General features: G+C 40.6%; 38 protein-coding genes and 1 pseudogene (1 of these 39 running past the window's edge). 25 read left to right on the plus strand and 14 right to left on the minus strand.

Features of this window, described 5'->3' with window-relative positions:
- The 4 genes from MKL36_RS12920 to MKL36_RS12935 all read left to right on the plus strand — a co-directional run.
- On the plus strand, nt 1–1,025 hold the 3' portion of the coding sequence (locus MKL36_RS12920; RefSeq protein ID WP_000081159.1) for a purine-cytosine permease family protein. Its footprint begins 382 nt before the window's first position; 1,025 of the gene's 1,407 nt are visible here — the last part of the coding sequence; its start codon lies off the left edge, out of view; the stop codon is at nt 1,023–1,025.
- Nucleotides 1,026–1,050: 25 nt separating this feature from the next.
- Nucleotides 1,051–2,220, plus strand: a complete 1,170-nt coding sequence (locus MKL36_RS12925; RefSeq protein ID WP_021510305.1) for a hypothetical protein — start codon at nt 1,051–1,053, stop codon at nt 2,218–2,220.
- Nucleotides 2,221–2,358: 138 nt separating this feature from the next.
- The gene (locus MKL36_RS12930) at nt 2,359–3,816 is read left to right on the plus strand and encodes an NAD-dependent succinate-semialdehyde dehydrogenase (RefSeq protein ID WP_021510306.1); all 1,458 of its coding nucleotides are present in this window, start codon (nt 2,359–2,361) and stop codon (nt 3,814–3,816) included.
- Nucleotides 3,813–4,196, plus strand: coding sequence for a carboxymuconolactone decarboxylase family protein (locus tag MKL36_RS12935; RefSeq protein ID WP_021510307.1), 384 nt, complete (start codon nt 3,813–3,815; stop codon nt 4,194–4,196). Before MKL36_RS12930 ends, MKL36_RS12935 begins: the two co-directional genes overlap by 4 nt.
- 58 nt (nt 4,197–4,254) lie before the next feature.
- On the opposite strand, the gene MKL36_RS12940 is transcribed toward MKL36_RS12935, so the two are convergent.
- The gene (locus tag MKL36_RS12940) at nt 4,255–5,166 is read right to left on the minus strand and encodes a LysR family transcriptional regulator (protein ID WP_021510308.1); all 912 of its coding nucleotides are present in this window, start codon (nt 5,164–5,166) and stop codon (nt 4,255–4,257) included.
- Nucleotides 5,167–5,264: 98 nt separating this feature from the next.
- On the opposite strand from MKL36_RS12940, the gene MKL36_RS12945 reads away from it, so the two are divergent.
- Nucleotides 5,265–5,861, plus strand: a complete 597-nt coding sequence (locus tag MKL36_RS12945) for an NAD(P)H-dependent oxidoreductase (protein ID WP_001062882.1) — start codon at nt 5,265–5,267, stop codon at nt 5,859–5,861.
- 56 nt (nt 5,862–5,917) lie between these two features.
- Here MKL36_RS12945 and pobR read toward each other — a convergent pair whose 3' ends face one another.
- Nucleotides 5,918–6,733 carry an IclR family transcriptional regulator PobR gene (gene pobR, locus MKL36_RS12950; protein ID WP_001139492.1) on the minus strand — a complete coding sequence of 272 codons (816 nt, stop codon included), beginning with the start codon at nt 6,731–6,733 and terminating at the stop codon, nt 5,918–5,920.
- 141 nt (nt 6,734–6,874) lie between these two features.
- Between pobR and pobA the strand changes: the two genes are divergently transcribed.
- The 8 genes from pobA to phnX all read left to right on the plus strand — a co-directional run bounded on the left by pobA (nt 6,875) and on the right by phnX (nt 16,355).
- On the plus strand, nt 6,875–8,089 hold the full coding sequence (gene pobA / locus MKL36_RS12955) for a 4-hydroxybenzoate 3-monooxygenase (protein WP_021510309.1): 1,215 nt from the start codon (nt 6,875–6,877) through the stop codon (nt 8,087–8,089).
- A 174-nt stretch (nt 8,090–8,263) separates the two neighbouring features.
- Nucleotides 8,264–8,986 carry a UTRA domain-containing protein gene (locus MKL36_RS12960; RefSeq protein WP_021510310.1) on the plus strand — a complete coding sequence of 241 codons (723 nt, stop codon included), beginning with the start codon at nt 8,264–8,266 and terminating at the stop codon, nt 8,984–8,986.
- A 91-nt stretch (nt 8,987–9,077) separates the two neighbouring features.
- Nucleotides 9,078–10,115 (plus strand): putative 2-aminoethylphosphonate ABC transporter substrate-binding protein, encoded by a 1,038-nt coding sequence (locus MKL36_RS12965; RefSeq protein ID WP_017816167.1) that lies wholly within the window; start codon nt 9,078–9,080, stop codon nt 10,113–10,115.
- Nucleotides 10,116–10,137: 22 nt separating this feature from the next.
- Complete coding sequence (locus MKL36_RS12970) at nt 10,138–11,340, plus strand: ABC transporter ATP-binding protein (protein ID WP_086374143.1); 1,203 nt, start codon at nt 10,138–10,140, stop codon at nt 11,338–11,340.
- Nucleotides 11,334–13,043: a putative 2-aminoethylphosphonate ABC transporter permease subunit gene (locus MKL36_RS12975; RefSeq protein ID WP_021510312.1), complete on the plus strand. Its 1,710-nt coding sequence runs from the start codon at nt 11,334–11,336 to the stop codon at nt 13,041–13,043. Before MKL36_RS12970 ends, MKL36_RS12975 begins: the two co-directional genes overlap by 7 nt.
- Nucleotides 13,044–13,144: 101 nt before the next feature.
- A complete protein-coding gene (locus tag MKL36_RS12980; RefSeq protein ID WP_021510313.1) occupies nt 13,145–14,299 on the plus strand; it encodes a TIGR03364 family FAD-dependent oxidoreductase in 1,155 nt (384 codons plus the stop codon).
- 26 nt (nt 14,300–14,325) lie between these two features.
- Nucleotides 14,326–15,513: a 2-aminoethylphosphonate--pyruvate transaminase gene (gene phnW / locus MKL36_RS12985; protein WP_021510314.1), complete on the plus strand. Its 1,188-nt coding sequence runs from the start codon at nt 14,326–14,328 to the stop codon at nt 15,511–15,513.
- Nucleotides 15,514–15,539: 26 nt separating this feature from the next.
- Nucleotides 15,540–16,355, plus strand: a complete 816-nt coding sequence (gene phnX, locus MKL36_RS12990) for a phosphonoacetaldehyde hydrolase (RefSeq protein ID WP_000210523.1) — start codon at nt 15,540–15,542, stop codon at nt 16,353–16,355.
- A gap of 222 nt (nt 16,356–16,577) precedes the next feature.
- Here phnX and MKL36_RS12995 read toward each other — a convergent pair whose 3' ends face one another.
- Both MKL36_RS12995 and MKL36_RS13000 read right to left on the minus strand, forming a co-directional pair.
- Nucleotides 16,578–17,828 (minus strand): MFS transporter, encoded by a 1,251-nt coding sequence (locus tag MKL36_RS12995; protein ID WP_021510315.1) that lies wholly within the window; start codon nt 17,826–17,828, stop codon nt 16,578–16,580.
- Nucleotides 17,829–17,889: 61 nt separating this feature from the next.
- On the minus strand, nt 17,890–19,041 hold the full coding sequence (locus MKL36_RS13000; protein WP_000617419.1) for an acyl-CoA dehydrogenase family protein: 1,152 nt from the start codon (nt 19,039–19,041) through the stop codon (nt 17,890–17,892).
- A gap of 332 nt (nt 19,042–19,373) precedes the next feature.
- On the opposite strand from MKL36_RS13000, the gene MKL36_RS13005 reads away from it, so the two are divergent.
- Both MKL36_RS13005 and MKL36_RS13010 read left to right on the plus strand, forming a co-directional pair.
- Nucleotides 19,374–20,591, plus strand: coding sequence for a CaiB/BaiF CoA transferase family protein (locus tag MKL36_RS13005; protein WP_021510316.1), 1,218 nt, complete (start codon nt 19,374–19,376; stop codon nt 20,589–20,591).
- A 186-nt stretch (nt 20,592–20,777) separates the two neighbouring features.
- Entirely contained in the window at nt 20,778–21,623 is an 846-nt protein-coding gene (locus MKL36_RS13010) for an IclR family transcriptional regulator (RefSeq protein ID WP_000996083.1), read from the plus strand.
- Nucleotides 21,624–21,689: 66 nt separating this feature from the next.
- On the opposite strand, the gene MKL36_RS13015 is transcribed toward MKL36_RS13010, so the two are convergent.
- A complete protein-coding gene (locus MKL36_RS13015; RefSeq protein ID WP_021510317.1) occupies nt 21,690–22,499 on the minus strand; it encodes an enoyl-CoA hydratase in 810 nt (269 codons plus the stop codon).
- Between the two features lie 221 nt (nt 22,500–22,720).
- On the opposite strand from MKL36_RS13015, the gene MKL36_RS13020 reads away from it, so the two are divergent.
- Nucleotides 22,721–23,692, plus strand: coding sequence for an NAD(P)H-dependent flavin oxidoreductase (locus tag MKL36_RS13020; protein ID WP_021510318.1), 972 nt, complete (start codon nt 22,721–22,723; stop codon nt 23,690–23,692).
- 35 nt (nt 23,693–23,727) lie between these two features.
- On the opposite strand, the gene MKL36_RS13025 is transcribed toward MKL36_RS13020, so the two are convergent.
- The 6 genes from MKL36_RS13025 to MKL36_RS13050 all read right to left on the minus strand — a co-directional run bounded on the left by MKL36_RS13025 (nt 23,728) and on the right by MKL36_RS13050 (nt 30,301).
- Entirely contained in the window at nt 23,728–24,900 is a 1,173-nt protein-coding gene (locus MKL36_RS13025; protein WP_086374144.1) for an MFS transporter, read from the minus strand.
- Between the two features lie 64 nt (nt 24,901–24,964).
- Nucleotides 24,965–25,807, minus strand: a complete 843-nt coding sequence (locus tag MKL36_RS13030) for an IclR family transcriptional regulator (RefSeq protein WP_000081482.1) — start codon at nt 25,805–25,807, stop codon at nt 24,965–24,967.
- A 109-nt stretch (nt 25,808–25,916) separates the two neighbouring features.
- A complete protein-coding gene (locus MKL36_RS13035) occupies nt 25,917–27,122 on the minus strand; it encodes a 3-oxoadipyl-CoA thiolase (protein ID WP_021510320.1) in 1,206 nt (401 codons plus the stop codon).
- A 14-nt stretch (nt 27,123–27,136) separates the two neighbouring features.
- A complete protein-coding gene (locus MKL36_RS13040; RefSeq protein WP_021510321.1) occupies nt 27,137–28,660 on the minus strand; it encodes a 3-hydroxyacyl-CoA dehydrogenase in 1,524 nt (507 codons plus the stop codon).
- A gap of 61 nt (nt 28,661–28,721) precedes the next feature.
- Nucleotides 28,722–29,483: an SDR family oxidoreductase gene (locus tag MKL36_RS13045; RefSeq protein ID WP_021510322.1), complete on the minus strand. Its 762-nt coding sequence runs from the start codon at nt 29,481–29,483 to the stop codon at nt 28,722–28,724.
- 29 nt (nt 29,484–29,512) lie between these two features.
- Nucleotides 29,513–30,301: an enoyl-CoA hydratase gene (locus MKL36_RS13050; RefSeq protein WP_021510323.1), complete on the minus strand. Its 789-nt coding sequence runs from the start codon at nt 30,299–30,301 to the stop codon at nt 29,513–29,515.
- A 311-nt stretch (nt 30,302–30,612) separates the two neighbouring features.
- Here MKL36_RS13050 and MKL36_RS13055 point away from each other — a divergent pair, with 311 nt between their 5' ends.
- From MKL36_RS13055 to MKL36_RS13080, 6 genes are read left to right on the plus strand one after another with little or no spacing between them, the layout of a single operon-like run.
- Entirely contained in the window at nt 30,613–31,767 is a 1,155-nt protein-coding gene (locus tag MKL36_RS13055; RefSeq protein WP_000617392.1) for an acyl-CoA dehydrogenase family protein, read from the plus strand.
- A gap of 58 nt (nt 31,768–31,825) precedes the next feature.
- Entirely contained in the window at nt 31,826–33,109 is a 1,284-nt protein-coding gene (locus MKL36_RS13060; RefSeq protein ID WP_002041103.1) for an MFS transporter, read from the plus strand.
- Nucleotides 33,110–33,156: 47 nt separating this feature from the next.
- Nucleotides 33,157–33,825: a 3-oxoacid CoA-transferase subunit A gene (locus MKL36_RS13065; protein ID WP_000608703.1), complete on the plus strand. Its 669-nt coding sequence runs from the start codon at nt 33,157–33,159 to the stop codon at nt 33,823–33,825.
- Nucleotides 33,825–34,478, plus strand: coding sequence for a 3-oxoacid CoA-transferase subunit B (locus MKL36_RS13070; protein WP_021510325.1), 654 nt, complete (start codon nt 33,825–33,827; stop codon nt 34,476–34,478). The genes MKL36_RS13065 and MKL36_RS13070 overlap by 1 nt, the downstream gene beginning before the upstream one ends.
- A gap of 36 nt (nt 34,479–34,514) precedes the next feature.
- Nucleotides 34,515–35,831 (plus strand): outer membrane trimeric porin-like protein DcaP, encoded by a 1,317-nt coding sequence (gene dcaP, locus MKL36_RS13075; RefSeq protein WP_021510326.1) that lies wholly within the window; start codon nt 34,515–34,517, stop codon nt 35,829–35,831.
- Nucleotides 35,832–35,849: 18 nt separating this feature from the next.
- Entirely contained in the window at nt 35,850–37,067 is a 1,218-nt protein-coding gene (locus tag MKL36_RS13080; protein WP_021510327.1) for an MFS transporter, read from the plus strand.
- Nucleotides 37,068–37,087: 20 nt separating this feature from the next.
- On the opposite strand, the gene MKL36_RS13085 is transcribed toward MKL36_RS13080, so the two are convergent.
- Nucleotides 37,088–37,537: a PaaI family thioesterase gene (locus MKL36_RS13085; protein WP_001984007.1), complete on the minus strand. Its 450-nt coding sequence runs from the start codon at nt 37,535–37,537 to the stop codon at nt 37,088–37,090.
- 305 nt (nt 37,538–37,842) lie between these two features.
- Here MKL36_RS13085 and MKL36_RS13090 point away from each other — a divergent pair, with 305 nt between their 5' ends.
- Both MKL36_RS13090 and MKL36_RS13095 read left to right on the plus strand, forming a co-directional pair.
- The gene (locus MKL36_RS13090) at nt 37,843–39,645 is read left to right on the plus strand and encodes an acyl-CoA dehydrogenase C-terminal domain-containing protein (RefSeq protein WP_021510328.1); all 1,803 of its coding nucleotides are present in this window, start codon (nt 37,843–37,845) and stop codon (nt 39,643–39,645) included.
- Nucleotides 39,646–39,841: 196 nt separating this feature from the next.
- Nucleotides 39,842–40,645: a thioesterase family protein gene (locus MKL36_RS13095; protein WP_021510329.1), complete on the plus strand. Its 804-nt coding sequence runs from the start codon at nt 39,842–39,844 to the stop codon at nt 40,643–40,645.
- 60 nt (nt 40,646–40,705) lie between these two features.
- Here MKL36_RS13095 and MKL36_RS13100 read toward each other — a convergent pair whose 3' ends face one another.
- Complete coding sequence (locus MKL36_RS13100) at nt 40,706–44,188, minus strand: indolepyruvate ferredoxin oxidoreductase family protein (RefSeq protein WP_021510330.1); 3,483 nt, start codon at nt 44,186–44,188, stop codon at nt 40,706–40,708.
- Nucleotides 44,189–44,392: 204 nt separating this feature from the next.
- Between MKL36_RS13100 and MKL36_RS13105 the strand changes: the two are divergent.
- Nucleotides 44,393–44,677, plus strand: a pseudogene (locus MKL36_RS13105) (LysR family transcriptional regulator); the annotation flags it as partial.
- A gap of 57 nt (nt 44,678–44,734) precedes the next feature.
- Here MKL36_RS13105 and MKL36_RS13110 read toward each other — a convergent pair.
- A protein-coding gene (locus MKL36_RS13110) for an IS3 family transposase (protein WP_085944219.1) occupies nt 44,735–45,879 on the minus strand; the annotation gives its coding sequence in 2 pieces (ribosomal slippage) (nt 44,735–45,615 and nt 45,615–45,879; 1,146 coding nt in all).
- Nucleotides 45,880–45,955: the final 76 nt, after the last annotated feature.

Raw genomic sequence — 45,955 nt, forward strand, 5'->3', positions numbered from 1 at the left:
CAGGCAAAACCCTTCATACCGTTGTTCCTGCTATTCCTGTGCCGACTGCGACCGTGATTGGTGCGATTGCAGCAACCACAATAGGCGTGATCGGTTACCACTTTATTCATAAGTTCAATAAAATCGGAACTTGGTTTATGGGTGGTTCGTTGCTCATTGGCCTCATGATTATGGTGCCGCATATTAATGCAGATGTACTCGCTAAAGGCTCTTTCAATATGAAAGGCTGGTTTGCCATGTTTGGTTTGTGTGCGGTATGGCAAATTAGTTTCTCGCCTTATACCTCAGACTATTCACGATATTTGCCGAAGTCGATTGGTATTTATAAGCCATTTATCTTTACCTATTTAGGCGCATCGTTAGGAACAATTTTTGCGATGGCATTTGGGACGATTGCGGTCAGTATTGGCTCAACGGCAGATGCCATGGAAGCAGTAAAGTCAGGTACTGGACTGTTCGGTTATGTTCTTATGATTTTGTTCTTATGCAATATCATTGGTCACAATGCCATGAACCTATACGGCGCGGTTCTGTCGTGTATTACCTCTATTCAGACTTTTGCAGGGCAGTGGATGCCAAGCCGAAATATCCGAGTCGTGTTATCAATCATTGTGTTAGTTCTAGCGACTTTAACGGCGCTTTGGGCATCAAGTAACTTTATTAGTTTCTTCTTGAATGTGATTTTTGCTCTGTTATTTATTTTGGTGCCATGGGTGTCTATTAATTTACTAGATTTCTATGTGGTAAATAAAAAGTCTTATGACATTCAATCCATCTTTGCACGTGATGGTGGTATTTACGGCAAATTTAATGCAAAAGCGCTTACGGCTTATTTCATTGGGATTGCGGTACAAATTCCGTTCTTAAAAAATGCGTTTTTCACAGGTGCATTGGCTGATGTAATTCCGGATGCGGATATTTCATGGGTCATTGGTTTGGTGGTGAGTCTGGTGGTGTATTACGTCTTTAATCTAGGAAAGATTAAATGTTCTGCACCTGCATTAAACGCAAAATTACCTCAATAAGCATTGTAGTGAAAGGAATCCGACAATGAAAAAAAGCTATTTACAAGTGGCTCTAAGCACAGCATTGATGGCTGTAATCTATCCGAGTTACGCAGGTGTAAGTTTTGGAAATAGCGATGGTGAATACGGCAAGCTCACCGTATCAGGCTATGTTCGCGCTAACTATCAAGATAAACACTATGGAGAGTCTGCTTCTGATCAAAAAATTCGTTTTGATGCTGCGCAGTTAAAACTGGACTACGAGCGTGGACCGTTATTTGGTCATGCGGAATATCGTTGTTATCAATATGACCATCTATGTGATTTTTCAACCTTAATTGATGGTTATGTAGGGTACAAATTAAATAAAACAGATCAGGTGGTGGCAGGTGTTCAGCCGATTCCATTTGGACCGGGACGTTTTTGGGGTAATAGCCTATATGGAAGTATGAGCACAACCGCAGGTTTAGAAGATGTTCATAATCTTGGTTTGAATTATCATTTTGAATTGCCGACAGCAACCAAGTTTGATGTGGGGTATTTTGCGGTAGATGGTGGGAACTACACAGGTTCTACCCAAGATTCAGGTCGCTACACTGCAAATTATGTGAGTTCAGACGATCCGAATAAAACCGATTTGCAAGAAAAGAACATGTGGGTAGGCCGAGTGACTCAAGATATAAATCTTGGAATTAATGGTTTAACCACACAGCTGGGTGGCTCCTATTGGACATCCGATATTGAAAATAAAACTGCTTCGAGTGATGGGCGCCGTCATGCATGGGCACTTTTTGGTAAAGCCAATTATGGCAATTTAAATGTGACCCTTACTGGCGGTAAAAATGATGTAACTAATCAGGATCAGCTTAATCCTAATCAGTCACTCATGGGGTCCTACGACACCGAATATTATGTAGCTAACAAAGGAACATTCTATACAGCAGATGTTGGTTATTCTTTCAAAAATGTTAAGCAAATCGGAAACATTACGCCGTACTTTATGTACAGCCATTACGATAAAGATCAGGACAGTATGAAAGATTCGATTCGTAATATTATTGGTGTGTCTATTGACCATAAACAGCTATCTTTGGTGGCTGAATACATCATGAGTAAAAATGACCCATTCATTGGTGGGACTCAAGATTCATTGGCAAAAGGGGATGATAACCAGTGGAATAAGTTGCTTAACTTAACGCTGTTTTATTATTTCTAAAGACATTTAAACATTCGGGCATACCGAAAATTTTTTTAAATTAATTTTTGGTATGCCATAATACAAAGTTGATGGTGAGCTATTTAATTTATGTATCGCTCGACTATCAATGCAGAAGATCTCAACAGGATAATGATCATGCAGCTTAATGAACTCGCTTTATTTCGTCAGCAAGCTTTTGTTGCTGGAAAGTGGTGCGATGCAGACCATCAACAAACATCCGAAATTTTAAATCCAGCGACATTAGAGGTTATTGGTACTGTCCCAAATATGGGCAAGGCTGAAGCCGAGCGTGCCATTGAAGCTGCCAAAGAAGCTTGGCCGCTATGGAAAAATAAAACAGCAAAAGATCGATCAATTATTTTAAAAAAATGGTTCGATTTAATCATTTCAAATGCAGATGAATTGGCTTTTATTTTAACGAGTGAGCAAGGAAAGCCCTTAGCTGAAGCCAAGGGTGAAATTTTATATGCTGCCAGTTTTATTGAATGGTTTGCCGAAGAAGCAAAACGAGTGTATGGAGATATTATTCCAAGCCCATATCCAGATGCTCGTATTGTTGTAAATAAACAGCCTATTGGCGTCATTGCAGCTATTACGCCGTGGAATTTTCCCGCTGCTATGATTACGCGTAAGGTTGCTCCAGCCTTGGCGGCAGGTTGTCCTTGTATTGTAAAACCAGCACCAGAAACGCCTTTTACTGCTTTGGCCTTAGTGGACTTAGCTGTGCAAGCGGGCGTGCCTGCTGAAATTTTTAGTGTGATTACAGGTGATGCAGTTCATATTGGTGATGCAATTTTTGAAAGTGATGTCGTACGCAAATTTACTTTTACGGGTTCAACACCAGTTGGCAAAATGTTGCTTGAGCGTTCAGCAAAAACCTTAAAAAAAGTTTCATTAGAGTTGGGTGGTAATGCGCCGTTTATTGTATTTGATGATGCCGATTTAGATGCAGCAATTGAGGGAGCACTCATCGCCAAATTTAGAAATGCAGGGCAAACCTGTGTCTGCGTCAATCGATTCTTAGTGCAGGCGGGTATTTATGAAAAATTTATTGCTGCCTTAAGCCAAAAAATCCAAAACTTTAATATTGGTAATGGATTAGAAGCTGGGCATGACATTGGGCCATTAATTAATGCCAATGCGGTGAAAAAAGTTGAAGCTCATATTCAAGATGCATTAGATAAAAATGGTCGTCTTGTGATTGGTGGTAAAAGGCATACTGCGGGTGAATTATTTTTTGAACCGACACTAATTGCAGATGTTACCGCTGATATGGATGTGGCAACCCAAGAAACGTTTGGTCCGCTAGCAGCTGTATTTAAATTTGAAACCGAGCAACAAGCAGTTGAAATGGCAAATGCAACTGAATTTGGTTTAGCCGCATATTGTTATACCAAAGATTTAGGCCGTGCTTGGCGAATGAGTGAACAGCTTGAGTATGGCATGGTCGGAATTAATAAAGGCCTTATTTCAAATGAAGTTGCGCCTTTTGGTGGAATTAAACAGTCTGGTTTGGGGCGTGAAGGTTCTAAATACGGTATTGAAGATTATCTGGAAATTAAATACACCTTGTTTGGAGGATTGAATATATGAGTAATGAAAAATTTGAAAAGGGTTTAGCAATCCGCAAACAAGTTCTTGGTGAAGAATATGTAAATAATTCAATCAACAATGCCGATGAATTTAGCCTTCCTCTTCAAGAATTAGTCACTGAATATTGCTGGGGAGCTGTTTGGGGGCGTGAAGAGTTAAGTAAGCCTGAGCGCAGTTTAATTAACTTGGCAATGATCTCAGCTTTAAATCGTCCGCATGAATTAAAACTACATGTTAAAGGTGCACTTCGAAATGGTGTACCTAAAGAGAAAATTCGTGAAGTGCTTTTGCAGGTTGCAATTTACTGTGGCGTCCCTGCTGCTGTAGATAGCTTTCGAATTGCTAAAGAGGCAATTAAAGAATTTGAATCTGAGCAATAAACGTTGCCTTTAAATAATTAAAAAAGGCCTTGTTCAAGTGGACGAGGCCTTATTTATTTTAAGCTTGTTTGTTAAGTTTAGAGGGTAAATGCTGCGCCAAATAATCAATTGCAAGGCGGGTTTTTAGTGGCATAAAAGGCAGTGTAGGCCATACCAAATGAATCGGAAAAGCAATGCTAGACATGGTGTCTAACACTTGTACCAGCTTACCGTCCTGTAATTCATTTTGACTGAGCCAGTCGGGTAGCCAAGCGATACCAGCTCCAGCAAGCGCTGCATTTTTAATAGCTTGTAGATCATTTAAAAGAAGTTTTGCTTTCGGTTTAATAAATAAAGGCTCGTCATTTTCCTTTTGAAGTCGCCATTTCTGCATTTGACCAAAATGCGGATCGGCAATCGTGGCGTGATGCTCTAAGTCTTCAATATGTTCTAAAGGACCTGTTTTATTTAAATAGTCAGGTGAGGCACAAAGTAGCATTCGATGCTCACCAATCGGTTTGGCAACGAGCTGAGTGGTGTCAGGCAATGCCCCGATTCTTATACATAAATCAAAACCTTCTTCGATCAAGTCTACATTTCGGTCATTAAATGAAATTTCTAACTGTAAGTCCGAATGGTGCTGAGCAAATTTAACCATGAGCGGGGCAGCAAAAAGTTGCCCGAACAGAACTGGCACAGACATTCTTAATCGGCCTGTTGCGTTAATTTTGCCTTGGTCTAATAAAGCCGCCGCATTTTGTATTTCACTTAACGCTCGACGGCTATGTTCATAAAACAAAGCGCCTTCGTCAGTCATGCTCAGTGAACGTGTTGTTCTTTTAAATAGAGCCACACCAAGCTGTTCTTCCAGCCGAGCAATATTTTTACTTATAGCTGAGCGAGTTAAATGCAATTGCTCGGCAGCTTTAACAAAACTTCCAGCTTCAGCCACAGTCACAAATATAGAAATTGCACTTAGCTCATGTTGCATGATTGTTGCCTAAAAGGAACCAATATAAAGAAATAATATCATCACTGTTGAATTTATTGTGGAGTTAATATGGCTTCATCAAAAACGTGGAGACAGTCATGGCTAAAATATTGGTATTAAAATCCAGCATTATGGGTGAGGGTTCACAAACCAATCGTCTAATCGATGTAATGCTTGAACACCGTAAAGACCAAGGTTTGCAAGATGACATTACCATACGCAATTTAGCTGAAATGAACTTGCCTGTATTAGATTTAGAAATCTTTCAGGCGCTTCGTGGGGCTGAAAATGTAAATCAAGACATTCAACGAATCGTTGCTTTGTCTGATGAATTAATTGCTGAATTAAAAAGCGCTGATTTATTGGTCATTGGCGCACCCATGTACAACTTAAATGTCCCGACTCAACTTAAAAACTGGTTTGATTTGGTGGCACGAGCAAGACAAACATTCCGCTACACCGAAACTTATCCTCAAGGTTTGGTTGAAGGCGTAAAAGCGGTGGTGGTAAGTAGTCGGGGTGGTATTCATGTCGGCCAAGAAACTGAGGCAGTCACGCCTTATCTCAAAGCAGTGTTAGGGCTAATGGGCATTCATGACGTCGATTTTATCTATGCAGAAGGCTTAGACATGCAGGCCTATCGCAGCAATGCTTTAGATTTGGCAAGCCAGCAAGTTAAAGAATTCGCTATTTAAAATTATGAGTTAAAACTCTTGTACCTCTAATTGATGACAAGAGTTTCTAAGTCTATTTAAATTACATTTCTAAGTTCATTTGCCGTGTTGCGTAGCAATGGCAAAATTTGCTGAACCAAATAATCTTCTTGTATGCGGTTGGTTTGAGACATGCAGTTAAGTGCTGCCACTGCTTGACCTTGTGCATTAAAAACGGGCACGGCAATCGCAATTACACCAAGTTCATGTTCTTCTTTAGAAAGACAATAATCCGATAACGAAATACCCTTAAGCACTTCAAAAAACTTTGACTCATCTACTATGGTAAAAGGCGTTAAGCGTTTTAAACCGTAATTTTTTACCCACGTATGTTGGGCTTCTTCAGGTAGTGCTGCCAGCAATACTTTACCCGTGGAAGTGGCATGGGCAGGGAGACGGTTTCCTAAATGCATGCCATAAGGGCTAACGCGCAAATTATCTTGCTGTGGTAAATAACTACGGGCAATCGGCACCACTTCGTTATCGTCTAACACCACAATCGAAAAAGTCAGCGACGTCTGCGCGCACAAAAGATTTAAAAATGATTGAGCAACTTTAGGCAGGTGGGCAGAGCTTAGATAAGAACTCGAAAAGCGCAGCACGCGATGAGTGAGCCAAAAGTAATGTTCATCGGTTTCTAAATAGCCTAAGTATTTTAAAGTTTTTAGGTAACGCCTTGCCGCTGTACGACTAATACCTGTTCGTTCTGCCACTTGAGTGACATTAAGCCGCTGGCGATCTGTTCCAAAAGCTTCCAATAAAGCCAAGCCTTTTGCTAATCCTGCAATGTAGTCATCTTGACGAATTTTCTCATGCGAGTTCGGGTGCTCTAGAAAAGCATCGAGAGAAGGCATCCTTTCATTCCTGTTATTTTGGTTGTTTCTGTCCGCTATTCGGACAAACTAAATGATAAACGGTTATTTTCGTCTTGAATACATAGTGAACAAAACTTAAAGCCAGTAATTTAAAAGTCAGGATGAAACAAGGATGAAGTTATGGATATTTTAAAGACACAGGTTGCAATTATTGGTTCTGGACCAGCAGGGTTATTGCTTGGGCAACTTCTATATAAAGCTGGAATTGATCATATTATTGTTGAGCAACGTAGTGCTGAATATGTGGCTTCACGGATTCGCGCAGGAATTTTAGAGCAAGTTTCAGTCGACTTACTAAAACAAGCAGGCGTTGACCAAAACTTAAAAGAAAAAGGATTACCGCATTCAGGCATCGAAATCTTAACCAATGGTGAATTGCATCGAGTTGATTTGGCTGCACTCACAGGTGGTAAACAAGTGACTGTATATGGTCAGACCGAAGTCACTAAAGATTTAATGGCTGCGCGTGAAGCAGAGCAGCTCACTTCATATTATGAAGCTCACAATGTACAAGTGAAAGATTTCTACACTGCACCAAAAGTTGAGTTTGAGTACCAAGGTAAAGCCTTTCAAATTCAGTGTGACTTTATAGCAGGTTGTGATGGCTATCATGGTGTCTGCCGTGCCAGTGTGCCTGAAGATAAAATTAAGACCTTTGAAAAAGTTTATCCGTTTGGCTGGTTAGGGGTGTTGGCCGATGTGCCACCTGTAGCTGATGAACTCATTTACGTACAGTCAGAGCGGGGATTTGCTTTATGTAGTATGCGCTCAGAAACACGTAGCCGTTATTATTTACAAGTCCCTTTAACAGATCACGTCGAAGACTGGTCGGATGAAAAGTTTTGGGATGAGTTAAAAAACCGCCTAGATCCTGAAAGCCGCGAAAAGCTAGTGACAGGACCTTCTATTGAAAAAAGTATCGCGCCGTTACGTAGCTTTGTGACCGAGCCAATGCGTTTCGGAAAACTATTTTTAGCAGGTGATGCTGCGCATATTGTTCCACCGACTGGAGCAAAAGGCTTAAATCTCGCTGCATCTGATATTGCTTATTTATCAAGTGCGCTTGTTGAATATTATGTCGAAGGTTCCGAGCAAGGTATAAATGAATACTCAGAGAAATGCCTACAACGCGTATGGAAAGCAGAGCGTTTTTCTTGGTGGATGACTCATTTATTGCATCGTTTTGAAACTGAAAGTGAGTTTGACCATAAGATTAAACAAGCCGAGTTGAGTTATGTACTTGGCTCGATTGCAGGTAAAACAACCTTAGCTGAAAACTATGTCGGATTGCCTTATGAAATTAAGCAAATTGATAGTTTTAAGCACGCAAGCTAAAGACTAAGTAAAAATAAAAAGGGCATGAAAATGCTCTTTTTTATAGAAAAATTTAAGTGGGCCGTACTAGCTTAAGAGATTGTTTTGCTTAAAAGATCAGCATTAATAAAAGCTTTTGTCATATTTTTTCAGTATATTGCTATTAATTTCTTTATTTATAAATTCTAAGTTTGTATGGAACAGGACCAAGCACGCATACCTAAATATATTCCTATTCGCGATGCAATTGCCCATGATATTGAATCTGGCGTATTAGAAGCCCACGCAAAACTCCCTTCGGAAAGAGTACTTTCTGAACAATTCCAAACCACACGAGTGGCTGCACGTGAAGCTTTACTGGCTTTGGAAACTGATGGCCTGATTTATCGTTTAGACCGCCGTGGTTGGTATGTTCGTTCTCCTCGTATTATTTATCACCCACAATCGACTAAAAACTTTAATCAGTTTGTGATTGAACAAGGCTATGAACCTTCGACAGAAGTGATTTCGAGTGAACTGACTCAGGCCACTTCTTGGGATGCCAAGCATTTAAAAGTTGAAAAAGACCATCCGATTTATTCAGTTTGGCGACGTCGTTGTATTAATGGACGACCTGTTTTGGTTGAACATTTACGTGTGAATGCCGAGCTTTTTCCGGAGTTTTTAACTCATGATCTTAAGCAATCCATTACTTTACTGATGGCAAATCAATATAACTGCCATATCACCAGAGCTGACATTAACCTCTATCCAACGGCTTTATCGGAACAGCAGGCCAAAGCACTGCATGTCAATGTGGGCGCACTCGGTTTATATATTTGCCGTAGTAATAGAAATGAAGAGGGCGTGATTACCGATGTTGACCAAGAATATTGGCTACATGATGTTTTAGATTTACATTTCGAAGCGCGAGCATAAAAATGCAATCTGGTTTAAACCAGATTAATTAAACTGTCATATAAAGCTGTTGAAATACCATCATCAAATAATTGCATTCGATGGTTTGCAGATGAAACAGTATGTTCAACAGACAATTAAACTCGGCACTGCATCAATTTTAGGTGTAGTAGTTACTATTCAAATGGGATGTTCATCAGCAACATCAAAACAATCAGAAGAAATTACAGTCTATACGGCAGTGGAAGCCGACCAGCTTAAACAATACCAAGAAGAATTACACAAAGCCTATCCAGAACTCAAAGTAAAATGGGTACGTGATTCAACTGGTGTAATCACCGCTAAACTTTTGGCAGAGCAGAAAAACCCACAAGCGGACGTGGTTTTTGGTGTGGCTTTAACCAGTTTGCTGGTCATGGAAAAGAAAGACATGCTTGAGCCTTTTAAACCTGAAGGTATTCAAAATTTAAAACCAGAATTTGTGAGCCAAAAACCTGTACCGACTTGGACGGGTATGGATGCATGGGAATCTGCAATTTGTGTCAATAAAGTCGAATTAGAAAAGCGTAAGTTACCAATTCCAAAAACTTGGAAAGATTTAACCAACCCGATTTATAAAAACTTGATTGTGATGCCAAACCCAGCTTCGAGTGGCACAGGCTATTTAGATGTCACGGCTTGGATGCAGATTTGGGGCGAAAAGCAGGCATGGGACTATATGCAAGCTTTAGATAAAAACATTTCCCAATATCCTCATTCGGGTTCAAAACCTTGCAAGATGGCTGCACAGGGCGAAATCCCAATTGGTGTTTCTTTCGGCTATCCGGCATTTAAATTAAAAGCAGAGGGTGCGCCTTTAGAAGTGGTTTATCCAACTGAAGGTTTAGGCTGGGAAATGGAAGCCTCAGCAATTGTGAAAGGAACCAAGAAATTAAGTAGCGCACAGAAATTTATAAACTGGTCGGTAAGCAAAGCGGCAAATGAAGCCTATGCCCATAACTTTTCAATGGTAGCTTATAAAGGCATTGAAAATACCACTATGGACTTCCCGAAAAACCTTCCCCAAATGCTCGTAAAAAATGATTTTTATTGGGCGGCCGAGCAACGTGAACGTATTTTGGCTGAATGGTCAAAGCGTTTTGAAAAGTGATCTTTGGGATAAGGGCCTCATTATGCAAATACCTTCGTCATTGCAGTCATCGCTGCTAGGTCAAAACCAAAAGGCCGAGTTAGCAGGGCATTTATTGTCGACCTTAACGACCTATAAATATCCTGAACATGGCCCTTCGGTTTTAGAAGTAGTAGATATTCAAAAAAAGTTCCAACACTTTCAGGCCCTAGCGCATATTAATTTAGACCTGAAAGCGGGCGAGTTCGTGAGCTTTTTGGGGCCGTCTGGATGCGGTAAAACTACATTGCTACGCATCATTGCGGGTTTAGAAAAACCTGATTATGGAAAGGTTATAAAAAAGCGCGTAGACATTACGTTGCTCAGTGCTGAAAAGCGTCACTGTGGCATTGTGTTTCAGAACTATGCGTTATTTCCAAACTTAAACGTTGAAGAAAATATTACTTTTGGCTTAGATAAAAAGAAATGGGATAAGGCACAGCGTAGCCAAAGGGTTCAACAGTTATTAGAACTGATTGAGTTACCTGATATTGCCAAAAAATATCCTAACCAATTGTCAGGCGGGCAGCAGCAACGTGTTGCGCTTGCTCGGGCAATTGCACCGAATCCAGATATTTTACTATTGGACGAACCTCTTTCAGCACTCGATGCTCAGGTGCGTCTAAAGCTAAGACAAAAGATCCGTTCGATTCAATCGCAGCTTAACTTGCCAACGATTATGGTCACACATGACCAAGAAGAAGCATTAAGCATTTCTGACCGTGTTGTAGTCATGAATCATGGTGTCATTGAGCAAATTGATACGCCGCACAATATTTACTACAAGCCACAAACCCAATTCGTTGCCAAGTTTATTGGCACCATGAATTTTTTAAAAGCCACTTGCGCTGTACCGAATCAGCTCGAGGTTTTAGGTTTTATTCCTCTAAATTTGGAGCAACAAAAACTTAAAGCAGGGGAAAATTACAGTATTGGTTTTAGACCCGAAGCTGTCGAGTTGGTTGATGATTTCGGTAGTGATAAAGAGTCGTTGTATTTGCCGGTTAAAGTATTAAGCAGTGAATTTTTAGGTGCCAAGCGTCGTTTATTTTGCGCTATTCATATCGATGGAATTGAGCAGGAAAAACACCTTTTGCAAATTGAAATTGAAAATACCAAGTTCAAAACTTTGCAAGAACTGATGTTTATAAAAGTGCCTAATCAACGCATTCATGTCTTTGACGAACACGGGTACGCACTATGTTAAATGAAGCTGCTTCAGCGGTTTTAAAAACACAGCCGCGTCGAAAAACTGAATATTCATTAAGATCAAATATTACTTTGGCTATGGTCGCAATCGCTTTGACTTTAGCGATTATTGCTCCATTGGTCATGCTGTTTGAAACTGCATTTTTTGATGAAAATCAAAATTTTGTTGGTTTTGAAAATTTTTATAATTATTTTGCAAGCCCAGCTTTACTCAGTTCTATATTTAACTCGGTGGGGGTTGCTTGTGCTGCTACTGTCATTACAGTATTTCTTGCCAGTATTTATGCTTTTGCTCTCACCAATGTGAATATAAAAGGCAAAGGCTTCTTTAAACTGGTGGCTTTTTTACCGATTTTAGCGCCGTCACTTTTGCCTTCTTTGGCATTGGTTTATTTGTTTGGTAAGCAAGGTGTGTTTAAACCTTTGCTGGGCGATATACAAATTTATGGTCCAATCGGTATTTTAATCAGTTACTGCTTTTGGCTATTTCCAGCAATTTTAATGTTGATGATGGTGTCTTTTCGCAGTGTCGATCAGCGTTTAATTGAAGCGTCTTTGTCGCTGGGTAAAAACATCTGGAAGACGCATTACCACGTCACACTACCTGCAATTCGGTATGGACTCATCAGCGCAAGTCTAGTGGCTTTTATTTATGTGCTGACCGATTTCGGAATTCCGAAAGTCATTGGCGGTTCATTTAACATGATGGCGCTTGATGTCTATAAGCAGATTATTGGGCAGCAAAACATGAGTATGGGTGCGGTGATTTCCATCTTGTTATTGTTACCCGCAGTTTTTGTTTTTATTTTCGATCGTATACAAAGCAAACGTCATGCACGTTTTCAAGCCTTTCAGGCTAAACCTTATGTCTCTGCGCGTAATAAAAAGCTTGAAGTCGTTCTGAGCTTATTTTGTGGTTTGGTTTCAGCTGCGATTTTACTGATTATCTTTACGGCAGTGCTCGCATCTTTTATTCAGTCTTGGCCTTATGATTTGTCTTTGACCTTAGCACATTACAGTTTTGAATATGTCGATGGTGGCGGTTGGGCAGCGTACTTTAACTCGATTCGCATGGCACTCTTTAGTACTGTTTTTGGAACAGCACTCATTTTTATGGTAGCGCTATTAACCGAACGTTTTAAGGCACATCCATTCATTAAAAACTATGTGCAAGCTTTGGTTTTATTACCTCTTGCTGTGCCGGGGCTGGTCTTGGGTATAGCCTATATTTTGTTTTTTAACCAGCAGAGTAATCCGTTAAATGTGCTGTATGGAACCATGACCATTTTGGTGATTTCAACCATTGTGCATTATTACACCGTGCCACATCTGACTTTAACCAATGCGATTAAACAAATTCCGCTACAGCTCGACCAAGCAGCACAAACTTTAGGAACATCGAAGTGGAAAACCTTTTGGAAAGTGTATTTGCCCATGTGTTTTCCAGCGCTATGCGATGTATCGGTCTATATTTTTGTCAATGCCATGACGACTGTATCGGCTGCCATTTTCCTCTATTCACCAGACACCAGTTTAGCTGCGGTAGCTGTTTTAAATATGGATGATGCGGGAGACACGGTTGCCGCTGTTGCGATGAGCATTCTCATTTTAACCACCTCATGTGTTGTAAAACTCATTCACTGGTTATTTACTAGAAAAATTATGGCAAGAAGTCAGCAATGGCGTGAAAGTTCTCACTAAGTTTTAGCTAAACACAATTTTTATTTAACCGACTGAAACGAAATGCTTTGTTCAACAAGGCAAGGGTTTATTCATCCTAAATTTCGCAAATTGGAAGTCTTATGAATCACGTACAGTTTGATTTAATTGTTGTCGGAGCAGGTATTTTAGGTTTGTCCGCTGCAATACAGGCACAAGAACAAGGCTTGAAAGTTTGTATCTTCGAGAAAAATGCCAAGCCTGTGGGCGCAACTCGCCGTAATTTCGGCATGGTTGGAACATCGACCTTAACCCATCCAGAGCAACAGTGGCGAAAGTACGCGCTTGAAACGCGTTCTTTTTATCAACGCATTCAGGCTGAAACCGATATTTCATTTGCTCAACGCCAAGGTGTCTATCTGGCAAACACTGCACTTGAATGGCAGGTTTTAAATGAGTTTGCCGAGCGTGCAAATAACTACCAAATTCCAGTTCATTTGTTTAGCCATGAGGAATTGGTCACCCAATTTTCTTATTTAAATCCTTCGCAGCAGTTTCAAGGCGGTTTGGTTTTTGAAGAAGACTATTCGGTCGAACCGCATATGATTGGGCAGCGACTGTTGGCATATGCCGAAAGAAACGGCGTAAAGATTTATACCAATGCCTGTGTTGTTCAAACCCAATATCAGAAGGAAAGTTGTCAGGTTCGTTTGGCAAGTGGCGAGGCATATCGGGCAAATAAAGTTTTGATCTGTCACGGTGAAGTCATCGATGTTTTATATCCAGATCTCTTACAAAGCTTGAATCTGAAACGTTGTGGCCTACAAATGGCCCTGACTCAACGGTTTCACCAAAACTTAAATACTTCTCTTTATTCAGGCTTATCTATTTCACGTTATCCGGCTTTTGAAATTTGCCCAAGTCATGCCGAGCTAGTTAAAGCATCACAGCAGGGTTTCATTAAAGAATTCGGTATTCATATTCTGATTAAACAAAACGAATTTGGCGAACTGATCGTAGGCGATAGTCACGAATATCATTCAATTGATGAAGCGCCTCAGTTCGAGCAGCGTGAAGAGATTAATGAGTTTATTCAAACATACTGCCGCCAAAAACTAGGGCTGAATTTACCTCCAATTCAAAAACGTTGGAATGGTTATTACCTGACCCATGAACATGAGTTGGCCTGTGTCACTGAAGCTGAAAAAAATATCTTTCTGGTGAGTGCGATTGCTGGCAAAGGCATGACTACAGGGGCTGGCTTTATGAAAGAAATATTAGAACAAAATATTTACTAGTTTGTCATCTGGTTTAAACCAGATTGATGTATATTGAAATGAACGCGAAAGAAATGAGTAACATTATGAACATGCAACCCCAACTCGATATGGATTTAGAGAACAAGTATTTGCTCCTTACTCCAGGACCATTATCAACATCGGCAACAGTACGCCGTGCCATGCAAAAAGACTGGTGTACTTGGGACCAAGAATACAACTCGCTGGTACAAGATATTCGTAATCGACTGGTAAAGTTGGCAACCAGCGAACCTGAAAAATATACGGCTGTGTTAATGCAAGGCAGTGGAAGTTTTGCTGTGGAGTCTGTGCTTGGGTCAGCTATTCCACGTGATGGCAAAATCTTGATCATTAATAATGGCGCATATGGTGCACGTATGGTGCAAATGGCGCGTTGCCTAAATATTGAAGTGATCGAGCTGAACTATTTAGAAACCCAAACACCAGATTTACAAGAAGTTGAGCGTGTTTTAAAAGATAAAACCATTAGTCATGTTGCTTGTGTGCACTGTGAAACCACCACTGGTATTTTAAACCCGATTCAAGAGATAGGCCGTTTAGTTAAAGCGGCAGGAAAAATCTGGATTGTGGATGCCATGAGTTCATTTGGTGGAGTACCTATGGATATGGCTGAGCTTGAAATTGATTTTCTAATTTCAAGTGCAAATAAATGTATTCAAGGTGTTCCGGGCTTTGGCTTTATTTTGGCAAAGCGTGATTGTCTAGAAGCATGTAAAGGTTTGGCACGTTCGGTTAGCCTCGATTTGTATGATCAGTGGAATACCATGGAGCAGCATAACGGCAAATGGCGTTTTACCTCGCCAACCCATGTGGTACGTGCATTTTATCAAGCATTGCTTGAGCTTGAAGCCGAAGGGGGAGTTGCTGCACGTTATCAACGTTATTTACAAAACCAACAAACCTTATCTAAAGGTATGCAACAACTTGGCTTTGAATTGGTGCTCGGTGAAGAGTGCCCACAATCACCCATCATTACCACTTTTCTTTACCCAACAGCCGAGAAATTTAGCTTTCAGTCATTCTATGAAACGCTAAAAAAATCAGGCTATGTAATTTATCCGGGCAAAGTCACAGATCTCAACTGCTTCCGTATAGGCAATATTGGCGAAGTTTATATTCAAGATATTGAAGGGCTTCTTGCTGCAATTGCGAGCTACTGCGAAAACCACCTAAACCAAGCTGTAACAGCATAATTTTTATTAAATTAAGGGGATACATCATGACAACCAACAACACACAAATTCAGGCTGTGGTTTTTGACTGGGCTGGTACAACAGTAGATTTTGGCTCACGCGCACCAATTTTAGCTTTTATGGCTTTATTTAAAGACAATAAAGTTGAAATTACGGTTGAAGAAGCGCGTGCGCCCATGGGATTAGAGAAACGTGATCATATTGCAGCAGTTTTAAAAATGCCGCGTGTAGCAGCGGCATGGCAGGAAGTATATGGGAAACCTGCAACTGAAGCAGATATTGACCGTTTATATAAAGACTTTATTCCGTATCAGTTAAATTCTATTCCGAAATGTTCTGCTTTAATTCCGGGTGCATTAGAAACGTTTGAAAATATTAAAAAGCGTGGTGCAAAAATTGGCAGTAACACGGGCTATGCATCCATGATGATTGGTCGTTTAGTTAAAGATGCTGCTGATCAGGGTTACCGACCGGACTGTATCGTTACTGCCAGCGACGTGAAATATGGCCGTCCATATCCTGAAATGCTATGGAAAAACTTAATTCAACTCGATGTATCCGACATCAAAACCGTTGTAAAAGTAGATGATACTGTGGTGGGAATTGACGAAGGTTTAAACGCAGGTTGCTGGACAGTCGGGCTTGCGATTAGTGGCAATGAAGTCGGTTTAAGCTATGAAGAGTGGAGCGCATTATCGGCCGATGAACAGATTGTTCTAAAAGATAAGGCATACCAAAAAATGAATGCGTCGGGCGCTCACTATGTGATTGATAGTGTCGCTGATTTGCCAAATGTACTCGATGATATTGAACGCCGTTTGGAGCAGGGTGAACGTCCTTAAAGATAGTTTAGGCCAATATATTTTTAAGCTTAGCTCCCTTGGGAGCTAAGCTTACCTAAAAAATTAAAATGAAGAGTAATAAACTCTACATATGTGGAAATAAGGAATAACTTTGAGGAGTAAATTCCTTATTTCTTGCTAACGATCCAAACCATGTGTTTAGTTCGTTAGACCATCAATCCTATAGTCATAGGACCTATAGGATTTTTTGTGATGGATCTTTTACGACTTTTGAGGGTCGTATATTTTTTCTTTAATGAATAGGGCTGGTATCACACCACAAATCAGGTAGGCAGCACCCATGACGACAAAACCTAAACCAATTGAGCCGCCAGAGGCTAAGAAACCAATTGTTGCAGGGGCTAATGCAGCGCCTAAACGTCCGACGTTATAAGCACCACCAATGGCTGTACCGCGAATAGCAGTCGCAAAACTTTCGGTCATGTAGGTTGCATTTACGCCATACGGGATGCCGTAGAGGAAACCAAAGGTGACCAGTAAATATAAAATGTTGCTTGGTGAGTTATAAAAAACGATCAGAGGTAGGAAAATAGCAGTACCAATTGCACCAAAAGCATAGGTAAAGCGACGCCCTAATTTATCGGCCATCATACCCGCAAGAACTTTACCTAAAATCATAGCGGTATATGTACCTACCATATAGGCGGTCATTTCCTTAAATTTCATACCCAGTTCGCTTTCTAGATATGACGGCATCCAGTTATTTACGCCATAGTAGCCAAACTGTAAAAAGCCTGCCGTTAACGCCCATAAGATAAACATATTACGGTTTCGTTTATCTTGGAAAATAAGCTTAAATGCCGAGGTTTTCGATGCGTTTTGAGCCATGACTGGTTGTTGTAGTCGAGACTTTTGCCATGCTTCTGGTTCTGGTACAAGAATATGCATGAGGACAGCAATAACAACAGGAATAATCGCAACATAAAACAGCATGCGCCAGCCATGATCAGGAATAATCCAGCCTGCAAGCAAGGTCGCAACAATGTAGCCGACAGTCCAGCCAGCTTGTAGCGTGCCTAGTACTGTGGTGCGATAACGGGTTGGGACATATTCGGCCATGAGGGTATTACAGGCGATATAAAGTGAACCTAAACCCAGTGATGCAAAAAATCTTAAAATACCAAACTGAAGAAAGCTCTGGGTAAAACCTAAACCACAGGTGAGGAGCGAGAAAGTTAAAATAGAAATAATCACAATGCGCACGCGACCAAATTTATCGCACGCCCATCCCCCAAAAATTCCACCAACAGCCATACCTGCCAATGTAAAACTGCCAAGCATACCTGCTTGTACTGAACTTAATCCAAAATCTGCCTTAATACTATTTAAGCTATAAGACAGCAGCATCAAATCTGCACCATCTACCAATAGTGCTAGAAATGCAAAAATAAATGCTATTTTCCACGTATGAGGCTGTATACGAGAAAGACCTTCTTTGTAATTTGTAGCCATAATCCATTACCTACATTTGATAAAAAGCACTCCAAGTCGTTTTAAAGTGCTTAAAATTTAATTAAGACGCAGCGCGAATCATGTTTCGGGCAATAATCATTTGTTGAATTTGAGTGGTCCCTTCATAAAGACGGAACAGACGAACATCTCGATAAAAACGTTCAATGGCATATTCACTGATATAGCCCGCACCGCCGTGAATTTGTACGCAGCGATCAGCAACGCGGCCACACATTTCGGTTGCAAACATTTTTGCGCAAGAAGCTTCAGTGCTAACATTTTGCCCTGCATCGCGTAGGCGGGCAGCGTCTAAGACCATACATTTAGCTGCATAAATTTCAGCTTTTGAGTCAGCAAGCATGGCTTGAATGAGTTGGAATTCGGCAATCGGTTGTCCAAATTGCTTGCGTTCGATGGCGTAATTTAAAGAATCATCTAGCATTCGTGTTGCTGCACCGACGCTCAAGGCAGCTATATGCAAACGGCCTTTATCCAGCACTTTCATAGCAGTTTTAAAACCAACTCCTTCAACACCACCAATGAGTGCCGAAGCAGGGATGCGGCAATTTTCAAAAATAACGTCACAGGTATGGGCGCCTTTTTGCCCCATTTTTTTATCGCGCTTGCCAAGAGAAATGCCTGGAGTTTGGCTATCGACAATAAAAGCAGAAATACCACCAGCACCTTTAATGTCAAAGTTTGTGCGTGCCATGACTGTAAATACACCAGCATGAGGTGCATTGGTAATAAAACGTTTGGTGCCGTTTAACACATAAAAATCGCCATCTTTTACTGCACTGGTTTTTAAAGATGCCGCATCAGAACCTGCATCCGGTTCGGTTAAGCAAAAAGAGCTGATCACTTCACCACGTGCTAAACGCGGTAAGAAAAAGGATTTTTGTGCTTCGGTCCCATCAATAATCAGGCCACTTGAGCCAATGCCATTATTGGTCCCAATGAGAGAACGAAAAGCAGGAGAGGTACGACCCAATTCAAAAGCCACATAGACTTCTTCTTCCATCGTCAGGCCAAGACCTTCGTATTCTTCAGGAATGGTTAAACCAAATAAACCGAGAGCTTTCATTTGCTCAACGATATCTGGAGGAATTTCATCCGTTTCAGCGACTTCATTCTCATGAGGAATTAATACACCTTCAACAAATTGTCGAATCATATCAACAAGTTGATTTAAGGTTTCCTGATCTCGAATCATAGTCTCGTCCTTTTACTACATGCAAAAAACATCAATGTGATGTTCGTAAAATCACCAATATTTGAAGCGATAGTAATCAAAGGATGAATGCAAAACAATATATTTTTGAAAATTAATTTCGCAATGCGATACTTTATTGTTGATTTATGTTTGGCTAATTTATTGATTTATTTAAGCTATATTTTCTTATAAAAAATCATTATTTTTAGTGGAAAATTAAAGTTTGATTTTTCAAGAGAGCTGTGTATATTAAAAATATATATCGCTATGCGAAATTTTAAATGGATAAGTTTTCCTATAGGAAATAAGTCACAAAATATAGTGGGATAAAGATGGGTGCTTTAAATGGAATTCGGGTGCTTGACTTAAGTCGGGTATTGGCTGGACCTTGGTGTGGACAGATTCTTGCCGATTTAGGCGCAGAAGTAATCAAGATTGAACGACCGAAAGTTGGTGACGATACCCGTTCTTGGGGGCCACCTTGGATGAAAGATGACTCAGGCCAAGACACTCAAGAAGCTGCATATTATCAGTCTACCAACCGTAATAAATTATCGGTTGCCATCGATATTGCCAGTCCTGATGGTCAAGAATTGATTAAAGCCCTCATTCAAGACACCGATGTCGTGATTGAAAACTACAAAGCAGGGTCTTTAAAAAAATACGGTTTAGACTACGAGTCTTTATCTGCGATTAATCCTAAACTGGTGTATTGCTCAATTACAGGTTTTGGTCAAACTGGTCCCAGAGCAGAAGAACCCGGTTATGACTTTATTATTCAGGGCATGGGGGGACTCATGTCGGTCACTGGTGAGCGTGATGATTTGCCGGGTGGCGGTCCACAAAAAGTAGGCGTTGCATTTTCTGACTTAGCCACGGGGCTTTATTCTACGATTGCCATACAGGCTGCTTTACTCAACCGCCATGTGACGGGTTTAGGCCAATACATTGATATGGCTTTGCTTGATGTTCAAATTGCCACAATGGCAAATCAGGGAATGAACTATCTTTCATCGGGTAATATCCCTAAACGTTATGGCAATGCACACGCCAATATTGTGCCTTATCAAGTGTTCAAAGCTTCTGACCGTGATTTCATTATTGCATGCGGAAATGACACTCAGTTTATTCAACTCTGTCGTAGTATTGGTTTACCCGATTTACCAAATGATCCGCGTTTTGCCCGAAATGCAGACCGAATTAAGCATCGTGATGAAATTATCGGAATTTTACAAACTCACTTTTTAACAAAAACAGCAGATGAATGGGTAGATGCAATCTATGCGGCTAAAGTTCCCGTAGGTGTGATTAATAACTTGGAACAAGCTTTTCAAGAACCGCAAGTAATTGCCCGAGAAATGTTAGTCGAGATGAACCATCCTCAACGTAAAAAACTGAAGGTAATTGGGTCACCAATCAAACTTTCGAGAACACCCGTTGAATATAAAACAGCACCGCCGCTGCTGGGTGAACATACGCAGGCCGTTTTGGGAAGAGTGGTTTCTTCGGAAAAACTAGCTGAGCTCAAAGAAAAGGGCGTAATTGGGTAGGTGGCTTAAAAGCGGAAGGTTAAAATTATATTTAAAATCAGAAAATAAAATATTTAATCTTTCGCTTTAATAAGTTAAATGAAGTTATCTTTAAAATGCATACTAGGATGTTTGCTCTTTTGCTATTTATTGAAAAAATAGATTATAATTTTCGCAGTGCGAAACAAAATGTGGATTGGTATGACAATGAACGATGCAGTTGATGCAGAACAGACAGAAAAATTATTAGCGCCTTTAAGGCATGAATTATTACATCCGATTGAAGATATGCAGGATGAAAATGATCGCCAATTTATTACTGCATTAGCACGTGGTTTAGAGCTATTACGTTGTTTTACGCCTAAACATCAGCATTTGGGCAATCAAGAGCTTGCGCAGATGACAGGTTTGCCAAAACCAACCATTACTCGCCTCACACATACCTTGTCGCGTTTGGGCTATATCAAACAAGTACCTAACTCAAGCAAATTTCAGCTTTCAGTAGGAGTTCTTGCATTTGGTTATTCGATGCTGTCTAACGTATCGATTCGCTCTATTGCTCATCCATATATGAAAAATTTGGCAGACTATGCTGGTGCTGCTGTAGCCATGGCAACACGCGATCGTCTGAATATGATTTATCTTGACGTGGTGCAAGGCAAAGGCAATATGACCATGCGCCGTCAAGTCGGAACGTATTTACCGATTCATTTAAGTTCAATGGGACGTGCATGTTTAGCTGCCATGCCAGAAGATGAAAGAGAGTTCTTGCTTAATGCGATTCGTAACAAGCACAAAGAAGACTGGATCAAAATTAACCGTGATCTAGACAAAGCGTTTAAAGACTACCAAGATTTTGGTTATTGTTTTTCAATTGGCGAATGGCATAAAGATGTCAATTCGGTTGCGGTTCCACTCATTCATGAACAACATGGTTTATTGGTGTTTAACTGTGGCGGCCCAAGTTTTATTATGAATCGTGAAAAACTTGAAGAAGATATTGCACCACGTCTTTTACATATGGTGAATAATATTCGTACCGAGATTAGCTAAACCTATTTGATTCATTTATAAGAGCCAGCTTTGTTTTTTTAAGGCTGGCTTTTTAATGGGTAAGCTTTAGGCTGTTTGGTTGTGAAAGTTCGGTTTCCGTTTTTCTTTGAAAGCACTTAATGCTTCTTTAAACTCGGAACCTTGTAAACAACGCGAGAAAATAGTCGACTCATGGTCAATACGATTGAGTAGATCATCAATTGGCATATCTCTTAGTAACTTTTTACTGAGCTGTAAGGCTTGGCTTGGTTTGTGAGCGAGTTTAATTGCCATATCTTCAACTACCTGATCCAGCTCATTGGCTTCAAATATTTCATTTACCAGACCATAATTTTTTGCTTGTTCCGCCGAAAACTTTTCACCGAGTAAAATAATTTCCGAAGCTCGAGCAAAGCCCAATAATCTTGGCAAGATGTAACTTGAACCCGCTTCAGGTACAAGCCCCAAATTCACAAAGGGGAACTGAAAAATAGAGTTTTGGCTTGCATACACAAGGTCGCAATGTAGAAGCATAGTGCTGCCAATGCCAATTGCCACACCATTTACTTTAGCAATAATCGGTTTTGGAAACGTTGCCAAGCTTTTTAAGAAAACAATCGAAGCGGGTGGTTCTGAAGTGGTGGTATCTCGTTTTTCAAATGCGTTTACATCATTGCCGCTAGTAAATGCGGAGTCTTCACCACTAAGCACAACCACATGAATGTCTTGATTAGTTGCCGCTTGATCCAATGCCTGACTTAAAGCTGCATACATTTCATAATTAATTGCATTCTTTTTAGGGGGATTACTCATGGTGAGCGTTAGTATATTTCTATCAAAATACTTATGAATTGTGCCTGTTTTAAGCTCGCTTTGGGTTTTGTTGTTCTGCTGCATCATTCATTCCTTTAAATAATTTTCCGTCTAAAATTTAAACTGATGCTATCGAAAAATAATTCCGTTATCAATTATTTTGTTTTATATTGTGGTATAAAATTTTGTATTGTGAAATTTTTAACTTAAATTACTTTAAATACTGATAGGATTTATGCGTAAATAAGCATCTAGCCCTGCTAAGGAAATAAGAGGCTGGCTATAGAACAGTGAGTGGAAAGAATATGAAGACCAAAATTACAGAATTATTTGAAATTGAGCATCCAATTATTCAAGGCGGTATGCATTATGTTGGTTTTGCAGAGCTTGCTGCTGCGGTTTCGAACGCGGGCGGGTTAGGTATTATCACTGGCCTGACTCAGCGTACACCTGAAAATCTGGCAAAAGAAATTGCACGTTGCCGAGAAATGACCGATAAGCCTTTTGGCGTAAATTTAACCTTTTTGCCTACCGTAAATACTCCTGATTATCCGGGTTTTGTAGAGGCAATTATTAAAGGTGGCGTAAAGATTGTAGAAACAGCAGGGCGTAATCCTGAACAGGTGATGCCATATTTAAAGGCTGCTGGTATTAAAGTAATTCACAAATGTACTTCGGTTCGACATAGCTTAAAAGCTCAGCAAATTGGATGTGATGCAGTTTCTGTAGATGGTTTTGAGTGTGGTGGGCATCCCGGTGAGGATGACGTGCCAAATATGATTTTATTGCCTTTAGCAGCCGATGCATTAGAGATTCCGTTTGTTGCTTCAGGTGGTATGGCAGATGGACGCTCACTTGCTGCTGCTTTAGCGATGGGAGCCGATGGAATTAATATGGGAACACGCTTTATTGCGACTCAGGAAGCTCCCGTACATGCAAATGTGAAACAGGCGATTTTGAATGCAACCGAAAGAGATACGCGTTTAATTATGCGTGCTTTGCGTAATACAGAACGTGTCATGAATAATGCGGCCGTAGAAAAAATCGTGGCAAAAGAAAAAGCACTCGGCGATAACATTAAATTTGAAGATATTATTGAAGAAGTTGCAGGGGTTTATCCAAAAGTCATGATTGATGGCGATGTAAATGCAGGTGCATGGTCATGCGGTTTAGTCGCAAGCTTAATCCATGATATTCCGACATGCGATGAACTGGTTAGCCGGATTGTCAAAGAGGCAGAAGATATTATTCGCGGACGTTTATCAGGGCTTTTATAACGAACTATTAGCCTATTTTGAGATCAGCACAAGTTTTAATTGTGCTGATTTTTTGCATCACGCACACAATAATAAAGACATACAATGGCAAAAATTAAGCCTAAAATACAGACACCTGTCCATCCGTAGTGTTTCCAAGCATAACTTCCTGCCGTTGTGCCTAAAGCGCCGCCAGCAAAGTAACCTGTCATATAAATCGCGTTAAACCGCGAACGTAATTCTTGATTAAGTTTAAATACAATACTTTGATTGGTGACATGTACAGCAGAAAGAGAAGCGTAGAGAATGAGTAAGGCAATAATATAAAAGGCAAAATGGTAGGGTAAAAGTAAAAACAGAACCCAACTTAATATAAGGCCAATGCCGCAATAAATTGAAATTTTATGGATATAGCCTTGGTCAATAAATTTGCCTGAAAAATTAGCAACGAAAGTTCCTAACACGCCAACAAAACCGAAAAGGCCAATGGTAAAGTCGCTAAAAAAATAGGGCGCTGGAGCCAGAAGCAACGACATGGTGGTAAAGGTTAAACTCACACAAGCAAATGTGAAACCACCAATATAAGTTCTGGTTCTTAACCGTCGACTTTGAATAAAAATCTGTGGTAAAGAACGAATGGTTTTCGCATAGTTTTCAGATTTAGTCGGTGGAAATAACCCGATATTACGATGCAAAATAAAGGCAATCACAAGTAACAGAAAACCACTGACCAGATAAATAATATTCCAAGCGAAAAGCGTAGACATCAGTCCAGAAAGGGAGCGGGCGAGTAAAACCCCCATCATCAGTCCACTCAGTAAAAAGCCTACGACACGGCCGCTTTGTTGAATTGGAACCAGACTTGCAGCAAGCGGTAACAAAAGTTGAGCTGCGCTGGAAAATAGGCCAGTAATAACAGTGCCAAGCAGTAAAAGATAAATATTGTGCGAAAAACCGCTAATAATTAATCCACTTGAAGCCAATAACATAAAGATAAATAGCAGCTTACGCTTTTCTATTATGTCGCCCAACGGCATTAAAAGGAGTAAGCCACATGCGTAGGTGATTTGGGCTAGAGTTGGCACCCACGCTGTAGTGGTTTCAGTTAAATTTAGGCTTAGACTAATTGAATGAATAAGTGGCTGACTAAAATAATTTCCACCTGTACAAATGCCTGCGGCAATCGCCATTAAAATAATGGTTGGGGTATAGAGTGCGTTTTTCATCATGCCTATTGTCATAATGAAAGTGGAACTTTAATCAACACAACCATTACTGCTTGAAGTAAGAGGGTTAGTGCGTTTCATTCAAAGCATCTTGAATATTGTGCACCATGTGGATTAAACGTGGTCCAATTTCACCTTCAAGTTTTTCCGGATTTAAATGAAAACTTGGCGCACCACAGTTAAAGACATAAAGACCGTGTTTAGAGCTAACCAAAGGTACAGCTACTGAGTTTACTTCTTTATGCCACTCACCCAAAGACAAACAATATCCATAATCTTGATAATCACGGAAAGCTCGTTCTAATGAGCGTTTGATGGCTGGCCAGTTTTCTGGATTTTTTTGTTTCAATGCGTCGAGTAGAAAGTTGCGCTCACGTTCAGGAGTCGCAGCCAAGCATGCTCGTCCCATAGAACTGCTATGCAGTGGTAAAGTCGAACCAATTGGACGGCGCATATTTAAGGCTGTTTCAATTTGCACAACATCGATATACACCATATTTAAGCGATCACGCGTTGCCATCGCTACGGGCGCTTGAACATACTGACTCATCTCTTCCATATATTGATGAGCAATATTACGAATCGAGATGTTAGATAAAGCTGCATATCCTAAGGATAAGACACCAATATCTAATGTGTATTTGGTCGAGTTAGGTAATTGTTTTAAATAACCTAATGACACAAGGGTATTGGTAATACGTGCAATGGTCGGTTTAGGTAAACCTGTCATTTTTGCTAATTCTTGGTTACCAAGCACCTGATTATTTGCAGAAAAGCATCTTAAAAGTTCTAAGCCGCGTGCTAAAGAAGCAATAAACTGCGGGTTATTTTCCCGATGTATATGCGAAATAGGATCTAAACGTATCTCATCAAAATTTATTGGTTTTTCAGTTTCCGTGTTTTGAGACATTCGATCCTCAAATATAATTAAAGCAATAGTTTTGCCATTATATTTCGCTCTGCAAAATAAATCCATTCATCACTGCGCTGTTGTGATGAATGGATATTGGGTTCAATGGTTATGAAACGTTTTCAATCACCATCGCAAGACCTTGACCTACACCAATACATAGGCTCACCACGGCATATTTCTTCTTACGGCGAATTAACTCGCGGGCTACTGTTAACGCAAGACGAGCGCCTGAAGCACCAAGTGGATGACCAACTGCAATTGCACCACCATTTGGGTTCACACGTGGGTCATTAAAATCAACATTTAAGCCTTTTAAACAAGATAAAACCTGTGAAGCAAAGGCTTCATTAATTTCAATAATATCCATGTCGTCTAAAGTAAGGCCTGCACGCGCAACTGCTTTTTTAATGGCTTCGATTGGGCCTGCACCCATAATGCGTGGCTCAATACCGGCTGCCGCAGCGGACAAGATTTTTGCCATTGGTTTTAGGCCATATTTTTGTCCTGCTGCTTCTGAGCCAATCAAGAGTGCAGCTGCGCCATCATTAATACCTGAGGCATTACCCGCAGTAACTAAGCCACCTTCAAAAAGTGGTTTTAACTTTGTGAGTGCTTCAACAGTTGAGCTTGGGCGAGGGTGTTCATCTTCTGAAACGAGCTTAGGTGGCAATTTTTTGCCTTGGAAAACCTCAATTGGCGTAATTTCATCGGCAAAGAAACCTTCTTCTTTGGCTTTTTGATATTTGGCTTGTGATTGGGCTGCAAATAAGTCAGCTTGTTCACGGCTAATACCAAACTCGGCTGCAACGTTATCGCCCGTTTCAGGCATTGAATGACCGCCGTACTGCGCAATAATTTTTTTATTTGGAAAACGAGAGCCAATCGTGGTGTCATAAATTTTTGCATCACGGCTATAAGCACTTTCTGCTTTACCCATCACGAAGGGTGCACGTGACATACTTTCTACACCACCAGCAATATAGAGCTCGCCTTCACCACAAGTAATAGCACGTGCTGAGTCAATCACGGCACTTAAACCACTAGCACATAGGCGGTTTACCGTCTGGCCCGGTACAGTAACAGGCAAACCCGCAAGTAATAATGCATTTCGTGCCACATTACGACTATCTTCACCCGCTTGGTTGGTATCGCCTAAAATCACATCTTCAATATCCGCGCCTGGTACACCAGTTTTTTCAAGTAATTTTTGAATAACGGTTGCTGCTAAATCATCAGGGCGAATTGAGGCAAGTTCACCCGCATGACGGCCAAATGGACTACGTAAACCATCATAGATATATGCATTTAACATTGAGAAATTCCTTTTCAAGACTCGTGAGTAAAAGTAAGAGGTAAATGAAGTGCGACACGACGCTGTAACCACGGGCTAGGGCGGTAACGCGGGTCATGGGTAAGTGCTGTTATACGGTTCAGAATAAGTAAGACTTTTTCGCTAACGACTTGATCGCCCCATTCAATTGGTCCAAATGGATAGCCTAAGCCAAGACGTACAGCCGCATTAATATCATCTACTGTGGCAATATTTTGCTGGGCAATATCGCAGCCTAAATTAATGACCATGGCTAAAACACGCTGCGCAACAAAGCCAATACTTTCATTAATCATACTGACCATATTTCCATCTAAATTGAAAATAGAGTGAGCTGCTTGACGATATTCAGGTTTGGTAACAAGTGATGGCATTAAGGTGCGATGTTTTGCAATGCCATAAAGCATGTCTATCGCAACAGTGTGCTTTGGATTAACTCCTAGGCGAGTAGCTGCTTGAGTTGTATCTTCACCATAACAAGCAAGTAAACATAAGCTATCTGTTTGCGGTTCAGAATTGGTGTCTAGGGCAATATTTTGCTGAGTTAAATAATCTTCGAGTTGTTTTTTATCGTCCAAGAAATCGGCAGCGATCCAAACTTTTGGATATTGTGCTAAACGCTCTACCAATTTGGCTGGTTGTTCACCTGTTTTTGAACCGGTTTCATAGTTATAAAAACCTTGATTAACCTTACGTCCAAGTTGCTTGGCATCAAGCATTTGCTTGGTCAGCGGGCTTGGTTTGTAGCGGGCTTCTTCATAGTATTGGTGATAAATCGACTCCATAACTGGATGCGAGACATCAAGGCCAGTTAAATCCATTAATTCAAATGGCCCCATTCTAAAACCAACGCCGTCACGTAAAATTCGGTCAATTTCACTAATATCACAGACATTCTCGTTTAAAATTTTGAGCGCTTCAGTTCCATAAGCACGGCCCGCATGGTTAATAATAAATCCAGGGGTGTCCTTTGCTACAACAGGGCGATGACCAAATGCACGAGACAGATCGTTTAAAGCATCAATAATAAGTGGATCTGTTTTTAAACCACGAATGACTTCAACCACTTTCATGAGTGGAACTGGGTTAAAAAAGTGATAACCCACAACACGCTCAGGCTTCTTGCAATTTGCCGCAATGGCTGTAATAGAGAGAGAAGAAGTGTTTGAGGCTAAAATAGTAGTATCCGAAACAATGTCTTCAAGCTGTTGCATCAAGCTTTGTTTAATATCGAGACGTTCAACAATTGCTTCTACAATGAGGTCACAATTTTTTAAATCTTCAATTTGATGGGCAACAATTAAATGGTTATTTGCCGCTGTTGCTTGCTCAGGCGTAATCTTATTTTTTTCGACTAACTTTTGAAATGTAGCAGCTAGTTTTTCTTTGGCCTGTTCTGCGGCGCCTGCTTTGGCATCATATAAATAAGTGGTATGACCTGACTGCGCAGCAATTTGAGCAATACCACTGCCCATGACACCTACACCAATCACAGCCATGCTTTTAATATCATAAGTCATGTCGATCATCCTGATGATTAATCTATATTTGAAATTAAACGGAAAAATAAGGTTGGGTGATTTAGCTTAAGCATTGTTTATCACCATCAATAGGTAAGATTTGCCCTGAAATTGAGCGACCACTATCTGACGCTAAAAATAGGCATAAATCTGCAATATGCTTTGGATTGACAAAATATTTGAGCGACTGATTTTTCAGTGCATTTTGAGTCACTTCTTCAAGTGAGGTATGCGCTACATCGGCACGGGCTTGTAATACGCGCTGAACCCGATCACCATCGACTGCCCCCGGAAGAATAGCGTTAACTCGAATATTGTCTGCACCGAGTTCCATAGAAAGCGTTTTGGTAAAACCGATCAGTCCCCATTTTGAAGTGGAGTAGGCTAATCGGTATGGATAGCCTAAGCGGCCTGCAATAGACGACATATTAATAATCACGCCTGCCTGTGCTTGCTTTAAATAGGGAATGGCTAACTGGGTAATCAAAAAAGTGCTATTCAGGTTTAAATTAATCACCGTGTTCCAATCTTCAAAACTTAGCTCATCTGCTGCAACGGTCGGGCCTGAGATGCCTGTGTTATTGACTAAAATATCAATACCGCCAAGTTTATGAATGGCTTGACTAAACATGAGTTTAATTTGTTCATGGTCGGCTAAATCACAGGTATATATGTGTAGCTTTGGATAATTTTGTTGAAATTGTTCTAAGCTTTTAGCATTGATATCACAAACAAAAACTTCATCCTGATTGTTTAAAAATGCCTCGGCAATGCATCGTCCTATCCCTGAACCACCTGCACTAATCAATACTTTTCTGGCCATTTTCATTCCTTTGTTATTATGGTTTTAAATTATTTACCTTGATACGATGGCTTACGCTTTTCGATAAAAGCTTGAACGCCTTCATTTTTATCTTCGGTAGAAAACAGTAACTGGAATGCTTTTCGTTCTAGCGTTAAGCCTGCATTTAATGGAACATCTTCGCTCATCAGTGCAACTTCTTTAATTTGTTGCAGAGCAATAGGAGGCATTTTGGCTAGGCTTTGCGCCATTTGAATGGCTGTTGGAATGGTTTGGTCATCTTCTGTGACTTGTGAAACAAGACCAATGATATAAGCTTCTTCTGCTTTCACCATGGCACCCGTCATAATCATGCGCATAGCATGGAATTTACCGACAGCACGGAATAAACGTTGTGTACCACCAGCACCTGGCATTAACCCGACTTTAATTTCCGGTTGGCCAAAGGTTGCGCCTTTACCTGCAATAATAATGTCAGCGTGCATTGCAAGTTCGCAGCCACCACCCAATGCATAACCATTTACAGCAGCAATCACAGGCTTAGGGCATTGAGCAATCGCATTCCAATAACGTTCTGTATGACGCAATAACATTTCTGTTGAAGTTGCTGTTGCCATTTCTTTTAAATCTGCACCTGCGGCAAAGACTTCTTCACCACCTGTGAGCACAACCGCATTGATCTCATCGTTAAAACTTAATTCGGTAAAAGCTTGTGCTAGTTGTTTGCGAACCTCTGTATTCAGTGCATTTTTTGCTTCTGGGCGGTTAATTTTAACAACCGCTATTTTTTGAATAGAAAAGTCGACTTCTACGAAATTATTCCCTGTTGACACACTCATTTTTGAATTCCTTGTTTCGCATATCAAAACTATATTCCTTTTATGATGCTTATTTTGGAATTTATTTCAAGTCTTATTTCTTTTAAGAGCGTAGTTGTTATCTTTTAAAAGATCTAAGTTATTGATATTACGTAGTGGTCTAATTTTAAATTTCGTTAAACGAAATTAATTTTCAAAAAAGCTTGAAATTTGTATTTTTGTTCTCGTACTATGAAACACATCCGCAGTAAACAAGATTTAAAACATGGTATCCAGATTAGCTGGAGATGGCTGATGGGTACGATGGAAATACATAAAAAGGGAGATCACAGATGATCCGTGATGAAGGGATGTTGGAGCAGTTACTTTCAACAATTCGAGATTTTGTAAAAAATGAATTGATCCCTCGTGAAAACGAAGTGGTAGAGAAAGACAAAATTCCGGATGACATTGTGCAGCAAATGCGTGAGCTTGGTTTGTTCGGTCTTACAATTCCCGAAGAATATGGTGGCTTAGGCATCACTATGGAAGAGGAAGTCAGAGTTGCATTTGAACTTGGACAAACTTCACCGGCTTTTCGTTCTTTAATTGGCACCAATAACGGGATTGGCTCAAGTGCAATTTTGATTGATGGCACAGAAGAGCAAAAGCAGAAATATTTACCACGTTACGCAAGTGGCGAAATTATTGGTTCATTTTGTTTAACCGAGCCTGAATCTGGCTCTGACGCTGCCTCTTTAAAAACCAGTGCTGTAAAAGACGGCGATTTTTATGTATTAAACGGTACCAAACGTTTTATTACCAATGCACCCCATGCTGCAACTTTCACTGTAATGGCTCGGACGAATCCTGAAATTAAAGGGTCGGGTGGCATTTCAGCCTTTTTAGTCGAGGCCAATACACCGGGCATTACGTTAGGCAAAATTGACCAAAAAATGGGGCAAAAGGGTTCACATACCTGTGATGTGATTTTTGAAAATTGCCGTGTACCTGCTTCTGCATTGATTGGTGGGGTAGAAGGTGTCGGTTTTAAAACGGCCATGAAAGTGCTTGATAAAGGGCGTTTGCACATTGGTGCCTATAGCGTGGGTGTTGCCGAACGCATGTTAAACGACGCACTGCACTATGCGATTGAGCGTAAACAGTTTGGTCAACCTATTGCAAACTTCCAGCTTATTCAAGCCATGCTTGCCGACTCAAAAGCCGAGATTTATGCAGCTAAATGTATGGTCCTAGATGCAGCTCGCCGCCGTGACAATGGCGAAAACATTAGCACAGAAGCATCTTGCGCAAAAATGTTTGCGACTGAAATGTGCGGACGTGTTGCTGACCGCTGTGTACAGATTCATGGTGGTGCGGGCTATATCAGTGAATATGCGATTGAGCGTTTTTATCGAGATGTGCGTTTGTTCCGTTTATATGAAGGAACCACGCAAGTTCAACAACTTATTATTGCCAAAAACATGATTAGGGAAGCTACAGCCTAATAAAAAATCAAATGCCATGAGGCATGGGATGCCTCATGTTCCTTCTGAGGATATGGACATGACAACAAAGACTGTTACAGAGAATATGAGTAGCACTGAAGCTATTCAAACACCAAAAAAGATTTGGATTACAGCTTTTATATTCGCTTTTTTTACACTTTTATGTGACGGGGCCGACTTAGGTTTTTTGGCATTAAGCCTCACTAGTCTTAAAGCAGAGTTTCATTTAACTGGTGTGCAAGCCGGAACATTAGGAAGCTTGACACTATTTGGTTCGGCCGTGGGTGGTCTTATTGGTGGTTGGGCTTGCGACCGTTTTGGTCGGGTTCGCATTATTGTTTTCTTTATTGCTTTTTCTTCGATATTAACCTGCGCACTCGGCTTTACACATTCTTATATGCAATTTGCAGTTTTAAGAACAATAGGCGCCATGGGCTTAGGTGCATTATATATTGCCTGTAACATTCTTATGTCTGAAATGGTGCCAACCAAACACCGTTCTACCGTTTTAGCAACGCTGATGACAGGTTATACCCTAGGTTCTTTATTAGCGACATTACTAGCAGGTCATATTATTCCTGAACATGGCTGGCGTTTCCTATACTGGATTGCAATTACCCCTGTGGTTTTGTCAGTTTTGATGCACTTTTGTGTGCCTGAACCTGAGTCATGGAAAAAAGCCCGTCAACTAAAAGCGCTAGAAGTCGCTCAAAGTAACCAACCTAAAAAACGCCAAAATCCATATCTTGAGATTTTAAGAGATAAGAAACATGGCACCATGTTTGTTCTTTGGATTATTAGTACGGGTGCATTGCAGTTTGGTTATTACGGCGTAAGTAACTGGTTACCTGCTTATTTAGAGTCTGACCTTGGCATCAAGTTTAAAGAAATGGCGATGTATATGGTCGGTACATTCCTAATTATGATGTTTGCCAAAGTAATTGCAGGTATTGTTGCCGATAAATTAGGACGCCGCGCTGTATTTGCTTTCGGAACCATTGGTACAGCCTTATTTATTCCGGTCATTGTCTACTTAAATACACCAACCAACATTTTATGGATGATGCTGTTCTTCGGTTTCCTTTACGGTATGCCTTACGCAATTAATGCCACCTATATGACAGAAAGCTTCCCGACTTCTATTCGAGGCTCGGCAGTGGGCGGTGCTTATAACATTGGCAAAGTACTTTCAATTTTCTCTCCATTAACAATTGGTTATCTATCGCAAAACGGTTCTATTGGTTTAGGGCTCTTGGTGATGGCTGCAGCTTATTTTATCTGCGGTGTAATTCCATTGTTATTTATTAAAGACCGATTATTTAACCCGCAAAAGGCAGAGTGACAGATCAATCTGTCACCTTAAATTAAGGATGAAAAGGGACAAGTGAGATGATAAATAAAATCACCAGTGACATTGAACCGATTTTAAAAGCTATTCCTGATGGGGCAACCATCATGACAGGCGGGTTTGGTGTGACGGGGCAACCTGCTGAATTAATTGAAGCCTTAATCGATTTAGGAAAAAAAGAACTCACCATTGTAAATAACAATGCAGCTTCTGGTGATCGTGGTTTAACAAATCTGATTATTGCCGGTTGTGTTAAAAAAATGATTTGTTCATTTCCGAAATCTGCTGGATCAACCGTTTTTCAAGACTTATATAGAGCGGGAAAAATTGAGTTAGAACTAGTTCCACAAGGTAATTTGGCTTGTCGTATTCAGGCCGCAGGTGCTGGTCTCGGGGCTATTTTTACTCCGACTGGTTATGGCACTAAAGTTGCCGAGGGTAAAGAGACCCGAACCATTAACGGTAAAAACTATGTGCTTGAATACCCACTTGAAGCTGATTTTGCACTGATTTATGCCGATAAAGCCGACCGTTGGGGCAATTTAACCTACCGTAAAGCAGCCCGTAATTTTGGGCCAATTATGGCAAAAGCCGCCAAGACCACGATTGTTCAAGTGAATGACACCGTAGAGCTAGGAACGCTTGACCCTGAGTGCATTATTACACCGGGAATTTTTGTTCAGCACGTTGTAAAAGTAGGAGATATCTAATGTCAGTTCAAAAGCGTTCTCGTGAAGATATTGCCAAACTCATTGCCAATGACATTCCGGAAGGTTCTTATGTCAATTTAGGCATTGGCTTACCCACCAACGTTGCTAAATTTTTGCCAAAAGACAAAGAAATCTTTTTACATTCGGAAAATGGGGTTTTGGCTTTTGGTCCACCACCACAACCGGGTGAGGAAGATCAAGACTTAGTGAATGCCGGAAAAGAACTTGTTACTTTGTTAGACGGCGGATGCTTTATGCATCATGGCGACTCATTTGACATTATGCGTGGCGGTCATCTGGATATTTGTGTGATTGGTGCATTCCAAGTTGCGGTAAATGGAGACTTGGCAAATTGGCATACCGGTAAGGCAGATGATGTGCCGGCAGTCGGCGGTGCTATGGACTTGGCGGTCGGCGCAAAAACGATTTATGTCTATATGGAACATGTCACTAAAAAAGGTGAGTCCAAAATTGTAAAAGAGCTGAGCTATCCAATGACGGGTGAGCAGTGTGTAGATCGTATTTATACCGATTTATGCATTATTGAACTCAAAGACCAAAAAGCTTATGTCACAGAAATGGTGGAAGGCTTAACTTTTGATGAGCTACAGGCAGTCACAGACTGTGAACTAATCGATGCACGTGTAGCCTAAATACACACGGAAAAACGCTTCTTTAAGGATTAAAAGATGAAAAAATTAATATTAGCTGCAGCTTGCGCTGCGGCTTCAGGGACTATTTTTGCAAATTCTTCAGATACCACAGAACAAAGAATTAATTTGCTAGAAACCGAGCTGCAAAAATTAAAAGCAGAACTTGCTGCTCAGAAACAAACTCAAAATAATTTACAGGTCAAACAGGTAAAGATCGAAGAAAACATTGAAAAAACTAAAGCCACTGTAACAGAGAAGCCTGTTGCTCCTTCGTGGGTGACTTGGACAGATAATGTGAAGGTTTACGGTATTGCCCGTGTTGATGCAGCGGTCGATTTTAAATCATCGCCTGATTCGGGTGGTAGAACAACCAGCAGTCTGTACCGAACACCTTTTGAAAGTGAAAAACGTTCAAATCATGCACGTTCCGATGCCATGATTAATGCAAGCCGATTAGGTGTTTATTTTAATAGCCCAAATAAAGCAGTTACAGGAAATATTGAAGCCGATTTCTTTGATAGCTCTAACATGGGAACGGGAGATGGTAAATTCCGTATCCGCCATGCATTTTTTACCTATAAAGACTGGACCTTTGGTCAAACATGGTCACTCATGTCTAACATGGAAACCCGTACAGAAGCGGTCGATTACACCCAATTTGTGGGAACTTCCTATACGCGTACTCCTCAAATTCGTTATGACTGGAAAATTGATGCCAATAATGATTTAAAAGTAGCTTTGGAATATACAGGTTCGAGAGTCTCGGCATTTCCAACTTTAACGGGGCGCTACACCTTTAAACAAGGGCCTTTAACGGCACTTGCACAAGGCTTTATTAATGAAAAGTCTACAGATGTCGCAACTGCCACAGTGAAGAAAGTAAGCTGGGGTGCTGGAGGCGGCTTAAAATATCAACTCACGCCACAACAATCGGTACAAGCAAATTATCAATATATTGTCGGTGATCAAAAATTTATGCCGTATACCACCCAAAGTGGGTTGGCAAATTCAACAAGTTTAAATGCCGCGGGTGATTTCTCATTAAACGAAGACAAAACAGATTTGGTTATGAATAAGTTGAATAGCATCAATATTGGTTATTCATATAAATTTAATGAGCAATGGCGTGCAAACTTATCGGCTTCAATGTTTGATTATGATGACGACACGGCATATGCCAAACTCAACCCAGATGCTAATAAACGTTTAACGGACTACGCAGCTAACGTCTTTTATTCACCAATTGAGCAAATGGATATTGGTATGGAATATCATCAAGGCAAACGAGAAGTGTTTGATGGCAGAACCGCTGATGTATCACGTGTAAACTTTGTTTCGATGTATAAATTTTAAAATAGGGCGTAGTTAAAAATGGAAAAAATAGTTGAGCCCAATGCAGAAAATATACTGTCAAAAAGCTTTATTTTTATCATGGCAATGACATGTGGAATTTGTGCGGGTTCAAACTATTATAACCAGCCCTTAATCTATTCGATTGCTGAAGCATTAAAAGCTAATGCCGACCAAGTCGCTTTAACTATTGTGATTAGCCAACTGTCATATGCAGTTGGCCTTTTTATATTGGTTCCCTTAGGCGACTTTTTTGAAAAGCGTAGTTATATTTGTTTGCTCATGTGCTGTACAGGGCTTGCACAAGTAGGGTTATCCTTAAGTCAAACCTTGCCAGCTTTATATGGCTTTACTTTTTTAGCCACATTCTTTTCAATTGCGACTCAAGTTTTGGTTCCTTTTGCCGCAGGTTTAGCCAGCCCGAAAAAAAGCCCTCAAGTTGTAGGCACTCTCATGAGTGGTTTGTTCTTGGGAATATTATTGGCACGCTCTATTGCAGGCTTACTTTCTACAGTCTGGTCTTGGCATGCGGTTTATTTAATTAGCGGAATTGTCATTTTGGTGTTTGCTTGGGTAATGTGGGTAAAGTTACCAGTTGCGCATAAGTCTCACCAACTCAATATTCTACAGATCTATGGTTCACTATTTTCATTAGCCGTTCATCAGCCTCATTTACTACGCCGTGGTTTGGCAGGGGGAATTGGCTTTGGTATTTTGGCTCTTATTTTTACCACCATGACTTTTATTTTGGCGAATGAGCCTTATCACTTTAACGATTTCCAGATTGGTTTATTTGGAATAGTGGGCTTGGCCGGTGTATTTGCGACTCCTTGGGCAGGTAAGAAAATTGCAGCAGGTCTTGAAAATAAAATTGCAGTGATTTGCATGGGATTATTAATGAGTGCATGGATACCCCTATTTTTTGCGCAGCAGTCTCTGGTTGCCTACGCTGTTGGTGTGATTATGGCGTACTTCGGTTTGTCAGCATTTCATGTGCTTAACCAAAATTTGGTCTATCGAATTTCGGCCGAGGCACGTTCCCGTATTAATTCAATTTATATGACCTTATATTTTGGCGGAGCCGCCTTAGGTTCTTTTATTGCGGTGTATGCTTGGAAACATTGGGGATGGGAAGCATGTGCAGCCTTAGGGCTAGGGTTGGCAATATTAAGTTTCGTGATTGATCGCTTTGATTTTTATGAAATGAACAAGATAGCAAAGCAAGAAAAAGCTCCATAAACAGGAGCTTAGATATTTTATTATTTGCGAATAATCATTAAGGTTGCCGAAGCAAAAGCATACACTTTGCCGTTTTCATCTACGATTTTACCTTGGGTACTAATAATATTGCGGCCCGCATTAATCAACTCGGCCGTCGCATAATAAGACGTATCAACCTGCATGGGGCGGATCATTTTTACATTTAAATCAATGGTTCCATAGCCAACGCCATGTTCAAGTAATGTATGGGCCGCACTGCCTGTCGCCGTATCTAAAGCTGTGGCACAAAAGCCGCCGTGTACACCGCCTTGAATATTTCTATGTTCTTTGCGAGGAGTAACTTTATAAGTTGCTTTACCTTCGGAAACTTCAACGAGTTCCATCGGTATGGTGTGAGCCATAGGTGATGGAGAAACTTCACCATTTTTTAAAGCGGTTAAAAACTCAAGACCTGTGTATTTCGGGCTTTCCATAAATCGTCCTTGCATGATTAAGCAATCTAATCACCATACTATAAATTGATTTTTTACGGAATAAAATTTTGCAATACAAAATAAAAATTTATTCTAGTTAAACAAGACTAATTAATTTTTATCTTATATTTTTATTTAAAAACATATATTTATATTTTATCTCTATGGCTAAGTTAGAATAATTTTATTAAACTAGTGAAAATATATTTTGCTATAAGAAATTTTTTGATATTTTGGTGAGATTGAAACAATAAAAAGTCCATTTTAAGGAAAAACGATATCTGCCCATGACATAGGCAGTGAAGTGAAAGGAAAAAACTATGCCTTTATACAAAGCTCCATTACGTGATATGCAATTTGTACTGCATGAAATGCTTCAAACAGAACAAAACTATCAAGGTTTAAGAAAATATCAGGAAAGCGTAAATCGAGAATTAATTGATCAATATTTAGAGGCAGCAGCAGATTTTTGTGAAAATGAGTTGGCACCGATTAACCAAAATGGTGATCAGGAAAGCTGTCATTTAAATCAAGGCGTAGTCACAACGCCGAAAGGTTTTAAAGAAGCCTACCAAAAATATGCCGAGCTTGGGTTTACTTCATTAACCGCCGATCCGGAATATGGTGGGCAAGGCTTACCGACATTGCTGCGGATCGCGATTTCTGAAATGTTATGTGGTTCTAATTGGGCTTGGGCAATGTATCCGGGCTTGTCTCATGGGGCAATGAGAACGATTGAGCATCATGGCACTGAGCAACAAAAGCAAAAGTTTTTAACTAAGCTCATTAGTGGCGTCTGGACTGGAACGATGTGTTTAACCGAATCACATGCGGGTTCGGACCTTGGATTAATTAGAACAAAAGCAGAACCAAATTCGGACGGTAGTTACTCCATTACAGGCGAAAAGATTTTTATTTCAGCAGGAGAACATGATCTTTCTGAAAATATTATTCATATTGTTTTAGCCCGTTTACCTCAAGCACCTGCAGGGACCAAAGGTATTTCTTTATTTATTGTGCCTAAATTTAATGTGAGTGATGATGGTCAGGTGCTGGACCGTAATAAAGTCGTCTGTAGCGCGATTGAACATAAAATGGGGATTCATGGCAATGCCACCTGCGTACTTAATTTTGATGGTGCCAAAGGTTATTTGATTGGTCCGGAAAATCGCGGGCTCAATTGTATGTTTACCTTTATGAATACCGCACGTATTGGAACGGCAGTACAAGGGCTTGCTGCCTCTGAAATTTCATTTCAAGGCGCATTAAGTTATGCCAAAGAGCGCCTTGCTATGCGTTCGTTATCCGGTCCTAAATATCCTGCCAAAAATGCCGATCCAATTATTGTGCATCCCGCTGTACGTTCAATGTTAATGACACAAAAAGCTTTTTCCGAAGGTGGTCGTGCGCTGGCTTATTTTCTGGCTCAGCATGTCGATATTGTCGAAAGCTCAAACGATCAGGAACAGCAAAAACACTCCGACGAATTACTGGCTTTTTTAACGCCAATTGCTAAGGCCTTTTTAACAGAGTCGGGTAATGAGTCTGCAAAGCATGGCGTTCAAGTATTTGGCGGCCACGGCTTTATTGTTGAGCATGGTATGGAGCAAATTGTACGTGATGCACGTATCTCGACATTGTATGAGGGAACGACCGAAATCCAGTCTCTAGATCTGCTGGCACGTAAAGTCCTCAAGTCGGAAGGCAAACTTTTAAAGAACATGACTGATTTAATTGATCAGTTTATTAGCCAGCACCAATCCAATGAAGTGCTGAAACCTTATCTAGAAAAATTAGCTGAGCTTAAGCAGCAATGGCTGTCACTGACCAAATCGATTGCAGAGAAAGCCAGGCACAACCCTGAAGAAATAGGAGCCGCTTCAGTAGATTATCTTTATTTTTCCAGTTACGTCGTGTTCGCGTATTTGTGGGCTCGAATGGCACACGTTGCCCATGAAAAATTAGAATCGGGTACACAAGAGGAAGATTTTTATAAAGCAAAATTAACGACAGCTAAGTTTTTCTATCAAAAACTTTTACATCGTACACAGAGCCATGCCGCTTCTATTGAGTCTGGAGCTGAATCTGTGATGGAGCTCGATCAAGATGCTTTTGCATTTTAGTGAATGGTAAGTTCTAGAATCACTGGGTGAAATTGACATGCGAAATTTTACCTAGTGATTAAATTTGTAATTTTAGACTCATCAGTTTTTGGTAGGAAAAACCAGTTGAGTCAATGAAATAGAGGGTTAACATAAGCATTAAAACGTGAATTTTCATCAAATATTGAAGTTGTATAAGGACTAAGGAAAGAAAATCATGAATGCTTATTATCAATTACTGAATAGAACAATTGGTCCTCAAGGTGAAGTGATTGCTCATTATTGCTCAACTGTTCATGCACAAGGTGCTTGGAACCCTCATGAACAGCATATGGCGCCTGCAAGTGGTGTCATCGCAGTAGAGTTAGAACAGTTTTCACCGCGACAAGATATGCGAATTGGCCGAATTAGTTTTGATATTTTTGGTTTGATCGCTTTTGGTGAATTTACGATTAAGACCCATGTGATTCGTGCCGGTAAAACGATTGAATTGATTGAAGCAGAACTACAAGCACAAGGTAAAACTTGTATTGTGGCTAGAGCATGGCGCATGTGCACTCAAGACAGTTCCGAGATTGCGGGGCTTGAAGATCAACCAATTTATCATCCCGATACCTTTACTGAATGGTCGGGCATGAAAAGATGGCCGGGTGGTTTTATCCAGACATTAGTCACTAAAACTAATGATCAGCATCGCGCGGGCAAAGGCATTGTTTGGCTAAACAATGACAAAGAAATGGTTGAAGGGCAGCCGACCACAGATTTTGCGCATTTAATTGGCATGGTAGATGCGGCAAACGGCATTGTCCCAAGACAAGAAGGCGAATTTACTTGGGGCTTTCCAAATCTTGATTTACAAATCCACATGCACCGTTATCCGCAAGGGAAATGGCTAGGTTTGGAAACCGTTCAGCAATATGGTTCGGATGGCATTGGTTTAACCAGTGCAGTTTTACATGATGTATATGGTCCATTTGGACGAAGCGAGCAGATTTTGACTTTACGTAAAATGACTAAATAAATTTTTGAGCCAATAAAAAGTCATCCCTCAGGATGACTTTTTTATTTTGAGATTTAATTTTTAGTTACGGACTTTTAGCAGTGTTGGGGTAAGTTCATCCCAACGTTGTTTTGCAGCGTCCATTGCTTTCATTTTGACATGCCCATAACCGCGGACTTCCGCTGGTAGTTTTGCAATTTGTTCAGCAACTGCCAAGTTATGATTGTCTGGTGCTTCAACAAGTGCTTCAACAAATGCGATGTAACGGTCACGCCAAGCTTGTTCGTGTTGACGTTCTTCTTGACGTGCAAATGGGTCAAGGAAAGTTTCACGAAGCCATTGTAAGCGAGCAAGCATCATCATTGGGAAACGCATCCAGTAACCAAACGCACGTTTACGGACATTTTTCAGGCCACCAAGTAACGCTGGCGGAGCAAGATGATACGTTAAACGTAAGCCTTTACCGAATTGGGTTTCGATCGATTCTTTGAAGCTTTTACCTGTTAGTAGACGTGCAACTTCATATTCATCCTTATAAGCCATAACTCTATAAAGCTGAGTTGCAATCGTACCTGTTAACTCTTCTGGTAACTTTTTAGCTGCCAATTCTACAAGTGTGCGGTATTTAGCTGCATAAGCTTCATTCCAGTAGTCTGTTAGACGAGCAGAACGGTCTTCAACAAGTTCAGCCAAAGTTTGCGGAGTTTTAGTTTTTGGCATTGCTGCAAGTAAACGAGCAGCTAAAGTCGGGTCACTTGCAAGATGACAACCCACTCGGAAAGCTTCGATGTTCTTTTCAACAGCCGTACCATTTAGGCGAATTGCTTTTTCAATGCTTTCACGTAATAGCGGAATGCGACCAGATTGCCATGCCATACCGAGTAATAACTGGTTGGTATAAATTGAATCACCTAAGAGTAGTGTGGCAATGCGAGCCGCTGGTAGAGAAACCAGTTGACCTTGACGAACACGACCACGAAGACGATCAATTAAATCGGTAATAGGCGCATACCAGTCACGAGATTTAATAAACTCAGAAGTAGGAGTGCTGTCTTCATTCACAATCACTAAGGCATCTTCTTTTAAGCGAGAGAGGGCTGCACCACTACCAGCAACTACCGCATCTGCACCAATGAGTAATTCACATTGACCTGCTGGAATTTTGGTCGAAGAAATTTGCTCATCACTTGCTGCAAGTTGTACGTATGAATAAACCGTACCACCTTTTTGCGCAAGACCTGCCATATCCATAACACGTGTTGCTTTGCCTTCTAGGTGAGCTGCCATACCAAGAAGTGCACCAATAGTCACAACACCCGTACCACCAATACCACCAACCATAATACGACTTGGAACGTCATATAACTGAGAAATAATTGGGGATGTTGGCCATCCTGCGCTAATACCTTCAAATTTAGCAGGACGTTTCATATCACGTGTATGAACAGTCACAAAGCTTGGGCAGAACCCTTCAGCACAAGTGAAGTCCTTATTACAGCTACTTTGGTTAATTTGACGTTTAGTACCTAAAGCTGTTTCTACTGGCTCAATAGATAAACAGTTTGATTTTTTAGAACAGTCACCACAGCCTTCGCAAATATCAGTATTAATGAATAAACGTTCAGCTGGGTCAGGGTAAGCATCACGTTTACGACGACGGCGTTTTTCACTGGCACAGGTTTGTACATAAATTAAAGCAGTTACACCTGAAATTTCACGCAGCTCACGTTGAACTGCGTCAAGTTCATTACGGTGGCGAATTTCTACACCTGGTGCAATACCATCTTCTTCATTTAACAGTTTGATTTCATCAGTCACAATGACTTGTTTTTTAATACCTTCGGCATCGAGCTGACGAGTTAATTGTGCAACACTCAAATGACCATCTACATGCTGACCGCCTGTCATAGCGACTGCATCGTTGTAGAGGATTTTATAGGTGATATTGGTTTTTGCAGCGATAGATTGACGAATTGCCAAGTAACCTGAGTGGAAGTAAGTCCCATCACCAAGGTTAGCAAAAATGTGTTTTTCATTGGTAAAAGGCGATGCACCGACCCAGCTTACACCTTCACCACCCATTTGAGAGAATGTTTCCGTACCACGGTCAAGCGAAACGGCAATATAGTGGCAACCAATACCACCTAATGCACGGCTACCTTCAGGAACGACTGTTGATGAGTTATGTGGGCAACCACTACAGAAATAAGGTTTACGTTCTGCAAGATCAATAACACGTTTTGATTCTTGCTCTGCTTTTAACAGTAAGTCGATTCTGCTTTGAATTTGTACTTTTAAGCTTTCTGGAATATCTAGTTTTAAGAAGCGAGCAGCCAGCATTTTTGCAATCGGTTCAGGCTGGTACTCATAGTGACCAATGAGCGGTGCTTCTTCAATAGAGGTACTCCATTCACCTTTACCGTCAGTTGCTTTACCAATGACACGAGGACGTTGGTCATCAGGAAGTGAGTAAAGCTCATCTTTAATTTGTGTTTCAAGAATTGGACGTTTTTCTTCAATAACGATCAACTCTTCTAAACCTTTGGCAAATTCACGAATACCTTGTGGTTCTAAAGGCCAGATTAGACCAACTTGATAAACACGTAGCCCAAGCTGTTGGGCTGTTTCATCTTCAATTCCTAAAATACGTAGGGCTTCAACGGTATCTAAATAACCTTTACCACTTGCAGCAATACCAATACGGGCATTTTCACAAGGCCATGTTACGGTATTGATTTTATTCGCACGGGCATAGGCCAAAACAGCTGGTAAGCGATATTTATAAAGACGTTCTTCTTGTTGGATGCCATGATCTGGCCAACGAATATTGACGCCACCCTCTGGGAAATTAACATCTTCTGGTATAACAGGAGTGACACGGTCTAAGTCGACATGAACTGAAGCGGAAGTTTCTACAATTTCACTGACTAGCTTCATTGAAGTCCAAAGACCAGAAAAACGTGAAACTGCAATGGCGTGAACACCAAAGTCTAAAATTTGTTGAACGGATGTTGGGTAGAAAATTGGAATACCGCAACCAATCATGACATGTTCAGACTGGTGGGGAACTGTAGAAGATTTACATGAGTGGTCATCACCGAATAAAGCAACGACACCACCACGTTCAGAGGTACCAGCTAAGTTAGCATGGCGGAGTACATCGCCTGAACGGTCAACACCCGGGCCTTTACCATACCACCATGAAGACACTCCATCATATTTGCCTTGACCTGAAAGATTTGCTTGTTGTGTACCCCAGATTGCGGTAGCAGCCAAGTCTTCGTTTACACCAGGTTGAAATACGACATTATGGGATTTAAGTAATCCTTCAACTTGCCAAAGGAAATTATCATAGTTACCAATAGGGGAACCACGATAACCAGAAATAAAACCAGCAGTATGATAACCATTGATCGCGTCACGGCGAGTTTGGGCAAGAGGCAAGCGAACAAGTGCCTGAATGCCGGTCATAAATGCTGTACCGTTATCACTTACATATTTATCTTCAAGTGACACATCCTTTGTTGCAATAATATTTGGAGTGACTTTTGTAGCTATATTCATTTATATCTCCTTAGAATTTTTAGTAGCTCGGACTACTTTCTTTTTTCAACATCCAGTTGAATATTTGGAGCAAGTGACATACGAAATAAAAAAGATCGGTTCCTCTTCTTAAAAAAGAATTAGTGCCAATGTATGTACATTTAGTCATTGTGGTTGATCTAAACTGGTGCAACAATCCGTAATTTAGGAAAAGATATTTACGTTATGCGCAAAAATCTCGATGGTGGACTTTTGCATGCAATGCATGCATTCCTGAAAGTGATTGATAGCGGGAGTTTCACAGCAGCAGCTGAGCAGATGGATCTGACCACAGCACAGGTTTCACGTCTTATCAGCGAGCTAGAAACACGCTTAGGTACAAAATTAATACAACGCTCAACGCGCCAGCAGGCACTGACTGATATTGGTGCAACTTATGCAGAGCGTTGTCGGCAAGTTATTTCAATGGTGGATGAAGCAGAGGCAGAAGTCACCGGAACGGCATCAGAGGTGGTCCCACATGTTTGAACAACTAAAAGCTTATTTATAAGTGATACTCTGCTCTAGTTAAGCTACCTTATTTTGTTGTGGTAGCTGGTCATAGTAAAACTCATCTGGAGTCATTTTGTCCAGACTCGAATGAGGTCGTTTCAAATTATAAAATTCAAAATATGCGTTTAATTGCTTCTTCGCATCCAAAACATTGCTGTAGGCTTTGAGATACACCTCTTCATATTTAACGCTCCGCCATAATCGTTCAACCATCACATTATCAACCCATCGACCTTTACCATCCATGCTGATTTGGATGTCATTTGATTTCAATACATCAATAAATGCATCACTGGTAAACTGACTGCCTTGGTCTGTATTAAATATTTCAGGTCGACCATATTTTTCAATAGCTTCATTTAATGTTTCTATGCAAAATGTAACCTCCATACTAATCGATACTCTATGCGCAAGTACCTTGCGGCTATGCCAATCAATCACAGCACATAAATAAACAAAGCCTTTTGCCATAGGGATATACGTTATATCCGTAGACCACACTTGATTACTGCGCTGAATAGCCAATCCTTTGAGCAGATATGGATATTTGCGGTGAGCTTGATTAGCCTGGCTTAAATTTGGTTTGCAATATAACGCATTAATGCCCATTTTCTTCATTAAAGTACGTGTATGACGTCGTCCTATATGATGTCCTTGACGATTCAACAAATCACGCATCATACGGCTACCTGCAAAAGGGTATTGCATATGTAACTCATCCATACACCGCATCAGCTTCAGATCTGATGCACTCACAGGTTTTGGGCGATAGTAATAACAACCACGGGAGACTTTCAGCAGCTGAGCTTGCTTAGATACTGAAATCTGAAGTGAGTCATCGATTAACTTTTGTGGTTGAAGCGGCCCAGTTTCTTCAACACACCTTCTAAAAAATCAATTTCTAATGCCTGCTCACCGATTTTTGCATGTAGTTTTTTTAGATCGATGGGTGGTTCTGTTGGAGCTTTTGATTGATCGAAAGCTTGCGAGGAAGCTGAAATCAGTTGATTTTTCCAGTCGATAATTTGGTTTTGATGAACATCAAATTCAGCACTCAATTCAGCAAGTGTTTTTTCTGCTTTAATCGCAGCAAGTGCTACCTTAGCTTTAAAATCATTTGAATGATTTCTTCTTGGTCTACGTGCCATAAAATACTCCATATATTGATGTTTATAACATCATTTGGGGAGCAAAATATCACTTATAAGTGTTGTTCAAATTTCCTGATCCACCTCT

Source organism: Acinetobacter sp. AOR12_HL (genome assembly GCF_027855275.1).
Lineage (GTDB): Bacteria > Pseudomonadota > Gammaproteobacteria > Pseudomonadales > Moraxellaceae > Acinetobacter > Acinetobacter baumannii.

Coding starts and splice junctions, on each gene's coding strand:
- MKL36_RS13045 (WP_021510322.1), bottom strand. CDS start 29,483: ATGGCCAGAAAAGTATTGATTAGTGCAGGTGGTTCAGGGATAGGACGA.
- MKL36_RS13030 (WP_000081482.1), bottom strand. CDS start 25,807: ATGTCTCAAAACACGGAAACTGAAAAACCAATAAATTTTGATGAGATA.
- MKL36_RS12995 (WP_021510315.1), bottom strand. CDS start 17,828: ATGGCTACAAATTACAAAGAAGGTCTTTCTCGTATACAGCCTCATACG.
- MKL36_RS13095 (WP_021510329.1), top strand. CDS start 39,842: ATGAATGCTTATTATCAATTACTGAATAGAACAATTGGTCCTCAAGGT.
- MKL36_RS12945 (WP_001062882.1), top strand. CDS start 5,265: ATGGCTAAAATATTGGTATTAAAATCCAGCATTATGGGTGAGGGTTCA.
- MKL36_RS12975 (WP_021510312.1), top strand. CDS start 11,334: ATGTTAAATGAAGCTGCTTCAGCGGTTTTAAAAACACAGCCGCGTCGA.
- MKL36_RS13070 (WP_021510325.1), top strand. CDS start 33,825: ATGTCAGTTCAAAAGCGTTCTCGTGAAGATATTGCCAAACTCATTGCC.
- pobR (WP_001139492.1), bottom strand. CDS start 6,733: ATGCCTTCTCTCGATGCTTTTCTAGAGCACCCGAACTCGCATGAGAAA.
- dcaP (WP_021510326.1), top strand. CDS start 34,515: ATGAAAAAATTAATATTAGCTGCAGCTTGCGCTGCGGCTTCAGGGACT.
- MKL36_RS13100 (WP_021510330.1), bottom strand. CDS start 44,188: ATGAATATAGCTACAAAAGTCACTCCAAATATTATTGCAACAAAGGAT.
- MKL36_RS12935 (WP_021510307.1), top strand. CDS start 3,813: ATGAGTAATGAAAAATTTGAAAAGGGTTTAGCAATCCGCAAACAAGTT.
- MKL36_RS12980 (WP_021510313.1), top strand. CDS start 13,145: ATGAATCACGTACAGTTTGATTTAATTGTTGTCGGAGCAGGTATTTTA.
- phnW (WP_021510314.1), top strand. CDS start 14,326: ATGTATATTGAAATGAACGCGAAAGAAATGAGTAACATTATGAACATG.
- MKL36_RS13090 (WP_021510328.1), top strand. CDS start 37,843: ATGCCTTTATACAAAGCTCCATTACGTGATATGCAATTTGTACTGCAT.
- MKL36_RS13015 (WP_021510317.1), bottom strand. CDS start 22,499: ATGCAGCAGAACAACAAAACCCAAAGCGAGCTTAAAACAGGCACAATT.
- MKL36_RS13000 (WP_000617419.1), bottom strand. CDS start 19,041: ATGATTCGAGATCAGGAAACCTTAAATCAACTTGTTGATATGATTCGA.
- MKL36_RS13005 (WP_021510316.1), top strand. CDS start 19,374: ATGGGTGCTTTAAATGGAATTCGGGTGCTTGACTTAAGTCGGGTATTG.
- MKL36_RS13080 (WP_021510327.1), top strand. CDS start 35,850: ATGGAAAAAATAGTTGAGCCCAATGCAGAAAATATACTGTCAAAAAGC.
- MKL36_RS12965 (WP_017816167.1), top strand. CDS start 9,078: ATGAAACAGTATGTTCAACAGACAATTAAACTCGGCACTGCATCAATT.
- MKL36_RS12960 (WP_021510310.1), top strand. CDS start 8,264: ATGGAACAGGACCAAGCACGCATACCTAAATATATTCCTATTCGCGAT.
- MKL36_RS12925 (WP_021510305.1), top strand. CDS start 1,051: ATGAAAAAAAGCTATTTACAAGTGGCTCTAAGCACAGCATTGATGGCT.
- MKL36_RS12970 (WP_086374143.1), top strand. CDS start 10,138: ATGCAAATACCTTCGTCATTGCAGTCATCGCTGCTAGGTCAAAACCAA.
- MKL36_RS13010 (WP_000996083.1), top strand. CDS start 20,778: ATGAACGATGCAGTTGATGCAGAACAGACAGAAAAATTATTAGCGCCT.
- MKL36_RS13040 (WP_021510321.1), bottom strand. CDS start 28,660: ATGACTTATGATATTAAAAGCATGGCTGTGATTGGTGTAGGTGTCATG.
- pobA (WP_021510309.1), top strand. CDS start 6,875: ATGGATATTTTAAAGACACAGGTTGCAATTATTGGTTCTGGACCAGCA.
- MKL36_RS13060 (WP_002041103.1), top strand. CDS start 31,826: ATGACAACAAAGACTGTTACAGAGAATATGAGTAGCACTGAAGCTATT.
- MKL36_RS13085 (WP_001984007.1), bottom strand. CDS start 37,537: ATGCAAGGACGATTTATGGAAAGCCCGAAATACACAGGTCTTGAGTTT.
- MKL36_RS12940 (WP_021510308.1), bottom strand. CDS start 5,166: ATGCAACATGAGCTAAGTGCAATTTCTATATTTGTGACTGTGGCTGAA.
- MKL36_RS13050 (WP_021510323.1), bottom strand. CDS start 30,301: ATGAGTGTGTCAACAGGGAATAATTTCGTAGAAGTCGACTTTTCTATT.
- MKL36_RS13020 (WP_021510318.1), top strand. CDS start 22,721: ATGAAGACCAAAATTACAGAATTATTTGAAATTGAGCATCCAATTATT.
- MKL36_RS13055 (WP_000617392.1), top strand. CDS start 30,613: ATGATCCGTGATGAAGGGATGTTGGAGCAGTTACTTTCAACAATTCGA.
- MKL36_RS12930 (WP_021510306.1), top strand. CDS start 2,359: ATGCAGCTTAATGAACTCGCTTTATTTCGTCAGCAAGCTTTTGTTGCT.
- MKL36_RS13035 (WP_021510320.1), bottom strand. CDS start 27,122: ATGTTAAATGCATATATCTATGATGGTTTACGTAGTCCATTTGGCCGT.
- phnX (WP_000210523.1), top strand. CDS start 15,540: ATGACAACCAACAACACACAAATTCAGGCTGTGGTTTTTGACTGGGCT.
- MKL36_RS13025 (WP_086374144.1), bottom strand. CDS start 24,900: ATGATGAAAAACGCACTCTATACCCCAACCATTATTTTAATGGCGATT.
- MKL36_RS13065 (WP_000608703.1), top strand. CDS start 33,157: ATGATAAATAAAATCACCAGTGACATTGAACCGATTTTAAAAGCTATT.